This is a genomic window from Streptomyces soli (genome assembly GCF_003999195.1).
Lineage (GTDB): Bacteria > Actinomycetota > Actinomycetes > Streptomycetales > Streptomycetaceae > Actinacidiphila > Actinacidiphila soli.
The window spans coordinates 53735-106426 of record NZ_RJVR01000126.1 but is presented as its reverse complement, the minus strand read 5'-3'; the positions used below and the strand labels follow the sequence as shown (position 1 = coordinate 106426).

General features: G+C 70.7%; 64 protein-coding genes and 2 pseudogenes (2 of these 66 only partly in view). 38 read left to right on the top strand and 28 right to left on the bottom strand.

The features are described from left to right. From EFK10_RS11625 to EFK10_RS11575, 11 genes are all read left to right on the top strand, one after another. Positions 1-900, top strand: partial view of an acyl-CoA dehydrogenase family protein gene (locus EFK10_RS11625; RefSeq protein ID WP_127355638.1) — the 3' portion only. Its footprint begins 249 nt before the window's first position; 900 of the gene's 1149 nt are visible here — the last part of the coding sequence; its start codon lies off the left edge, out of view; the stop codon is at positions 898-900. Positions 901-930: 30 nt separating this feature from the next. Next, positions 931-2529 carry a 4-coumarate--CoA ligase family protein gene (locus tag EFK10_RS11620; protein WP_127355637.1) on the top strand — a complete coding sequence of 533 codons (1599 nt, stop codon included), beginning with the start codon at positions 931-933 and terminating at the stop codon, positions 2527-2529. Then, positions 2529-3266, top strand: coding sequence for an enoyl-CoA hydratase family protein (locus tag EFK10_RS11615; RefSeq protein WP_127355636.1), 738 nt, complete (start codon positions 2529-2531; stop codon positions 3264-3266). Before EFK10_RS11620 ends, EFK10_RS11615 begins: the two co-directional genes overlap by 1 nt. Continuing rightward, on the top strand, positions 3254-3889 hold the full coding sequence (locus EFK10_RS11610) for a TetR/AcrR family transcriptional regulator (RefSeq protein ID WP_127355635.1): 636 nt from the start codon (positions 3254-3256) through the stop codon (positions 3887-3889). The genes EFK10_RS11615 and EFK10_RS11610 overlap by 13 nt, the downstream gene beginning before the upstream one ends. A gap of 20 nt (positions 3890-3909) precedes the next feature. Further along, the gene (locus EFK10_RS11605) at positions 3910-4377 is read left to right on the top strand and encodes a hypothetical protein (RefSeq protein WP_127355634.1); all 468 of its coding nucleotides are present in this window, start codon (positions 3910-3912) and stop codon (positions 4375-4377) included. 158 nt (positions 4378-4535) lie between these two features. Then, positions 4536-4823, top strand: coding sequence for a hypothetical protein (locus EFK10_RS11600; protein WP_127355633.1), 288 nt, complete (start codon positions 4536-4538; stop codon positions 4821-4823). Beyond that, complete coding sequence (locus EFK10_RS11595) at positions 4823-5776, top strand: FAD:protein FMN transferase (RefSeq protein WP_127355632.1); 954 nt, start codon at positions 4823-4825, stop codon at positions 5774-5776. The genes EFK10_RS11600 and EFK10_RS11595 overlap by 1 nt, the downstream gene beginning before the upstream one ends. Before the next feature lie 11 nt (positions 5777-5787). Continuing rightward, positions 5788-6399 (top strand): ferric reductase-like transmembrane domain-containing protein, encoded by a 612-nt coding sequence (locus EFK10_RS11590; RefSeq protein ID WP_240677152.1) that lies wholly within the window; start codon positions 5788-5790, stop codon positions 6397-6399. Positions 6400-6402: 3 nt separating this feature from the next. After that, positions 6403-7701: an NADH-ubiquinone oxidoreductase-F iron-sulfur binding region domain-containing protein gene (locus EFK10_RS11585; RefSeq protein WP_240677151.1), complete on the top strand. Its 1299-nt coding sequence runs from the start codon at positions 6403-6405 to the stop codon at positions 7699-7701. Positions 7702-7703: 2 nt separating this feature from the next. After that, positions 7704-7934: a ferredoxin gene (locus EFK10_RS11580; protein ID WP_127355630.1), complete on the top strand. Its 231-nt coding sequence runs from the start codon at positions 7704-7706 to the stop codon at positions 7932-7934. A 58-nt stretch (positions 7935-7992) separates the two neighbouring features. Next, positions 7993-8268, top strand: coding sequence for a hypothetical protein (locus EFK10_RS11575; RefSeq protein ID WP_240677150.1), 276 nt, complete (start codon positions 7993-7995; stop codon positions 8266-8268). Positions 8269-8324: 56 nt separating this feature from the next. Here EFK10_RS11575 and EFK10_RS11570 read toward each other — a convergent pair whose 3' ends face one another. From EFK10_RS11570 to EFK10_RS11550, 5 genes are all read right to left on the bottom strand, one after another. Then, complete coding sequence (locus tag EFK10_RS11570; protein ID WP_127355628.1) at positions 8325-9248, bottom strand: GNAT family N-acetyltransferase; 924 nt, start codon at positions 9246-9248, stop codon at positions 8325-8327. Between the two features lie 214 nt (positions 9249-9462). Then, complete coding sequence (locus EFK10_RS11565) at positions 9463-10206, bottom strand: FadR/GntR family transcriptional regulator (protein ID WP_127355627.1); 744 nt, start codon at positions 10204-10206, stop codon at positions 9463-9465. 22 nt (positions 10207-10228) lie between these two features. Then, positions 10229-11365 (bottom strand): maleate cis-trans isomerase family protein, encoded by a 1137-nt coding sequence (locus EFK10_RS47275; RefSeq protein WP_164835937.1) that lies wholly within the window; start codon positions 11363-11365, stop codon positions 10229-10231. Beyond that, positions 11362-12267, bottom strand: a complete 906-nt coding sequence (locus EFK10_RS11555; RefSeq protein WP_127355626.1) for a polysaccharide deacetylase family protein — start codon at positions 12265-12267, stop codon at positions 11362-11364. The genes EFK10_RS47275 and EFK10_RS11555 overlap by 4 nt, the downstream gene beginning before the upstream one ends. Before the next feature lie 73 nt (positions 12268-12340). After that, the gene (locus tag EFK10_RS11550; protein ID WP_127355625.1) at positions 12341-13081 is read right to left on the bottom strand and encodes an APC family permease; all 741 of its coding nucleotides are present in this window, start codon (positions 13079-13081) and stop codon (positions 12341-12343) included. Between the two features lie 274 nt (positions 13082-13355). Between EFK10_RS11550 and EFK10_RS11545 the strand changes: the two genes are divergently transcribed. After that, positions 13356-14576: an amidase gene (locus EFK10_RS11545; protein ID WP_127355624.1), complete on the top strand. Its 1221-nt coding sequence runs from the start codon at positions 13356-13358 to the stop codon at positions 14574-14576. A 185-nt stretch (positions 14577-14761) separates the two neighbouring features. Next, on the top strand, positions 14762-15280 hold the full coding sequence (locus EFK10_RS11540; protein WP_127355623.1) for a DUF402 domain-containing protein: 519 nt from the start codon (positions 14762-14764) through the stop codon (positions 15278-15280). A gap of 10 nt (positions 15281-15290) precedes the next feature. On the opposite strand, the gene EFK10_RS11535 is transcribed toward EFK10_RS11540, so the two are convergent. The 4 genes and pseudogenes from EFK10_RS11535 to EFK10_RS11510 all read right to left on the bottom strand — a co-directional run bounded on the left by EFK10_RS11535 (position 15291) and on the right by EFK10_RS11510 (position 17881). Continuing rightward, a complete protein-coding gene (locus EFK10_RS11535) occupies positions 15291-16088 on the bottom strand; it encodes a maleylpyruvate isomerase family mycothiol-dependent enzyme (RefSeq protein ID WP_127355622.1) in 798 nt (265 codons plus the stop codon). 66 nt (positions 16089-16154) lie between these two features. Next, positions 16155-16772 carry a DUF4291 domain-containing protein gene (locus EFK10_RS11530; RefSeq protein WP_127355621.1) on the bottom strand — a complete coding sequence of 206 codons (618 nt, stop codon included), beginning with the start codon at positions 16770-16772 and terminating at the stop codon, positions 16155-16157. Positions 16773-16977: 205 nt separating this feature from the next. Next, positions 16978-17094 (bottom strand): annotated as a pseudogene (locus tag EFK10_RS49910) (PIG-L family deacetylase); the annotation flags it as partial. Between the two features lie 235 nt (positions 17095-17329). Next, on the bottom strand, positions 17330-17881 hold the full coding sequence (locus EFK10_RS11510; protein ID WP_127355620.1) for an HAD domain-containing protein: 552 nt from the start codon (positions 17879-17881) through the stop codon (positions 17330-17332). A 66-nt stretch (positions 17882-17947) separates the two neighbouring features. On the opposite strand from EFK10_RS11510, the gene EFK10_RS11505 reads away from it, so the two are divergent. Further along, positions 17948-18778, top strand: coding sequence for a helix-turn-helix domain-containing protein (locus EFK10_RS11505; RefSeq protein ID WP_127355619.1), 831 nt, complete (start codon positions 17948-17950; stop codon positions 18776-18778). 27 nt (positions 18779-18805) lie between these two features. Here the strand turns inward: EFK10_RS11505 and tnpA are convergent, their stop codons facing one another. Then, positions 18806-19234 carry an IS200/IS605 family transposase gene (tnpA, locus tag EFK10_RS11500; RefSeq protein ID WP_127355618.1) on the bottom strand — a complete coding sequence of 143 codons (429 nt, stop codon included), beginning with the start codon at positions 19232-19234 and terminating at the stop codon, positions 18806-18808. A gap of 23 nt (positions 19235-19257) precedes the next feature. Between tnpA and EFK10_RS11495 the strand changes: the two genes are divergently transcribed. Continuing rightward, on the top strand, positions 19258-20418 hold the full coding sequence (locus tag EFK10_RS11495) for an RNA-guided endonuclease InsQ/TnpB family protein (RefSeq protein WP_407647059.1): 1161 nt from the start codon (positions 19258-19260) through the stop codon (positions 20416-20418). A gap of 186 nt (positions 20419-20604) precedes the next feature. Beyond that, positions 20605-21399, top strand: a complete 795-nt coding sequence (locus EFK10_RS11490; RefSeq protein ID WP_127355616.1) for a GNAT family N-acetyltransferase — start codon at positions 20605-20607, stop codon at positions 21397-21399. Here EFK10_RS11490 and EFK10_RS11485 read toward each other — a convergent pair. Further along, positions 21372-21842, bottom strand: a complete 471-nt coding sequence (locus EFK10_RS11485) for an ATP-binding protein (protein WP_322973317.1) — start codon at positions 21840-21842, stop codon at positions 21372-21374. The genes EFK10_RS11490 and EFK10_RS11485 overlap by 28 nt on opposite strands. Positions 21843-21963: 121 nt before the next feature. Between EFK10_RS11485 and EFK10_RS11480 the strand changes: the two genes are divergently transcribed. The 4 genes and pseudogenes from EFK10_RS11480 to EFK10_RS11465 all read left to right on the top strand — a co-directional run. Beyond that, positions 21964-22824, top strand: coding sequence for a helix-turn-helix domain-containing protein (locus tag EFK10_RS11480; RefSeq protein WP_127355615.1), 861 nt, complete (start codon positions 21964-21966; stop codon positions 22822-22824). Further along, on the top strand, positions 22825-23085 hold the full coding sequence (locus EFK10_RS11475) for a DUF397 domain-containing protein (protein ID WP_127355614.1): 261 nt from the start codon (positions 22825-22827) through the stop codon (positions 23083-23085). 39 nt (positions 23086-23124) lie between these two features. Then, positions 23125-23976, top strand: coding sequence for an SAM-dependent methyltransferase (locus EFK10_RS11470; RefSeq protein ID WP_127355613.1), 852 nt, complete (start codon positions 23125-23127; stop codon positions 23974-23976). 137 nt (positions 23977-24113) lie between these two features. Then, positions 24114-24335, top strand: a pseudogene (locus EFK10_RS11465) (carboxymuconolactone decarboxylase family protein); the annotation flags it as partial. A gap of 19 nt (positions 24336-24354) precedes the next feature. Here EFK10_RS11465 and EFK10_RS11460 read toward each other — a convergent pair. Genes EFK10_RS11460 through EFK10_RS52005 form a run of 3 tightly spaced genes read right to left on the bottom strand, consistent with a single transcriptional unit; the run spans position 24355 to position 27175 of the window. Continuing rightward, positions 24355-25893, bottom strand: a complete 1539-nt coding sequence (locus EFK10_RS11460; RefSeq protein WP_127355612.1) for a PstS family phosphate ABC transporter substrate-binding protein — start codon at positions 25891-25893, stop codon at positions 24355-24357. A 55-nt stretch (positions 25894-25948) separates the two neighbouring features. Further along, positions 25949-26743, bottom strand: coding sequence for an alpha/beta fold hydrolase (locus EFK10_RS11455; protein ID WP_127355611.1), 795 nt, complete (start codon positions 26741-26743; stop codon positions 25949-25951). Between the two features lie 33 nt (positions 26744-26776). Then, entirely contained in the window at positions 26777-27175 is a 399-nt protein-coding gene (locus EFK10_RS52005; RefSeq protein ID WP_127355610.1) for a hypothetical protein, read from the bottom strand. Between the two features lie 158 nt (positions 27176-27333). On the opposite strand from EFK10_RS52005, the gene EFK10_RS11445 reads away from it, so the two are divergent. Together EFK10_RS11445 and EFK10_RS11440 are read left to right on the top strand one after the other, a co-directional pair. Beyond that, the gene (locus tag EFK10_RS11445) at positions 27334-27789 is read left to right on the top strand and encodes an SRPBCC family protein (protein WP_127355609.1); all 456 of its coding nucleotides are present in this window, start codon (positions 27334-27336) and stop codon (positions 27787-27789) included. Further along, the gene (locus tag EFK10_RS11440; RefSeq protein WP_127355608.1) at positions 27786-28163 is read left to right on the top strand and encodes an ArsR/SmtB family transcription factor; all 378 of its coding nucleotides are present in this window, start codon (positions 27786-27788) and stop codon (positions 28161-28163) included. The genes EFK10_RS11445 and EFK10_RS11440 overlap by 4 nt, the downstream gene beginning before the upstream one ends. A gap of 294 nt (positions 28164-28457) precedes the next feature. Here the strand turns inward: EFK10_RS11440 and EFK10_RS11435 are convergent, their stop codons facing one another. Together EFK10_RS11435 and EFK10_RS11430 are read right to left on the bottom strand one after the other, a co-directional pair. Then, positions 28458-28874, bottom strand: coding sequence for a TIGR03668 family PPOX class F420-dependent oxidoreductase (locus EFK10_RS11435; protein ID WP_127355607.1), 417 nt, complete (start codon positions 28872-28874; stop codon positions 28458-28460). 20 nt (positions 28875-28894) lie between these two features. Further along, positions 28895-29722, bottom strand: coding sequence for an LLM class F420-dependent oxidoreductase (locus EFK10_RS11430; protein WP_127355606.1), 828 nt, complete (start codon positions 29720-29722; stop codon positions 28895-28897). Positions 29723-29882: 160 nt separating this feature from the next. Here EFK10_RS11430 and EFK10_RS11425 point away from each other — a divergent pair, with 160 nt between their 5' ends. Then, positions 29883-30338: a tellurite resistance TerB family protein gene (locus EFK10_RS11425; protein ID WP_127355654.1), complete on the top strand. Its 456-nt coding sequence runs from the start codon at positions 29883-29885 to the stop codon at positions 30336-30338. 136 nt (positions 30339-30474) lie between these two features. Here the strand turns inward: EFK10_RS11425 and EFK10_RS11420 are convergent, their stop codons facing one another. Further along, complete coding sequence (locus tag EFK10_RS11420) at positions 30475-30738, bottom strand: GlsB/YeaQ/YmgE family stress response membrane protein (protein WP_127355605.1); 264 nt, start codon at positions 30736-30738, stop codon at positions 30475-30477. 150 nt (positions 30739-30888) lie between these two features. On the opposite strand from EFK10_RS11420, the gene EFK10_RS11415 reads away from it, so the two are divergent. Further along, positions 30889-32250 carry a cytochrome P450 gene (locus EFK10_RS11415; RefSeq protein WP_127355604.1) on the top strand — a complete coding sequence of 454 codons (1362 nt, stop codon included), beginning with the start codon at positions 30889-30891 and terminating at the stop codon, positions 32248-32250. 15 nt (positions 32251-32265) lie between these two features. Here EFK10_RS11415 and EFK10_RS11410 read toward each other — a convergent pair whose 3' ends face one another. The 3 genes from EFK10_RS11410 to EFK10_RS11400 form a co-directional block, all read right to left on the bottom strand. Next, the gene (locus EFK10_RS11410) at positions 32266-32568 is read right to left on the bottom strand and encodes a mycoredoxin (RefSeq protein ID WP_127355603.1); all 303 of its coding nucleotides are present in this window, start codon (positions 32566-32568) and stop codon (positions 32266-32268) included. 50 nt (positions 32569-32618) lie between these two features. Continuing rightward, positions 32619-33020: a hypothetical protein gene (locus EFK10_RS11405; RefSeq protein ID WP_127355602.1), complete on the bottom strand. Its 402-nt coding sequence runs from the start codon at positions 33018-33020 to the stop codon at positions 32619-32621. A gap of 104 nt (positions 33021-33124) precedes the next feature. Beyond that, positions 33125-33631, bottom strand: coding sequence for a C40 family peptidase (locus tag EFK10_RS11400; RefSeq protein WP_127355601.1), 507 nt, complete (start codon positions 33629-33631; stop codon positions 33125-33127). Positions 33632-33990: 359 nt separating this feature from the next. Here EFK10_RS11400 and EFK10_RS11395 point away from each other — a divergent pair, with 359 nt between their 5' ends. After that, positions 33991-34473, top strand: a complete 483-nt coding sequence (locus tag EFK10_RS11395) for a hypothetical protein (protein WP_240677149.1) — start codon at positions 33991-33993, stop codon at positions 34471-34473. Here EFK10_RS11395 and EFK10_RS11390 read toward each other — a convergent pair. Further along, a complete protein-coding gene (locus tag EFK10_RS11390) occupies positions 34433-34633 on the bottom strand; it encodes a hypothetical protein (protein WP_127355600.1) in 201 nt (66 codons plus the stop codon). The genes EFK10_RS11395 and EFK10_RS11390 overlap by 41 nt on opposite strands. A 179-nt stretch (positions 34634-34812) precedes the next feature. Here EFK10_RS11390 and EFK10_RS11385 point away from each other — a divergent pair, with 179 nt between their 5' ends. Continuing rightward, complete coding sequence (locus EFK10_RS11385; protein ID WP_127355599.1) at positions 34813-35565, top strand: phytanoyl-CoA dioxygenase family protein; 753 nt, start codon at positions 34813-34815, stop codon at positions 35563-35565. A 19-nt stretch (positions 35566-35584) separates the two neighbouring features. Here the strand turns inward: EFK10_RS11385 and EFK10_RS11380 are convergent, their stop codons facing one another. Beyond that, a complete protein-coding gene (locus EFK10_RS11380; protein ID WP_127355598.1) occupies positions 35585-36004 on the bottom strand; it encodes a PPOX class F420-dependent oxidoreductase in 420 nt (139 codons plus the stop codon). Positions 36005-36153: 149 nt separating this feature from the next. On the opposite strand from EFK10_RS11380, the gene EFK10_RS11375 reads away from it, so the two are divergent. Continuing rightward, entirely contained in the window at positions 36154-36987 is an 834-nt protein-coding gene (locus EFK10_RS11375; protein ID WP_127355597.1) for an aldo/keto reductase, read from the top strand. A gap of 45 nt (positions 36988-37032) precedes the next feature. On the opposite strand, the gene EFK10_RS11370 is transcribed toward EFK10_RS11375, so the two are convergent. Then, positions 37033-37422 (bottom strand): TraR/DksA family transcriptional regulator, encoded by a 390-nt coding sequence (locus tag EFK10_RS11370; RefSeq protein ID WP_240677148.1) that lies wholly within the window; start codon positions 37420-37422, stop codon positions 37033-37035. A 974-nt stretch (positions 37423-38396) separates the two neighbouring features. Here EFK10_RS11370 and EFK10_RS11360 point away from each other — a divergent pair. Next, the gene (locus tag EFK10_RS11360) at positions 38397-39227 is read left to right on the top strand and encodes a pentapeptide repeat-containing protein (protein WP_127355596.1); all 831 of its coding nucleotides are present in this window, start codon (positions 38397-38399) and stop codon (positions 39225-39227) included. A gap of 8 nt (positions 39228-39235) precedes the next feature. Here the strand turns inward: EFK10_RS11360 and EFK10_RS11355 are convergent, their stop codons facing one another. Further along, positions 39236-39637: a DUF427 domain-containing protein gene (locus EFK10_RS11355; protein WP_127355595.1), complete on the bottom strand. Its 402-nt coding sequence runs from the start codon at positions 39635-39637 to the stop codon at positions 39236-39238. A gap of 94 nt (positions 39638-39731) precedes the next feature. Then, on the bottom strand, positions 39732-40661 hold the full coding sequence (locus tag EFK10_RS11350; RefSeq protein WP_127355594.1) for an SDR family NAD(P)-dependent oxidoreductase: 930 nt from the start codon (positions 40659-40661) through the stop codon (positions 39732-39734). 105 nt (positions 40662-40766) lie between these two features. Between EFK10_RS11350 and EFK10_RS11345 the strand changes: the two genes are divergently transcribed. The 5 genes from EFK10_RS11345 to EFK10_RS11320 all read left to right on the top strand — a co-directional run bounded on the left by EFK10_RS11345 (position 40767) and on the right by EFK10_RS11320 (position 45518). After that, on the top strand, positions 40767-41348 hold the full coding sequence (locus EFK10_RS11345) for a TetR/AcrR family transcriptional regulator (protein WP_127355593.1): 582 nt from the start codon (positions 40767-40769) through the stop codon (positions 41346-41348). A 305-nt stretch (positions 41349-41653) separates the two neighbouring features. Continuing rightward, entirely contained in the window at positions 41654-42466 is an 813-nt protein-coding gene (locus EFK10_RS11340; RefSeq protein WP_164835936.1) for an FAD:protein FMN transferase, read from the top strand. 149 nt (positions 42467-42615) lie between these two features. Then, the gene (locus EFK10_RS11335) at positions 42616-43911 is read left to right on the top strand and encodes a ferredoxin reductase family protein (protein ID WP_164835935.1); all 1296 of its coding nucleotides are present in this window, start codon (positions 42616-42618) and stop codon (positions 43909-43911) included. Positions 43912-43961: 50 nt separating this feature from the next. After that, positions 43962-44468 carry an FMN-binding protein gene (locus tag EFK10_RS11330; RefSeq protein ID WP_127355590.1) on the top strand — a complete coding sequence of 169 codons (507 nt, stop codon included), beginning with the start codon at positions 43962-43964 and terminating at the stop codon, positions 44466-44468. A gap of 147 nt (positions 44469-44615) precedes the next feature. After that, positions 44616-45518, top strand: coding sequence for an LppU/SCO3897 family protein (locus EFK10_RS11320; protein WP_164835934.1), 903 nt, complete (start codon positions 44616-44618; stop codon positions 45516-45518). A 10-nt stretch (positions 45519-45528) separates the two neighbouring features. On the opposite strand, the gene EFK10_RS11315 is transcribed toward EFK10_RS11320, so the two are convergent. After that, on the bottom strand, positions 45529-46317 hold the full coding sequence (locus EFK10_RS11315; protein ID WP_127355587.1) for an oxidoreductase: 789 nt from the start codon (positions 46315-46317) through the stop codon (positions 45529-45531). 12 nt (positions 46318-46329) lie between these two features. Next, a complete protein-coding gene (locus EFK10_RS47270; RefSeq protein ID WP_164835933.1) occupies positions 46330-46665 on the bottom strand; it encodes a hemerythrin domain-containing protein in 336 nt (111 codons plus the stop codon). A 9-nt stretch (positions 46666-46674) separates the two neighbouring features. Here EFK10_RS47270 and EFK10_RS11305 point away from each other — a divergent pair, with 9 nt between their 5' ends. After that, positions 46675-47685, top strand: coding sequence for a hypothetical protein (locus tag EFK10_RS11305; protein WP_206305408.1), 1011 nt, complete (start codon positions 46675-46677; stop codon positions 47683-47685). Between the two features lie 15 nt (positions 47686-47700). On the opposite strand, the gene EFK10_RS11300 is transcribed toward EFK10_RS11305, so the two are convergent. Beyond that, positions 47701-49371: an ATP-binding SpoIIE family protein phosphatase gene (locus tag EFK10_RS11300; RefSeq protein WP_127355585.1), complete on the bottom strand. Its 1671-nt coding sequence runs from the start codon at positions 49369-49371 to the stop codon at positions 47701-47703. A 207-nt stretch (positions 49372-49578) separates the two neighbouring features. Between EFK10_RS11300 and EFK10_RS11295 the strand changes: the two genes are divergently transcribed. From EFK10_RS11295 to EFK10_RS11280, 4 genes are all read left to right on the top strand, one after another. Continuing rightward, positions 49579-50250 (top strand): LuxR C-terminal-related transcriptional regulator, encoded by a 672-nt coding sequence (locus EFK10_RS11295; protein ID WP_127355584.1) that lies wholly within the window; start codon positions 49579-49581, stop codon positions 50248-50250. Positions 50251-50255: 5 nt separating this feature from the next. Beyond that, positions 50256-51341 (top strand): sensor histidine kinase, encoded by a 1086-nt coding sequence (locus EFK10_RS11290; protein ID WP_127355583.1) that lies wholly within the window; start codon positions 50256-50258, stop codon positions 51339-51341. 33 nt (positions 51342-51374) lie between these two features. Then, entirely contained in the window at positions 51375-51908 is a 534-nt protein-coding gene (locus EFK10_RS11285) for a GNAT family N-acetyltransferase (protein WP_127355582.1), read from the top strand. 110 nt (positions 51909-52018) lie between these two features. Further along, a protein-coding gene (locus tag EFK10_RS11280) for an FAD-dependent oxidoreductase (RefSeq protein WP_127355581.1) crosses the window boundary here: on the top strand, positions 52019-52692 show its 5' portion. It continues 1009 nt past the right edge of the window; the window shows 674 of its 1683 coding nt (coding positions 1-674); its start codon is at positions 52019-52021; the stop codon falls past the right edge of the window.

Below are 52692 nucleotides of genomic sequence, written 5' to 3'. Positions count from 1 at the left end.
GTGGTCTCCCCCGCGATCTGCGGCACCGTCATCGCCCGCTTCGGCACCGAGGCGCAGAAGCAGCGCTGGCTGCCCGGCCTCGCCGACGCCACGACCCGGATGGCCTTCGGCATCACCGAGCCGGAAGCGGGCTCCAACTCCCACCGGATCACCACCACCGCGCGCCGCGACGGCACGGACTGGCTGCTCAACGGCCGCAAGGTCTTCATATCGGGGGTGGACATCTGCGACGCCACGCTCATCGTGGGGCGTACGGAGGACGCGCGCACCGGCAGGCTCAAGCCCTGCCTGTTCATCGTGGAGCGCGACACGCCCGGCTTCGAGTACCGGCGGATCGAGATGGAACTCACCGCGCCCGAGAAGCAGTTCCAGCTCTTCCTCGACGACGTACGCCTTCCGGCCGAGGCCCTGGTCGGCGACGAGGACGGCGGGCTGCTGCAACTGTTCGCCGGGCTCAATCCGGAGCGCATCATGACCGCCGCGTTCTCCATCGGCATGGGCCGCTTCGCGCTCTCCACGGCGGTCGACTACGCCCGCACCCGCCAGGTCTGGAAGGCGCCCATCGGCTCCCACCAGGCCATCGCCCACCCCCTCGCCCAGGCGCACATCGAGCTGGAGCTCGCCCGGCTGATGCTCCGCAAGGCCGGGTTCCTCTGCGACGCCGGGCAGGACATGGCCGCCGGTGAGGCCGCCAACATGGCCAAGTACGCTGCCGCCGAGGCCGGGGCCAAGGCGGTCGACCAGGCCGTGCACACCCTCGGCGGCAACGGGCTGACGACCGAGTACGGGCTCGCGTCGCTGCTCGCGGCGTCGCGGGTCGGCAGGATCGCGCCGGTCAGCCGCGAGATGATCCTCAACTTCATCTCCCACCACACCCTGGGCCTGCCCAAGTCGTACTGAGTCGCACCGAGCACTGAGGGGACACGCGCCATGCACCAGCAGCACACGGACACCTTCCGCAGCGACTATCCCGACGTTCCCGCCCTCGATCTGCCCATCCACGACGCCGTGCTCGGCCGGGCGGCCGAATTCGGTGACCGCCCCGCCCTGATCGACGGCCTCGACGGCACCACGGTCACGTACGCCCAACTCGACGCCTTCACCCGCCGCATCGCCGCCGCCCTCTCGGAGGGCGGCCTGCGCAAGGGCGACGTCCTTGCTCTCCACAGCCCCAACACCGTCGCCTATCCGGCGGTCTTCTACGGCGCCACGCGGGCCGGGGCGGCCGTCACCACGGTGCATCCGCTCGCCACCGCCGAGGAGTTCGCCAAGCAGTTGCGGGACTCGCGGGCGGCCTGGATCGTCACCGTGTCACCGCTGCTGGCCACGGCCCGGGAGGCGGCCGAACTGGCGGGCGGCGTAAGGGAGATCATCGTCTGCGACACCGCCGAAGGGCACCGCTCGGTGCTGGGCATGCTGGGGTCCACCGCCCCCGAGCCCGACATCGCCATCGACCCGGCGGAGGATCTGGCCGCGCTGCCGTACTCGTCCGGGACCACCGGCATCCCCAAGGGCGTGATGCTCACCCACCGCAACATCTCCACCAACCTGGCGCAGCTCGAGCCCGTGCTGCCCATGCGGCCCGGGCACCGCATCCTCGCGGTGCTGCCCTTCTTCCACATCTACGGGCTCACCGCGCTGATGAACGCCCCGCTGCGCCACGGCGCCACCGTTATCGTCCTGCCGCGCTTCGACCTGGAGCAGTTCCTCTCCGCCATCGAGACCCACCGCGTCCAGGGCCTGTACGTGGCTCCGCCCATCGTCCTGGCGCTCGCCAAGCACCCGGCGGTCGCCGCCCACGACCTGACCTCGCTGGAGTACGTGCTCAGCGCCGCCGCACCGCTCGACGCCGAGCTGGCGCAGGCCTGCTCCAAGCGGCTCGGCCTGCCGCCGATTCTCCAGGCGTACGGGATGACCGAGCTGTCGCCGGGCACCCATGTCGTCCCGCTGGACGCCCGGAATCCGCCGCCGGGGGCCGTCGGGAGGCTCATCCCCAGCACCGAGATGCGGATCGTGCCGCTGGACGGGACCGCGCCCGGCACCGGCGAGATCCTCATCCGTGGCCCGCAGGTCATGAAGGGCTACCTCGGCCGGCCGGAGGACACCGACGCCATGATCGACGAGGACGGCTGGGTGCACACCGGCGACGTGGGGCGCGTCGACGCGGGCGGCTGGCTGTATGTCGTCGACCGCGTCAAGGAGTTGATCAAGTACAAGGGTTACCAGGTCGCCCCCGCCGAGTTGGAGGCCGTGCTGCTCACCGACCCGCGCATCGCGGACGCCGCCGTCATCGGCGTGCCCGACGAGGACGGCAACGAGATCCCCAAGGCGTACGTCGTCCCGCAGCCCCGGCCCGGCAGCCCGCTCGGCCCGCTCACCCCGGACGAGGTCATGGCGTACGTCGCCGGGCAGGTCGCCCCGTACAAGAAAGTGCGCCGCGTCGAGTTCACCGACGCGATCCCGCGTGCCGCCAGTGGCAAGATCCTGCGGCGTGAGCTGCGTGAGAAGGAGAGGGGCAGCACGGCCTGATGACACCGACACTCGCACGGCACGCACACGACCGGGGCATCACCACCCTCACCCTCGACTCCCCGCACAACCGCAACGCGCTGTCCGCCCGGCTGATCGCCGAACTGTCCGAGGAACTGGCGCGCGCCGCGAAGGACCCGGAGGTGCGGGCGGTACTTCTCACGCACACCGGCGGCACCTTCTCCGCAGGGGCGGATCTGAAGGAGGCGGGCTCGCCGTCCGGGCCCCGGCTACTGGCCGAACTGCTGCGGGCGATCGTGGAGTTGCCCAAGCCCGTCGTCGCCCACACGACCGGCCATGTGCGGGCCGGCGGCCTCGGACTGCTCGCCGCGTGCGACCTGGCCGTTGCCGGGCCGGACGCCACCTTCGCCTTCACCGAGGCCCGCCTCGGCCTCGCCCCCGCCGTGATCTCGCTGGCCGTACTCCCCCGCCTCGACCCGCGCGCCGCCGACCGCTACTTCCTCACCGGGGAGACCTTCGGGCCCGCCGAGGCCATCCGGACCGGCCTGGTGACCGCGCCGGACGACGCGCTCCCGGCCATCCTGGACGGCCTGCGCGCCGCGTCGCCGCAGGGGCTGGCCGAGTCCAAGCGGCTCACGACTGCGGCGGTGCTGCGAACCTTCGTACGGGACACCGACGCGGCGGTCGAGCAGTCCGCCCGCCTCTTCGCCTCGGCCGAGGCCGCGACGGGCGTACGGTCCCTCCTGGAGCGCCGGGACCCGCCATGGGCGCTGTGACCTCGCGTCAGCCGCAGCAGGACCGCAGCCGGGCCACCCGCCGCCGCCTCCTTGAGGCCGCCGTGGCCTGCCTCGCCGAGCACGGCTGGGCCGGCAGCACCGTCACGGTCGTCGCCGAGCGGGCGGGGGTGTCGCGGGGCGCGGCCCAGCACCACTTCCCCACCCGCGAGGACCTGTTCACCGCCGCCATCGAGCACGTCGCCGAGGAGTGGGTCCGCGCCCTCCGCGCCGACCGCGCCCACGCCCTCCCCCGCGCCGGCGCTCCCCGCACCCTGGCCGTCGTCGAACTGCTCGCCGACCTCTACACCGGCCCCCTCTTCCGCGCCGCCCTCCACCTCTGGGTCGCGGCCGCCAACGAACCGCCCCTGCGCCCGCGCGTCACCGCCCTGGAAGCCCGCCTCGGCCGCGAGGCCCACCGCCTCGCCGCCGAACTCCTCGACGCCGACGAATCCCTCCCCGGCGTCCGCGAAACCGTCCAGGCCACCCTCGACCTGGTCCGCGGCCTCGGCCTCGCCAACCTCCTCAGCGACGACAGCGCCCGCCGGGCCGGCGTCGTACGCGAGTGGTCCAGAGTGCTGAGCGGAGTGCTGGGCGGGGTGCTCCATACTGACGGCACGCGTTAGGGGCGCAAGGGGGAGAATCGGTGCCGGATCCGCGCACGCCGCCCGTGACCGAGGCCGACCTGATGCCGCCGCTCTTCCGGGCCTCCGACGCCGCCTCCCTGGCGGGCCAGGCCCGCGCCCTGCGGCTCACGCGGCTGCAGTTGGTGCTGCTGACGGTCGCCACCCTCTTCGCCACGCTCCCGCAGACCACTCGGCGTCAGGGGCGCCATCGTCACCCTCACCGGCCGCCTCGCCCCCAACCTCGTCGGCGTCGCGGCTGCCGCCACCGCCTCCCTGACCGCCTGGTCACAACTGCGCCAATACCGCCCCTGGCCACCGCCTACCGGATTACCGCCAAAGAACTCAAGCTGGTCTGCGCCCAGTTGGCCGACTGCAATCCCTCCGCCCCTGACGCCGACGCGATCTGGTCCCGCCTCGCCCGCGACGCCGAGGACGCCATCTCGCGCGAGCACACCACCTGGCAGGCCCGGCGCGAGCTGAGCGGCTGACAGGCCCTTTGCTCACCGGGCTTTGGCGCTCATAGCCACTCTTAAGACCGCGGCCCGGAAAGCTCACTGGGGCATCACTGGCGGCTCATAGGTTTTTCAGTCGGGTCCCTGAAGGTTGCTCATAGAGCGAAATGTGAGCAGGGAAGGGAGCAGCCGCCATGTCATGGGGGTCAGGAGGGGCCGCGGACACGGTCCGCAGAGGCTCGGCACGTACGGGAATGGTGACGGCGGGCGTGGCGCTGGCGGCGCTGTGCGGGACGTTCGCGCTGATCGGTGTGATGCCGGACGAGACGGTGTCGGCGAGCGGTTCCAGCAGCGGCGGGACGACTTCGAGCAGTGCGGGCAATTCCAGCAGTTCGAGTTCGTCCTCGACACTTCAGGCGCCGACGGACAGCCCCACCTCGGCCGCGCAGGGTTCCGACAACTCGACCTCGGGGAGCTCGTGATGCGCGACAAGAATCTCGCGTCGACGGATTTCCGGGCGCTGGGCTGTCAGGTGCGGCTGGTGGTGACCGATGAGGACCACCTGGACGCGTGCCGGTATCTGCTGGAGCTGGATCTGGCTGAGGTGGACGAGGTGTGCAGCCGCTTCCGGGAGGACTCTGAGCTGGTGGCGCTGGACAGGGCGGAAGGGCGGCCGGTGCCGTTGAGTCCGCTGCTGAACGAGGCGCTGGCGGTGGCGCTGCGGGCGGCGAAGCTGACCGGCGGGGATGTGGACCCGACGGTCGGGTCGGCGATGGCCGCGATCGGCTACGACCGGGAGTACGAACTGGTCGAGCGGGACGGCGAGCCGGTGCGGCTGGAGGTGCGGCCGGTGCCGGGGTTTCGGACGGTGCAACTGGACCGGGAGTTCGGGACGGTGACCATGCCGGCCGGGACGCGGCTCGACCTGGGCGCGACGGCGAAGGCGTGGGCGGCGGACCGGGCGGCGGCGATGCTGGCGGCGGCCTCGGGGAGCGGCGTCCTGGTGAGCCTGGGCGGGGACACCGCGGTTGCGGGCCCGGCACCGGCCGGTGGCTGGCTCATACGGGTGCAGGACGTCACCGGTCACCCGGAGGAAGCCCCGGTCGGGTCGCACACGACCGTGGCGATCCTGGGCGGCGGCCTGGCGACCTCGGGTACGTCGGCCCGCCGTTGGCGGCGCGGCGGGCAGGAGCTGCACCACATCGTGGACCCGCGTACCGGCCTGCCGGCGCAGACCCCGTGGCGTACGGTCACCGTCGCGGCGGGGACGTGCACCGACGCCAACACGGCGAGCACAGCGGCAATGCTGCGCGGCACGGCGGCCTTTAAGTGGCTGCGCGAACTGCGGCTGCCAGCCCGGCTGGTGGCGACCGACGGCACGATCAGCACGACGCCCGGCTGGCCCCGGGAAGTGGCGACGGGGGCGGCGGCATGACGCTCTGGTACGTGAATCGCGCGACCGGCATCGTCTGCCTGGTCCTCTTCACCGCTGTGGTGCTGCTCGGGGTGGCGGTGCATCTGCGGACGCGCTTCCCGGGTCTGCCGCGCTTCGGCACGGTGGCTTTGCACCGCGGGGTGTCGCTGGTCGCGATGGTCTTCCTCGGGGCGCACATCGTGTCGGCGTCGGCCGACAGTTATGTCTCCATCAGCCTGACCGATGTGCTGGTGCCCTTCGTGGGGAGCTACGACCCGCTGTGGCTGGGCCTGGGCACGGTGGCCTTCGACCTGCTGCTCGCGGTGGTCGTCACCAGCCTGCTGCGGGCCCGGCTGGGGCGGCGCGCGTGGCGGGCGGTGCACTGGCTGGCGTATGCCTCCTGGCCGCTCGCGGTCGTCCATGGTCTGGGCATCGGCACGGATCTCGCCTCGGGCTGGATGGTCTGGCTCACCGCCGGCTGCGTTGCGGCGATGGCGGTCGCGCTGGTGCTGGGTACGGTGCGGGCGCCCCGGCGGGACCGGCCCGCCGACATCCTCAGGTCTTCCCGTGAGTCTCGCCATGACTCCTTCGGCGAGTCACCCCGTGACTCCTCCCGCGAGCCCTCCCTTCCGATCGGAGTCTGACCGATGACCGCGAGCACGAGCACGAGCACGACCACGACCACGACCACGTCGACGACCACCACGGGGGCGCCGCCGCGGCTGATGCCGCTGTACGGAAGCGACAACCTCGCCTCGCATGTGGCGATGCACGGCGCCCCGCCGTACCCGGCCGCCGGGCACCTCGTCCGGCTGCTGGCCGACGCAGGGCTCCGGGGCCACGGCGGTGCGGGGTTCCCGGTGCACCGCAAGCTGGCCTATGTCGCGGAGGCGGGGCGGCGTACGGGCCGGAAGCCGGTCGTGGTCGCCAACGGCGCGGAGAGCGAGCCGGCCAGTGCGAAGGACAGGACGCTGCTGCTGCGGGCCCCGCATCTGGTGCTGGACGGGCTGCAGTTGGCGGCGGCGGCGGTCGGCGCGGACGAGGCGCACCTCGCGGTCGAGGCCGGTACGGGCCTGGCGGCGGCCCTGCAGAATGCCGCGGCCAAGCGTGCCCGCGCGGGGCTCGACCGGCTGACCGTGGAGTTCACGGAGGTCCCGCGCCGCTTCCTGTCCGGGGAGTCCTCGGCGCTGGCGGAGCATCTGTCGGGCCGTGCAGCGCTCCCCCGGTACCCTCAGCCGCCGGTGCGCGAGCGCGGGGTGGGCCGGGCGCCGACGCTGGTCCAGAATGTCGAGACGCTGGCCCATCTGGCGCTGATCGCCCGGTACGGAGCCGCCTGGTTCCGTTCGGTCGGTACGGCGGACGAGCCGGGCAGCATGCTCTGCACCGTGCACATCGCGGGCCGCCGGCCCGAGGTGGTGGAGGCTCCCCTGAGTGCGCCGCTGCGGAGGCTGCTGATGCTCGGGCAGGGCGACCCGGTGCAGGCGGTGCTGGTCGGCGGCTACCACGGCGCGTGGATCCCGGCGGCCCATGCCCTGGGACTGCGGCTGTCCGACGCCGATCTGGCACCGTACGGCGCGGCCCCGGGCGCCGGGGTGCTCGCGGCGCTGCCGGCCGACCGGTGCGGGCTGGCCGAGACAGCCCGCGTACTGCGCTATCTGGCCCTGCAGTCGGCGGGCCAGTGCGGGCCGTGCCTGAACGGGCTGCCTCGTATCGCCGCCGCCTTCACCGAGCTGGCCCGGCCCGGCTACCCGGCCGGGGTGCGGGAGGACATCGCCCGCTGGGCCGGGCTGGTCGTAGGCCGGGGGGCCTGCCACCATCCCGACGGCACCGTACGGCTCGTACGCAGCGCCCTGACCGCCTTCGCCGGCGAGGCGGACGCGCACGCCGCGGGTTTCTGCCGCGCGACCGACCAGACCCCGCTGTTGCCCCTGCCGGAAGGGAACTGACGATGGACCAGCAGATATCGGTGGGGGTCGACTGGACCGCCTGCCAGGGCCACGGACTGTGCGCGGAGCTGCTGCCCGAGCACATCACGCTGGACGAGTGGGGCTATCCGCTGCTGGACGGCACGCCCGTCCACCGTACGGCGGTCAAGCGGGCCCGCCGGGCGGCGGCCGACTGCCCGGTGCTCGCGCTGAAGCTGAAGCTGAACACTGTCGCCAACACAGCGAGTTCATAGGGAGGTTCAAGCCAATACCATAGAGCGGCATTGACGCGCTCATGTCATTGCAAGAATCGTGAACGCCACCGCCGCCCTGCTCGGGGCGGGCGCCGTCGTGGTCGAGGCCCGCTCGGCGGCGCTGCGGGAGGCGGGCGACGTCATACAGGCGGTGGCGGCAGGCGCCTTCGACGCCTCGCGGCTGGCCACGCTCGCCGAGCTGGTGCGCGGTCAGGTCGCCGTTCCCGAGGGCCAGCCCCGCCTGTTCAAGAGCGTCGGCATGGCCTGGGAGGACCTGGTCACCGCCGCGGCGGTCCACGAGCGCGCCGCGCTCAGCCCTCGGTCGCACCCGTGACGGGCAGCCGTACGGGGTCACGGCCGTGTCCCGGGAGGGCGAAGCCGTCGGCCCGGTCAGCCCAGTTCGCGACTCATGCGTCGCTCCGTCGCGCACGGCCGGTAGCCGAACCACTTGTTGACGGCGAGCATCGGGCCGTTGCCGAGGTCGTTGCCGGTGAAGGCCTCGGTGTAGCCGGCGGCGCGGGCCCGGCGCAGGGAGTCGAGCTTGGCCAGCTTGGCGAAGCCGCGGCCGCGGTAGGAACGGCGGGTGCCGGTGCCGGCGGAGAAGTAGCGGGTGCCGCCGTCGGTGTGAGCGGTGGAGAGGGTGGCGACCACACCGTCGACGAGGACGGCGGTGGTGAGATCGCGGTCCAGCTCGGGGCGCGACCACTCGTTGGCGAGCCACATCTCGTAGGCGGGGGCGGTCATGGGGACGTCGTTGGGCTCGTCCTCGATGGATTGGGCGTCCGCCTCGTAGAGCGGCCGGGGGTCGTCGACGAAGTAGGCGGCGGTGCGCAACTCGATGCCGGGTGGGAGCGGCCGGGGCTCCGGCAGCGGGCCGGCGGCGAGGTCGAGGCGCTGGAAGGCGGAGGAGCTGCCGGCGCGGTAGCCGCGCTTCTCGCCGAAGGCGACCGAGCCGCCGTCCTCCAGGGCCCAGACGTACGCGGTGGTGGCGCCGAGCCCGGCGACGTAGCTCTCGCCGGCCGTCAGCAGTGCGCTGCCGACGCCTCGGCGGCGGGCCTCGGGGTGGACGTTGACGTTGACGTACGCCAGGCCGGGCTCGCTGCTGTCGTGGAAGAGCCCGGTGCGGCCGCAGCCGACGACCTGGCCGTCCAGCTCGGCGACAAAGAGGCGGTTGCGCTGCGCTGCGGGGGCGCGGGCGACGTTCCAGGCGATGACGTCCGGGGTGTTGACACCCATGTAGGGCAGGGCGGCCCGGACAAGCCCGGAGACGGCCTCGGCATCGGTCGGCTGGAATTCGCGCACGATCAAGGTCATGACCGGCGACCCTATGCGGCGGCGCGGTGGATCGTCTCCTGTTTTTCTTCGGACGTCGGTGAGGCCTTGTCGGAAGCCCCGTCGAGACGTCCCGGATCCGGGATACCGTCCCGTTCATGGGAATGCCGGAGCGCGCCGCTTGTCGTGCTGCCGTGAGCGGCGCGGCGCACCGAGCTTGCCCGCGCCGAGGCCGGTCTGCTTCCGCGCCCTGCCCTCAGGCGGACCTGCGCCGCCGGGAGCGGGTGACGCTCGGGCGGGTCCCGAAGATGAGGACGGAGTGCGCGCCCAGATGCGCCGCCATGGACTCCTCGGCCTCTTCGCCCTGGCCACCGGCGATGGCAGCCAAGATCGCCCGGTGCTCCACCACCTCCTGGGCGCGGATCGCTGGGTCCCGGACCACGATGCCGTCCATCAGCAGCCAGAGCGGATGCTTGCCGGTCCCGAGCAGCTGGCCGATCAGCCCGGCCAGGACCGGGTTGCCGCAGATCCGGGCCAGCTCAAGATGGAAGGCGAAGTTGAGCGCCAGGAACCGGTCGATGCTGTTCTGCGAGGTCCCGGCGCCGGCCTGCTCGGAGTCGTCGATCAGGTCGCGCAGCCGTGCCAGGTCAGAACCCAGTACCCGGTCCGCGCAATGCCTCGCAGCGGTGGGCTCCAGCAGTAGCCGTGTCTCCAGCAGATGTCGGGGCGAGGAGTCGATCAGGGGCAGCGCCGGCTCCGCGGGCACTGCCGCGCCGCTCAGGAAGTAGCCGGAGCCCGGCCGGACCTGGATCACCCCGCCGAGCTCGAGGGCGAAGAGGGCCTCGCGCACGGTCGATCGGCTGACCCCGAACTGCTCGGCGAGCGAGCGTTCGTTGGGCAGCCGGTCGCCGACGGTGAGGTTGTCGACCGCGACGGCCTTCAGTATCTCTTCGGCGACTGCGAGGTAGCGCCGCCGCTCCGGCCCGGTATCACGCTCCATGTTGCGGATAATACAGAGCAAATCAGGACCCCTGATAGCTCTTGAGTAGTTCGCTGACCTGTGCAGAAGCCAGGGAGAGGGCTTCCTGATCGGCGGCGGACCAGGTCCGTTCGACGGCGCTGTGCACCGAGACCCAGCCTGCCATCTCGGAACCGCATGAGACGGGGCCGAGCATCTGCGCGTTGACCCCGTACACCTCGATCAGCGCCGCGGGCGGGCGGGGATCCGGGCCGAACCTCGGCTGCACGAGGAGCCGCCGCTGTGCCTCCAGCCAGCGCACGGTGTTGAGCGCCCGCTGGTCCAGGCTGGGGTCCCCGGCGATCCGCCGCATCCCGGGCCCGACCGCCTCGGCCGCCGCGAGGTCGACGTGCAGCCCCTGCTCCGGCACATCCAGCCGTACGGTGATCCGGTCCGCCGCTGTCTCCGAGAGCAGCCACGCGCAGAGCGACTGCAGGTCGGCGCGGAGCGCCCCGCTGCGCAGCAGCGCCCCACCACCGGGCAGACTGACCGGAACCCCGGCGAGCCGCAGCGCGCCCCACAAGGTGGCGACCACGCTGTCGAGTACGAGGGGCCCGCCGGAGGCTTCCACCGAGTCGACGACCGTCGCCGCCCGCAGGTTCGTGCAGACGACCATGACCGGGGCGTCGGCCGAGGCGATCATCGACTGCAACGTGCCGGCGGGCACCAAGCCGAAGGAGTGGTTGTCGCTCAGGCCGAGGTGCTCCCCGCCGGAAACCTCCAGCCCGGATTCCGCGTAGCAGGAGACGATCTCGCTGACCACCTCGGCGACGTACGGAGTGACCAGGACCGTACGAGAGAGGCCGAAGGCCCGGGCGGCTTCCAGCAGGGCGAGCGTCGAGGTAGTGGCCGGCACGCCGGTCGCGGCCTCAATCGCCGAGACGATCGAGAGGTCGTGCCGGACGCCCAGCCACGAACCGGCCGTGCCGCCCCAGACGATCACGTCCACCCCGGCGTCGGCGAGCAGTTCGGCCGCCCCCACCATGGCCGCGGAGTCGAACTGCGCCGCAGCGTCGGCGTCCACCCCGATCCGGGTGACCCGGACCCGGCTGAAGTGCAGGCAGACCCCGTCCGCCAGCCGGGCCAGCTCCGGCTCCAGGACCGTGTTGGACGACGGCACCAGCACGCCTATCCGGATCAAGACAGCTCCGAAGGCCGGGCCTCGGACCCGAACGGAAAGCGCCGGCGGAAGCCCGCAGCCGCCTCCTCGAACGTCACGAACCTGACCCCTGGGTGGCTACTCCAGTAGGCGATCAGCCGCTCCAGCATGAGCAGCACCTGCGGCCGGCCGCTGACGTCCGGATGCAGCGTCACGGGGAACACCCCGTAGTCCAGCTCCCGGTAGACCCAGTCGAACTGATCATTCCAGAGGGTCTCGATGTCCCGGGGGCTCACGAAGCCATGGCTGTTCGCCGCGTGCTTGTTGAACATCATCGGCGGCAGGTCGTCGACATACCAGTTGCCGCAGAACTCGACGAGGTCGATCTCCTTGCCGCGGACCAGCGGCTTCATCCAGGTCTCCGCCGACTGGGTGTAGTCCACGTTGGTCCACGTGTCCGCGACCCGGGCGGAGAACGGCAGGAAGTCGTTGTAGTTCTGGGAGTGGTCGTAGGTGAACCCGTTCTCGATCAGTAGGCTCGCGGTCCGCTCCGACATTTCCCACCACGGCGCCACATAGCCGCGCGGCGCCTCCCCGGACAGCTCCTCGACCAGCTTGATGGTCTTCTCCAGGACGTCGCGCTCCTGCTGGGCGTTGAGCGCGATCGGATTCTCGTGCGAGTAGCCGTGCGCCCCGATCTCGTGCCCCGCGTCGGCGACCATCTTCATCTCACGCGGGAACGTCTCGATCGAGTGCCCCGGGATGAACCAGGTCGACGGGACGCCCAGCTTGTCGAAGAGCCGGACCAGCCGGGGGCTGCCCACCTCGCCCGCGAACATGCCGCGCTGGATGTCATTGGGCGAGTCCTGGCCCCCGTACGACCCGAGCCAGCCGGAGACCGCGTCGACATCGACGCCGAGGCAGATCTGGATGTCTTTGCTCACCCGAACACCCGCAGCGGCACCATGCAGCCGACGACCCAGTTGGGCTGGTCGACGATCTCGTGGATGCGCATGCTCAGGCGCCACCCCGATGACGCCGAGCGACGAGGGCGCTGAAACTGATGGCGAGCGGCACCATCCGTTTGGGGTCCTTGGACTCCTCGCCGAGCGTGGCGGAGCCTTCGAAGCCGAGGAAGCTGGTGAACCCGAAGACCATCGCGTGAGCGATCCCGGTGATGCCATTGCTGTTGAGGAGGAACGGCTTCACCGCGGTTCCGGCGGAGAGGTTGGAATGGCCGAGGATAAGCACGCCAACGCCGATGATCAGCAGCATGCTGGCGCCTTCGAGCAGCAGCATCATGCGCACCGAGATGCGTACGTTGTTCAGCGCGAACCCGAGCACGATTGCGGCGCCGACCAGCGCCGGGATGCTCCACGGCACGTGCGCGCCGGTGGCCTGCTCGATGGCGAGGCTGGTGAACTCGCCGGTGCCGGACAGCAGAGCCGCGGTCATCAGCACATAGGTGAAGGTGAGACCCCAGCCGGCGACGACGCCGAAGGCTGGTCCGAGCACGTCCTTGACCAGTCCGTACGCCGATCCGGCGTGGGCGTACTTTCGCCCCAGCCGGCCGAAGCTCGAACCGATGATGAGCACTCCGATGAGCGCGACGACGAAAGCGAGCGGCACGTTCGAGCCGGCGGACTGAGCGAGGAAGGGCGTGACAAACACCATGGCGGTGGTCGGCGCCATGAGGGCGACGGACATGGCCACGGTCTCCGGCAGATTTAGCTGCCTGGCGAATTGCGCCTTTGACATATACGTGCCAACTCTTCTCCGCGTGGCGGGCTGGATTTCGTGCTCCCAAAGATAGGGAGAGTCCGTTTCCCCGCCGTTTCCCGGCCATCAATCCGGAATGACGCAGGCGGTCTGACCAATTCAGGGTCCACGCGGTTCTCCTGCGCAGGTCGGCTGGGGTTCCGGCAGGGTGAGCCACTCGGTCGGCACCAAACCGGTCTGACCAATTCATGATTCGGCGAGGCTTTTTCGCCCCTGAGTACAAGGGTCATTCAGGCGGAGATACGGTGACCGGATGAACGCGATAGCCGCCGTGGAGCGGACCCTGAGGGCCGTCGAGGAACGAGAACCGCAGGTACGGGCCTGGGCCTGGCTGGATGCCGGCCGGGCCCAGGCAGAGGCAGAGGCGGTCGAGCGCCGGGGCGGCGGCCCGCTGAGAGGCGTCGTGCTCGGCGTCAAGGACATCTTCGACACCTGGGATCAGCCGACAGAGTGCGGCACCCCGATCTTCGCGGGCCGCCGGCCGAGCGCCGACGCGGCAGCGGTGGCGTTGCTTCGCACAGCCGGCGCTGTCTGCCTCGGCAAGACGGTCACCGCGGAACTCGCCTCGTCCTATCCCGGTCCCACCACAAATCCGCACCGGGCCACCCACACCCCGGGGGGCTCGTCGATGGGCTCGGCCGCCGCGGTGGCCTGCGGGATGGCCGACATCGCCCTCGGCACCCAGACGGCCGGCTCGATCACCCGCCCTGCCAGCTTCTGCGGGGTATTCGGCTTCAAGCCGACCTTCGGCACCGTCTCACCCGCCGGCGTGAAGCACTTCGCGCCCTCCCTGGACACCGTCGGCTGGTTCGCCCGTACCCCCGGATTGCTCGACGCGGTCCGGGTCTGCCTGACCGGCCGGGCCTCGGCGGCCCCGCTGACCGGCCCGCCGCGCATCGGCGTGCTCCGCACCGAGCAGTGGCCCGCCTGCGCCCCGGAGAGCGCGCAGGCGGTCGCGGAGATGGCGGACCGGGCCAGGGCGGCGGGCGCCCAGGTCAGCGACGTCACGCATCCGGACTTTTTGGACGGCCTGGCGGGCGAGCTGACGGTCATGGCCTACGAGTCCGCGCGGACGCTCGCCTGGGAGCACCGAACCCACCGCGACCAGCTCTCCCCGGCCCTGCGGGAGTTCCTTGACTTGGGCGCGGCCACCGACCCGGCCGTCTACGACCGGGTCCTGGCCCGCCGCGACGCAGCCCGCGCCCGCGAGGCGGAACTGTTCGGCGTGTGCGACGTGCTGCTCACCCCGGCGGTGGTCGGCGAGGCCCCGCTGGGCCTGGCCGACACCGGCGACCCCCAGTTCGCCCGGCTGTGGACCCTGCTCGGGCTGCCTACCGTCGCCATTCCGGCGATCACCGGCCCGACCGGGCTCCCGGTCGGCGTGCAGCTCCTTGCCCGCACCGGCCAGGACGCGGCACTGCTGGCGGCTGCGCGCTGGCTCGCCGGTGACCCCGCCCACACGGAGCCGGTCTAGGAGGGCGGCGGCGGCAAGGAAAGCACGGTCCGCCGCAGTGACGCGCGGCCTGTGCTTCCGCCACCTCCGGCATCCACCTGCGCGGCTCCGGCACGGCCGCCCCCGCCGCCTACTGGCACGCCGCGCCCCGGCCCCGGCCGGCAATTCGGTGGCCTCGGGCCCGGCCGTGCGTGAGGCTGGGCCGCATGAACGCCACTGATACGGCCGCCACGCTGACCCCCGGCAGCCCCGTCGCCGTCCGCCTCGTCAAGCACCCCCGCCCGGACGTCCGCTACCCCGCCGTCGCCCTCCACGACGACGGCAACCACGCCGTCGTACGCGCGCCCTGGGCCGGCGCGGCGAGCCGTGACTTCGGATTCGTACGCTTCGAGACCGGCGACCTCTTCACCGAGCACTACTGGCGCGACCGCTGGTTCTCGGTCAAGGAGGTCCACGCCGCCGACGGCGCCCTCAAAGGTTGGTACTGCGACGTAGCCCGCCCCGCCGTCGTCGACTCCCCCGGATCCCTCGTCGTCGAGGACCTCGACCTCGACCTCTGGCTCTCCGCCGACCGCTCCACCGTCCTGCGGCTCGACGAGGACGAGTTCCTCGCCAGCGGCCTCGACAGCCGCGACCCCACCGCCGCCGGGCAGGCCCGCCGCGCCCTCGACGAACTCGAGGACCTCGCCCGGGGCGACGCGTTCGGCCCGCTGCTGCAGTACTAGGGCCTGTCCGTCATCCGAAGCCGACCCGCTCCAGCCAGAAGTCGAGCAGCTGCGCATCGCCGAGGACCTCGATGCCCTCGGTGCGGGCGGGGCGCCGCCGGTAGACGAGCAGCAGCAGGTCGGTCAGCGGGCCGCGCACGGCGACGACGGCCTTCTCGTGCGCGTGGCGCCAGACGATGGTGTCGCCGGTGAGGTCGATCAGCCACTCCGCTGCCGCCTCCGGCGCGGTGTCGGTGGCGTGGAAGTGGAGGGTTCGGCCGGGGCCGAGCAGCTTGCGCATCGCGGGGTTGACCTCGAAGTGCTGAAGCAGCGAGCCGAGTTCCATCCACTCGTCGAGGGCGTCGAGGGCGGCCTCCTGGTCGAGGGTGAACTCCGCGTCAAGGGCCAAAGTCGCGTCTGCCCGGTGGATCGCTGTCTCGTACACGAAGCGGCGGGCCCAGAACACCGAGGTCAGCTTCCCCTCCAGGACCGGGGTCCACACCCGGGCATCCGGCCCGGCGGCGCGCAGGCTCTCCGCCAGTCGTGCGGCGCCCTCGGTGAGCCAGGGGCCGAGGACGGCGGGGTCCTCGTCGGTGTACCCGGAGAGTTCGCGGGCCTCGTCGTTGGGCAGGGGCCGCGTCGCGCGGGTCCGTACCGTCGCCTCGGCCCAGCGCTGGCCGTGTCCGAGGTGCCGCAGAAGCTGGCCGACGTTCCAGCCGGGGCAGGAGGGCACCGGGGCCGTCAGGTCCGCTCCTTCGACGCGGGATCGCAGCAGGTCGGTCTGCGCGACGATCTCGGCGCAGTAGCGGTCGTAGCTCAAGCCGGTCATGACACCACGTTAGGCCGCACCACTGACACGGACAGGCGCCACGCAGCGCCGCATTCTGATCCGGTGTCAGGATCGAGCAATGCGGGCGTCCGCGCCGATCGCGGCAGCGACCGCGTTGTCGAGCGGGTATGGCGCCTCCGCCGGGAGCAGCGCGGCGGCCGCCTCCGGGTCGCCTGCGCGCAGTAGGTCGTGCGTTCGGTGGGCGAGGGCGGTGACGTCGCGGACCGCGACCAGCCATTCGTCGGCGTAGAGCCGGGCCGCGCGTCCGGACAGGCCGACCTGGAGCGAGCGGTGGGGCAGGGGGCGCAGGCCGAGGTCACGCTCGGGGTCCCACTGGATGCGTACGGGCGATTCGCGCAGCCGCGCGGCCCATGCGTCGCGGTCTGCGTGGAGGGTGGGGTCGTAGTGGGACAGGCAGGCATGGGCCAGAGCCCAGTCGAAGCCCTCGCGGGTGATGTCCAGGGCGAGGACGCGCTCCTGGCCTTCCTTGCGGGCCCAGCCGCAGCGGTACATCATCCACAGGAACGAGGGCTTGATCCAGGTCATCCGGGACCTGCTCCAGGCCGCGGGAAAGCGGCCGTGCAGCGCCGCGTACTCGCCGATCTCGGGGCGGTAGGCCTGATAGGCCGTCACTGTCCTTGCGGTGTGGGCGGCTCTGATCTGCCGGTAGGGGACATTTTCCATGCGCACATGATCGCGGCATCGGGCCCCCGAGGCGACGGGATTTTCGTAGGGTCGACTCCATGGATTGGCACCAGTGGCACGACGACTACGACCGGCCGGACTCCACGCTCGGGCGGCGGCTCGAGGTCGTACAGGAGCAGATCCGTCTGGCGCTGGACGCGGCCGCGCCCGGGCCGCTGCGGGCCGTCAGCATGTGTGCGGGGCAGGGCTCGAGGCCCTGCTCGGCCAGATCGGGGAAGATCCACCGGTTGCCCGAGTCGCCCGCCGCGTCGAGAACGGCGCGGCCGACGATGCGGTGGTCGGGCATGTTCCAGGGGTTGCCGGTGGAGTACTAGGAGAACCCACCCGGCGGCGTGCGGAGCGCGACATTGATCCGGTTCTACGCGTTGACCGGGCCCAGTCCACCAGCAGGCGGTGCGGCGCGCCCCGGTCCCAGGGCACGGCTGCCTCGCCGTGTGTGGCGGCCGCGTAGAGGCGCTCGAACCAGCCGGTGGGGTCGTCGGCGTCGAGGGACTCGGCCGCAAGGCGCCGGGCCTGCTCGTCGGGGTCCTTGGCGCTCACTCGGCCGCCGCCGCCCAGTCCCGCAGGATCGTGAAGTCCTGCTCGGTCAGCCCGATCCGCGGGTCCACGTGGTGCAGGAGGGCGGCCCCGATGTGGTTCTCGCCCACCCATGCGCGGTCGGAGTCCTGGATGCCGTCGTCGACCCAGGCGAACGGCCTTCCGGCGGCCCAGGCGACGAGGTGGCGGGTCTTCCAGTGGATGCCGTCCTGGGCCGCCTCCATCGCCGCCGGCCATTCGATGACCGGCAGTTCGGGCAGTCCGACCCGCGGCGAGATCATCGCGTTGGCGTCATGCGTCCAGGCGGTGGCCCACACCAGATCGAACGGAAGCCCGAGTAGCGCAGCGCCGTGCTGCGGGTTGAGCCGTACGCGCAGCGGCGTGGCCCGGATACCACGGGCGGCGCGGGACGCCACCCAGCCGTCGGGCAGGACCCGGTGAGTGGCGTATTCGCGCAGCCGTGGACGGCGGAAGCGCTTTGCCGCGAACGGGTTCAGCGGCCCGTCCACGTCCAGCAGAAGCAGCGGCTTGCCCTTCGGCGAGGTCGGCATGAGCAGGACGTTAGCCTGCCGTCGGGGCCTGAGGGGCGTCTTCCGGCGTGAGTTACGGTCTGAGCCATGACGACCGTGGGAACGCTACTGCGCGGCTGGCGGGAGCAGCGCCGCATCAGCCAGCTCGAACTCGCCTTGCGCGCCGACAGCTCCGCCCGGCACATCAGCTTCATCGAGACCGGCCGCTCCCGCCCCAGCCAGCCGATGGTGCTGCGGCTCGCCGAGCAGCTGGAGGTCCCCGTACGCGACCGCAACGCCCTGCTCGTCGCCGCCGGCTACGCCCCCGCCTACCCCGAGACCCCCCTGCACGACCCCGCGATGGACCCGCTGCGCACCGGCCTGGAGCGGCTGCTGACCGCGTACGAGCCGTATCCGGCGCTGGTGATGAACGGGACGTACGACGTCATGGCCGCCAACCGCGGCATCGCGGCTCTGGTCGCCGTCGTCGCGGACCACCTGCTACGGCCGCCGATGAACGCGATGCGGCTCACCCTCCACCCCGAGGGCCTCGCCCCGCACATCCTCAACCTCGGCGAGTGGCGGGCGCATCTGCTGGAGCGCATGGAGCGTCAGATCGCTCTGCGTGCCTCCGGGCACTTGCGGGCCCTGTACGAGGAGGTCGCCGCGTATTCCGTTCCCGCCCCCGAGCCCGACGAGGCGGCCGAAGCCGGTCCCGGGACCGCCCTGCCCTTCGCACTGCCGATGCGCATCGCGCACGGCGGACAGCTGCTGTCCTTCATCTCGACGGCCACGACCTTCAACACACCCATGGACGTCACCGTCTCCGAGCTCGCCGTCGAGACCTTCCTGCCCGCCGACCCGGCGACGGCCAAGGCCCTTCAGCAGGATCTAGCGAGGAACCCCAGGCCTTCAGGCCTGGGAGGAATCGCTTCCTGAGTCACGGCGGTGCGGAGCACCGCCGTATCACTGCGGTCGCTTCTGGTTCTCGATGTACTCCTTGATGATCGACAGCGGTGCGCCACCGCACGATGCCGCGAAGTACGAGGGAGACCAGAAGTGATCCCCCCACAGGTACTTGCGGATGTGCTCTGGGTACTCCTGGCGGAGGCGACGGGCGGAGACTCCCTTGAGTGAGCCGACCAGCCGCGACAGTGCGACCTTCGGTGGGTAGTGCACAAGCAAGTGCACGTGGTCGGTCTCGCCGTTGAACTCGACCAGGTCGGTCTCGAAGTCGGCGCAGACAGCCCGCATGATCTCTTCGCAGCGTCGAAGAATCTCGTCGGTGAACGGTCCGCGCCGGTATTTGGGTGTGAAGACCAAGTGGGCGTGGAGGGTATAGACGACCGTTCGACCCCTGCGGATGTTGGGGTTTGATTCCCATCTGGGTGACATAGATCAATGATATGATTTCGGGCATGAAGCGGGTGACGCAGGTCAAGCTCCTGCCGTCACCCGAACAGACGGCTGCACTGGAGTGCACCCTGCGCACGGTCAACGACGCGGCGAACTGGGTGTCCGGGGTGGCTTTCGAGCGCGGTGTTCCGCGTGAGTACGAGCTGCGCAAGCACGCCTATGCCGCGCTGAAGGCCCGAGGGCTGGGGGCACAGGCCGCCCAGCATGTGATCAAGAAGACCCGCGACGCCTACACCGCGTTGAAGGCGAACCTCCGTGCCGGGAACCTCGGCAAACCGGGCTCCAAGCGCCGGATCAAGGCGGAGTCCAAGCCGATCGTTTTCCGGCCGAACGCCGCGCAGCCGTATGACGACCGGTGTCTGTCCTGGCAGTACGACGCCGGGACGGTGTCGATCTGGTCTACGGCCGGTCGGCTCAAGAACATCCGCTTCGCGTGCTCTGCCGACGCCCTCAAGACCCTGCGTGAGCATCGGCAGGGCGAATCCGACCTGATCGAGCGTGACGGTGCCTTCTACCTGGTCGCCACGTGCGACGTGCCCGATATCCCGCTGAACGAGAACCCCGACGGGTTCATCGGCGTGGACCTGGGGATCGTCAACATCGCCACCACTTCCACCGGCTACCGGGCCGCCGGACGCGGCCTGAACCGGCACCGCAAGCGGCAGCTCGGCCTGCGGAAGAAATTGCAGGCCAAGGGCACCAAGTCCGCCAATCGGCTGCTCAAGAAGCGCTCCCGCAAGGAGCAGCGGCACACCGCCAACGTCAACCACATCATCTCCAAGACCATCGTCACCACCGCTGAACGCACCGGTGCGGGTATCGCCCTGGAGGACCTCACGGGCATCCGCAGCCGGGTACGGCTCCGCAAGGACCAGCGGGCACAACTGCACTCGTGGAGCTTCCACCAGCTCGCCGCTTTCGTGGAGTACAAGGCGAAGCGGGCCGGGGTGCCGCTGGTGTACGTCGATCCGGCGTACACCAGCCAGCAATGCTCCGAGTGCGGACACATCGAGCGGAAGAACCGCGTCGATCAAGCAACGTTCGCGTGCCGCAACTGCGGCCTCACGATGCACGCGGACGACAACGCATCCCACAACATCGCCCGCAAGGGCGAGACGGTGTGGATCGCGGGGCGTGAGTCACGCGTCCCAGTCACCCCATAGGTGGCTCAGACGGAGGAGGCCACACGACAGCCAGCCGCGCCCTACCTCCAAGCCCGGCCCTCCAGGGCCGGGTCAAGTTGACTCCCTGACGTGACCGATGGGTCCGGGACATTCGCGGGCCCGGTCGACTCCTGACGCCGGGGAAATCCGTTGGCGCGCTCCCCCGTCCGGTGCTGCACTGTGCGGATGGATCACGATGCGGTACGCGCCCTGTTCGATCAGCAGATGCGCCGGGACGCGTCGCCGGACGGCCCGGGGGTACGGGTCGAGCGGACCGGTGGGGTGGTGCGGCAGGTCGGCGCCGAGAACGACTGGAACGGCGTGGTCTGGTCGGGGCTGGACCAGGACACGGCCGACGCGGCGATCGAGGAGCAGGTAGGGTACTTCGCCTCCCTCGGGGGTGAGTTCGAGTGGAAGCTGTACGACCATGACCGCCCCGCCGACCTCGGCGCGCGGCTGGCGGCGGCGGGGTTCACGCCCGAGCCCGCGGAAACGCTGATGATCGCCGAGGCCGGTGAGCTGCCCACGGGCCTCGCTCTGCCGGAGGGCGTCCGCCTGGAGCCGGTGACCGACCCGGCCGGCGTGGATCTGGTGATGGACGTCCACGACCAGGCATTCGGCACGAGCAGCTCCCGCCTGCGGCAGCAGGTGCTCGGCCGGCTCACCAAGAGCCCGGACACGGTGAGCGTGGTCCTCGCGATGGCCGGCGACGTGCCGGTGTGCGCGGCGCGGATGGAGCTGCACCCCGGCACCGACTTCGCGAGCCTGTGGGGCGGCGGCACCGTGTCCGCCTGGCGGGGCCGCGGGATCTACCGGGCGCTGGTCAGCCACCGGGCCCGTATCGCGACCGAGCTGGGCTACCGCTTTCTGCAGGTAGATGCCTCCTCGCAGAGCCGGCCGATCCTGGAGCGGCTCGGCTTCGCGGCGCTGAGCACCACGACGCCGTACGCGTATCAGCCCGGCAAGAGCCCTGCTCCGTAAGGCAGTTCGGCCCAGACGACGCGGCCCGGTCCGGGCTCGGTGTCGTGGACGCCCCAGGCGTCGCTGAGGCACTGGACGACGAGCAGCCCGCGGCCGCTGTCGGCCTCGCCGGGGAGGGGGTTGGCCCGAGGGCTGTTCGGGCCAACCCCATGGTCGTGCACCGCGACGTAGAGCCGCAGTCCGTGATCGGCCAGCTCGCACAGGATCGTTTCGCCGCCGGCGTGGACGACGGCGTTGGTGGCGAGTTCGGAGATCACCAGGGCAGCGGTTTCGCGGGTTCCCGCGTCGAGATTCCAGCGGGCCAGCCGCGCCCGCGTCCGACCACGGGCGTATGCGACGGACTCCGCTCGCGCCGGCAGTGCGAAGGCGTACCGGCGGCCGCCATCGGTGCCGGTATCCGGGCCTGGTGGCCACTGTGTCATCGCGTTACCGGGTGCGGTCACGGCGTCACTATGCGCTTCGCCGCGAGCACTTGGCAAGGGTCACTCTGAAATTTCCAGAGTGCCCACGCCGCCCGTCCCGGGCATGTCACACTGCTCACACGAGCGTGCGGGGGAGGCAGACGTGAGTGAACCGCGGCCGGCCCCGACGGTGGGTCAGGTCGTCCTCGGCAAACGCCTTCAAACCCTTCGGGAAAAAGCGGGGTTGAGGCGCGAGGAGGCCGCCACGGTACTTCGGGTGGCGCCCACCACCATCCGCCGGATGGAGACCGCCGAGGTCGCGCTGAAGATCCCGTACGTACAACTGCTGCTGAGGGCCTACGGGATCGCCACGGACGAGGCCGAAGCCTTCGTCATACTCGCCGAGGAGGCCAACAAGCCCGGCTGGTGGCAGCGGTTCCACGACATACTGCCGGACTGGTTCAGCGTGCATGTCAGCCTGGAGGGCGCGGCGAGTCTGATCCGCTCGTACGAACCCCACTTCATCCCGGGCCTGTTGCAGACCGAGGACTACGCCCGGGCCATCCTGCGCACCGGCTCCGTCGGGCAGATCCGGCCCGACGAGATCGAACGCCACGTGGCGCTGCGCATGGAACGCCAGACCCTGCTGACCCGCCCGGACGCCCCGCGCCTGTGGGTGGTGCTGGACGAGACCGTACTGCGCCGGCCCGTCGGCACCCCGGCCGTCATGCGTGCCCAGGCCGACCGGCTCCTCAAGGCCGCCACGATGCCCAACGTCACCGTGCAGATAGCCGAGTTCGCCTCCGGGCACCACCCCGGCACGTACGGGCCGTTCGTCCTCTTCCGCTTCGCCGTCCCGGAGCTGCCGGACATGGTCTACGTCGAGTATCTGACTGGCGCCGTCTACCTCGACGAGCGGGCCGAGGTCGCCTCCCACCTGGAGGTCATGGACCACATGGTGGCGCAGGCGGCCACCGCGCAGCGTACGAAGGAGATCCTCCGGGATTTCCGCAAGGAGCTCTGAATGGATCGCGGACGCATCGCCAGGAACGGGGGCATACGGAACGGGATGCGCGCCGCCGACCTCGGCACCGAGGGCTGGCACAAGCCCTGGAGCGGTGGCAACGGCGGCAACTGCATCGAGGCGATGAGGCTGGGCGACGGCCGGATCGCCCTGCGGCAGTCCACCGATCCGGACGGTCCGGCCCTGATCTGCACGGACAGTGAGTTCACCGCGTTCATCCAGGGGGCGAAGGACGGCGAGGCCGACTTCCTGCTCTCCTGACCGACTGGTTGACCGACCGACACCGCAACGGAGCGCTGCATGACCGGACATGAGCCCGCGACAGCTCGTACCGACCCGACCGACCGTATCGACCGTATCGACACCAGCAAGCCGCACCCGGCGCGCGTGTACGACTGGTTCCTGGGCGGCAAGGACAACTACCCGGTCGACGAGGAGCTGGGCAAGCGCATCCTCAGCCTCGACCCGGTCGTCAAGGTCGGCGCCAGGGCCAACCGCCGCTTCATGCACCGCGCGACGCGCCTGCTCGCCCAGCAGGGCATCCGGCAGTTCCTCGACATCGGCACCGGGATACCCACCGAGCCCAACCTCCACCAGATCGCCCAGGAGGTCGCGCCGGAGTCGCGGATCGTCTACGCGGACAACGACCCCATCGTCCTGCGCCATGCTGAGGCCCTGCTGCGCAGCGCGCCCGAGGGCTCGACCAACTACCTTCAGGCGGACGTCCGGGAGCCGGAGCGCATACTCAAGCCGGCGCAGGAGATACTGGACTTCGCGGAGCCCGTGGCGCTGTCCATGGTCGCCCTCATGCACTTCGTGTCGGAGGACGAGGACGACGCCTACGGCCTGGTCCGCCGTTACCTGGACGCGCTCGCTCCGGGCAGCTACCTCGTCCTGACCCAGCTCACGCCGGACGTGGACCCCGAGGCCATCGCCAAGGTCGCGGCCTCGTACCGCAAGGGCGGCACCGGCCTCTACCCTCGCACCCATGCCGAGGTCGTCCGGTTCTTCGACGGCCTCGAACTCCTCGACCCCGGTGTGGTCTCGGCCCCGCACTGGCGGCCTGAGCCCGAGCCCGACTCCGAGCCCGATCAGTCGGCGGGCAGCGGGCTACCCGTCCCCATGTACGTGGGGGTCGCCCGCAAGCGGTGATGGCGGCGTCGACGCCCTCTTCCCCCCGTGCCCCCGTACTTCCCCCGTCGAGGGCGTCGACGTCCGTTCCACCGAGCTGTACCGACCCCCGGTACGTTCTCGGTGCCAGGAGGATGGTGGCAGCACAGGAGTCGGGCGCACCCTACTTCACCGACGCCGAACGCGCCGCGCTGGCGCTCACCGAGGCCGCGACCCGGCTCGCCGACCGGGCCGAGCCGGTGCCGGACGACGTGTGGAACGATGCCACCGGCCACTACGACGAGCAGCAGTTCGCGGCCCTGGTCCTCATGATCGGCCTGACCAACCTCTTCAACCGCCTCAACGCCACCACCAGGCAGGTCGCGGGCGCCGCCTGGTAGTTGTCGCAGGGGTGGCGGGTCAGCTGCGGCAGCGTTCCAGCCCCTGCGGGGAGTAGCAGGGGAGCTGGCCGTGGGCCCGCATCACGTCCTGGCCGCCGCCCCTGATCAGGAAGTCCAGGAAGCTCGCGGCCAGGGATCCGGTGGGCGGGCGGCCGTAGGTGTAGGCGTACTCGATGTCCGTGAAGGGGTACGTGCTGTCGCCGATGGCCTCGATCGACGGGGCCCGGCCGTCGAGGCGCAGGGTGTGCAGGCCCTTGGCGGACGTGGCGGCACGCAGTTCGCTGTAGCCGATGGCGCCGGGGAGCTTGGCCACGGTGTTGAGGACTTCGTCCGTGCTGTCGAGTTCGCAGCGGATGACGGTGTCCCCTGGGGAGTTCTTGTGCTGGCAGTCGCGGGAGGTGAAGGCCGGTTCGCCGAGACCGCCGAGGACGCGGCGGCGGAACAGGTCGCGGGTGCCGGAGTCGGCGTTGCGGCTGACGAGGAGGACAGGGAGGTCGGGGCCGCCGAGCTGCTTCCAGTTGAGGATGCCGCCCTGGTAGATCGTGCGTATCTGCTTGACCGTCAGATTCCGGACGGGCACCCGGTCGTTGACCACCAGGGCGAAGGCGGAGACGGCGACGCGGTCCTCCTTCAGCTGAGGACTGCCGGCCGGCTTGGGTCCGTCGGAGAGGGCGATCAGGGCGGCGGAACCGTGCCCGGAGTTGTCGCCCGTCTCCGCCAGTTGCCGCACACCCTCGTTGCTGCCGTGCGCGCTCACCGTGATCGACGAGCCCGGGCAGTCCGACTCGTACCGCTGGGAGAGTGCTTCCGCGACGGGGGCGAAGGCGGTGGAGCCGATGACGGTGAGGCCGCCCTTGGCGCAGCCGATGGGGGGCGGTACGTCCTGGCGTACGACGATGATGCCGGCCAGGGCGGTGACGCAGATCGTGAGCATGATGGTGATCGAGCGGGCGGGCTTGCTGAACAGCGGCGGCTTGTCGTCGACCGTCGTGCTGCGGTTGGGCACCACCGCGCCGTCCCGGAGCCCGCCGGTGACGCGGACGTCGCAGCCGACGCCGCCGCCGGTGAGCAGGACGAGCAGCTTGTAGTGCTGGCCCCGGTTGAGCGGGACACGCGGGAGGTGGATCGTGTTGCCGGTGTGGCTCATGCCGCCCGCCGGGGCGAAGTGGTCCATCAGGTGCTCGGCGTCGGCCTCGGGCTGGGTGACGGCGACGCCCCGGACGGTGCGGTCGGTGAAGACGGCGGTCAGGCCGTGGAGGGCGTTGCGGCTGGTGTAGTCGGTGTCGGCGATGCTCTCTGCGCCGTCGTTCTCGATGCGCAGGAGGACGAGGGTGGCGTCGGACATGTCGGGGAGGTCGTTGAACAGGCCGAGGCGTACGTTGGCCTGACCGTGGCCGTGGCGGCTGTCGCTGCCGATGGGGGTGTCCATCTGTACGCGGTAGCCGATTCGTTTACGGCGCGGCACCCGGCGCTCGTACCAGACCGCGGCGAAGGACGCCGCGAGGCCGAGCAGCGCGGTGGATATGGCCACAAGGTTCTCGGCGCTCAGCCACTTCATTCGATCACCGTACGAGCGCCGGGGTGGGGCGGGGAACGACAAAGCTGTCCGGTCGTCAGATGTTCGCCGGAGGTTCGCCGAAGAAGTCCCGCAGCACCGGCGCCAGGGCCTCGGGGGCCGCGCCATGCTCCTGGCCCTCCATGGTCAGCCGCCGGGCACCGGGGATGGCGTCGGCGACCGCCCGGACCGAGTTACGCGCCCAGGCGGGGCTGTTGCCGCCGTCCAGGACGAGAGTCGGCGCCTCGATGGCGGCTGCCCGGTCGGCCGGCACGGAGAAGTCACCCATGATCGCGGTGTTGTACGCGAGGGTGTGGGCGGCGGCAGCGAGCCCCGGCCACATGGGCATCCCGCGCATCTGCGCCACCGCCGACGGCGGGAGGTCGACGCCCTTGGTCAGGAAGAGCTCGACCGCCTCGTCCCGTTGCCCCGACTCCGCCAGTTCCGCGAGCCGCTGCGTGAAGTCCTCCGGCGGGTGCGGGCGGCTGTCGTCGACGACGAACGGCGGCTCGTAGAGTGCCAGTCGGGCGATCTCGAGGCCCTTGGCGGCTGCCACCAGGGCCAGGACCGCGCCGGAGGAGTGGCCGAAGACGTACGCCGGTGCGCCGGCCTCGGCGATCACGGCGGCCAGGTCCTCGATCTCGCGCTCGACGGCGTAGGGCGGGGTGTCGCCGCTGGCGCCGAGGCCACGGCGGGCGTAGGCGAGAACAGTGAAGTCCGGGGCCAGCAAGGTGGCGAGCGGCGCGACGGCCGCGCGGCCGGCCAGGGCGCCGCACACGACGACGAGCGATGGCCCCTGGCCCCTACGGTCGTAGGCGATGAGGGTGCCGTCGGCCGAGATTGCGGTCGCCATCACAGCTCCTTCGGCGTAGGGGAGATGGCTCCCTCACCCGAGGGAGACCCTTTCCAGCCAGTAGTCCAACAGCGCGCCCTGACCCAGCACCTCCACCCGGGCGCTCCCTGCGGGCAGCCGCCGGTAGAAGACCCGTAGGACGTCGGCCAGCGGACCGCGCAGCGCGACGGCCGCCTTGTCGTGGCCACGGTGCCAGGTGAAGCCGCTGTCGCCGAGTTCGATCAGCCACTCGGCGTTCAGCTCGGGGCGGGCGTCCGTGGCGTGCAGGTGAATGCTCGTGCCGACGTCCCCTCGTTCCTCGGCGGGCGGCAGCTTGAAGATCAGCCAGCCGCCGCCTCCGTCGACGTGCGGATATCGCAGTACGTCCCGGAAGAACGCCCGGTCCGCCTCGGCGTCGCGACTGTAGAGGATGACATGAGCGCCATTGATCATGTGTCGGCCTTGTCTCGGGGCTGTCCCCCACGGTAGGCGGCGGCCGGGTCAGCCGCCACACCGTGAACATGTGCAACCCCAGGCTTGCGCGTCCACGACAGACGTGCAAGCCTGGGGTTGCACGTAACCGACCCGACCCAACACACCTGGAGGCCGTCATGTCGGCGGACCGGATCGAACGAGAGATCACCATCGCCGCACCCATCGAGCGCGTCTGGGCGGTACTCACCGAACCTGAGCACGTGGGAGCGTGGTTCGGGCAGGGCAAGCCGACCGAGATCGACCTCCGGCCGGGCGGGATCATGGTGCTCGACCACGGCCAGTACGGGGTCTTCCTCACCCGCATCGAGAAGCTCGACCCGCCGCACTACTTCTCGTACCGGTGGGCCAGCGCCTTCCCGGGCGAGGAGGCCACGGACGACAACTCGACGCTGGTCGAGTTCACGCTCGCCGAGGACGGCGACGGGACCCGGCTCAGCCTGATCGAGAGCGGATTCGCCAAGCTGGAGATCCCGGCCGAGCGCCAGGCCACCGCCTCGTACGAGAGCCACTCGGGCGGCTGGCCGGACGCCCTGGACTCGCTGCGCCGGCACGCCGAACAGCGGGGCGCATGACCGGTCTCGACCAGGTCGACGAGGTCCTGGCCGCGCTCGCGGACCCCATGCGGCGGCGCGTCCTCGACGGGCTCGCCGCACGGGGGGAGGCCACCGCGACCGGGCTGGCCGGGGAACTGCCGGTGAGCCGGCAGGCCGTGGTCCAGCATTTGTCGGTGCTGGAGAAGGCGGGGCTCGTCAGCAGCCGGCGCAGCGGGCGGGAACGGCGCTACCGCGTCGAGCCGCAGCGCCTCGACGCCACGGCCCGCTGGATGGCGCGGGTCGCGGCCACCTGGGACGCCCGGCTCGACGTCATCAGGAGGCTGGCCGAGTCACCCGACCCGAAGCCGTCGCCCTCCACAACCGCGTCGCCGACAGCCCGGCCGCCGCGATGAGCAGCAGATCGCGGGCGTACAGGACACCGATGGCCAGCGGATCCGCGTCGTCCCGCAACTCGCGGTAGAGCAACGGGAATTCGAGCGTCGTCAGCAGGCAGGCCGGCCCGAGGGGACGAAGACTCCCGCTCCGCCGGGGGTCGACCGCACGCCCGGGCGGCGGGGTCATCCGGCTGGTGACCGCGCTCAGCCTGCCGCCGCTGTGGTGGCTGACCCGACCGGAGTGCCTGCGTACGGAGTGAACCGGAACCCCACCGCTCACAGGGTTGCGCGAGGTCAGGCCTGGGGCCTGTCCTAGACGGCACGCCACCCCCGCCACCGCCGGACGACGACCAGCATCACCGGCCCGTCCGGCGGCCAGCGGCGGTACGGCTCGTAGCGCTCCCGCAGCAGTGCCACCGCGTCCCGGGCCTCCTGCGGGGTTGCGAGGCGGGCGAAGCCGTCGGCGCGGGCCCACCACAGGCGGTCCCAGTCGTCGTCGTACGCGTCCGCCAGCAGGCAGACCGCCGGGTTGGTGGCGATGTTGTGCAGCCGCTTCAGCCGGGGCGACCGTTTCGGCTTGTGGTCGACGGCGGAGACGACGAGGTCGTCGCGCACGGCGAAGACCAGCGGCACAAGATGCGGGCGGCCGCCGGCATCGACGGTGGCCAGCCGTGCCACCCGGGCGTCGGCGAACCGCTGCCGTGCCTCGTCCTCCGCCATGTCGGGCATGCCGTCGCACCGGTCGCCGGTTACCGGTAGGCCGCCGCGATCTCGGCCAGTTCGTCGAGGATGCGCAGTGTTTCGCTCTCCGGCTCGGTCGGCAGGTAGAACAGCACGCGCTCCACGCCCAGCTGCACGTACGCCTCGACGGCTTCGCGTTCGGGCGGGGCCGCGTACACCACGACGGCCGCGTCGGCGCCGGCCTTCTGCCGCATGCGCTCGATCTGCGGGCCCAGTTCCTTCGGGTGGACGCCGGTGACCAGCCAGGCCGAGCCGTACTCGGCCACGCGGGCGAAGGTCCGGTCGCTGGCACCGCCGACGTAGATCGGCGGATGCGGCTTCTGCACCGGTTTGGGCCAGGAGTAGGTGGGGTCGAAGTCGACGAATTCGCCGTGGAACTCCGCCTTGTCCTTGGTCCACAGCTCGATCATGGCGTGGATCCGCTCGTCCATCAGCCGGCCCCGGGTGCGCGGATCCGTACCGTGGTTGCGCATCTCCTCCCTGTTCCAGCCGGCGCCCACCCCGAAGATCACCCGGCCGCCGGAGATCAGGTCCAGGGAGGCGACCTCCTTTGCCGTGATGATCGGGTCCCGCTGCACCACCAGGGCGATACCGGTCCCCAGCAGCAGATCGCTGGTGACCGGCGCGATGGCGGACAGGGTCACAAACGGGTCCAGCGTGCGGTAGTAGATCCGGGGCAGCTCTTCGCCGCCCGGGTACGGGGTCTCCCGGCTGGCCGGGACGTGGGTGTGCTCGGCTAGGAACAGCGAGTCGAAGCCGCGCTGCTCCAGCGCGGGGCCGAGCGCGGTGGGCGTGATGCCTTCGTCAGTCACGAAGGTCGAGATCCCGAACTTCATCCATGATCACCTCAATCGCCTCATACGACGCGATGCGTACCGTTTGTTCCTTCCGCTACCCCGGACCGAGCCGGGACATGTGCGATCGGTCCAGGCACTTCAGGGGGCGCTCCTTCGTTGGCCCCATTGCCAACGCTTGACCAAGACACGAGGAGAGACCGTGGCCCTGTGGGACCGGCTCAAGGAATCCGCATCGACGATGCAAACCCAGCTCAACGCCAAGAAGAACGACCTCAAGAGCGGGGCCTTCCGCGACGCCAGCATGGCCATCTGCGCCCTCGTCGCCGCCGCCGACGGCTCCGTCGACCCGACCGAGCGGCGGCGCGTCGCCCAGCTCATCGCGACCAACGAGGTGCTGCAGAACTTCCCCGCCGACGACCTCCAGCGGCGCTTCGACGACTATCTCAACAAGCTGACCGCAGACTTCGACTTCGGCAAGGTCAGCGTCCTGCAGGAAGTCGCCAAGGCCAAGAAGAAGCCCGCCGAGGCCCGCGCCGTCATCCAGATCGGCATCGTCATCGGCGGCGCCGACGGCAACTTCGACAAGGATGAGCAGGCCGTCGTCCGCGAGGCCTGCTACACCCTCGACCTGCTGCCCGCCGAATTCGACCTCTGACCGAGCAATCCTGACCAACTACTGAGCTTCGTCGCGTGATGTCGCGGGCGGCGGCCCCCGTGAGCTGTGACGATCGTCAGCCGCAGTGCGACATCACACGAAGATCCTCAGTAACCGCCCAGGGTGCGCGTACGACTCAGCGGCGCACCCTGCCACGGTCCAGTGCGGCGATACCGACCGCCGCCAGGCCGATCTGGATCAGCCACTCGATCCAGTCCACGCCCTTGGTGTCCGCCACACCCACCGCCTTGGCGATGGCCGATCCGACCAGAGCCGCCACAATGCCGATGAGGATCGTCCAGATCACACCGATGTGCTGGCGGCCCGGCACCACCAGCCGCGCCAGCACGCCGATGATCAAGCCGATCACGATGGCGCTGATGATGCCCGATACTTCCACGACTGCCTCCCAGTGACACGGATTCTGAATCCTGCTGGACGTGTGCCCACTCAAGGCGGTCACTCACCCTCTGGCGCAAGACGTGCCGGGGCGCTTTGCTTGTGCGGTCACGCGCCTCCGACGCCCGCCCACCGCCCGAGGGACTGACCCATGACCACAGACACCCCTGTGACCACAACTGTCCCCGCCCCGGCCCCTGTTCGCGGCCCGCGCGGCTTACCCCTGATCGGCAGCATTCCGGCCTTCGCACGCGACCCGCTCGGCTTCTTCGAGCGGCTGCGCGACCACGGTGATCTGGTGCGATGGCGCCTCGGGCCGCAACGGTCCGTGTTCGTCTCCCGGCCCGAGCACATCGGGGAGTTGCTCACCGGGGTCGAGACCGTCTTCCGGCATCCGGAGCTGGGCTGGGCCTTCAAGCTGGTGCTGGGCGACGGTGTGGTCACCTCGGAAGGGCCCGCGTGGCGGCGCAAGCGGGCGCTGGTGCAGCCGGCCGTACGCCCCCGCCAGGTCCGGTCGTACGCCGAGACGATGACCGAGTCGGCCGCCGCACTGGCGGAGTCCCTGCGGCCGGGGCAGCGGGTCGACGTACGGCGGGAAATGCTGGCGCTCACCCAACGCATCGCCGTACGCACCCTGTTCGGGGCGGACACAGCGGGGCGTGAGGAGGTGATCGGGGCCGCGATGGACACCGCGCAGCGGGCCATCGGCGACGAGTTCCGAGGGCTGACGCTGTTTCTGCCGCCGTGGGTGCCGACGCCGGGCCGACGGAAGCTGAAGGCGGCCGTCGAAGTCATCGACGCAGAGGTCGGGCGGGTGACCGAGCAGCGGCGGCGCAGCGGCGAGGACCGCGACGACCTGCTCAGCCGTCTGCTGGCCGCCCGGGACGCGGAGGATCTTCCGCTGACCGACAAGGAGATACGCGACGAGGCGGTCACCCTCTACATCGGCGGCCACGAGACCACCGGCACCACGCTCACCTGGGCCTGGTATCTGCTCTCCCGCAGTCCCGAGGCCCGGGCGCGGCTCACCGAGGAGCTGACCCGGGTGCTCGGCGGCCGCGACCCGGGGTACGACGACCTCAAGGCGCTGACCTGGACCGACCAGGTGGTGAAGGAGACCCTGCGGCTCTTCCCTCCCGTATGGCTGATGACCGCCATCGCCAAGGAGGGCTCGACGCTGGGCGGGCGGCCGGTCCCTGAGGGCACGGTGGTGTGGGCCAGCCAGTGGAGCGCCCAGCGCGACCCGCGCTGGTTCCCCGACCCGGACTCCTTCCGGCCCGAGCGCTGGGACGCCGACGCCGCGCACCCGGTGCTCGACCACGCCTGGTTCCCCTTCGGCGGCGGGGCCAGGGCCTGCCTCGGCGCCCGCTTCGCCACGGTCGAGGCGGTCCTCGTCCTGGCCACGCTGGCCCAGCGCTTCCACTTCGCCGTCGACCCCGGCGACATCCCGCCCCGCACCGGCCTCACCCTCCAGCCCGGCCGCCCGGTGCGTGCGACCCTGCGGCCCGCCTGAGCGGGCCTCACCGTCTCAGCGCCGCCGGAACCGGCCCTTCGGGGCCGCTTCCACGAGGAGTTGGGGCGCCCGCTCCTCAACTGCCGCCACCACCTCGCGGGTTGACGGGTTCACCATCGCCTTACCGGCCACCACCACGGTCGGCACGGTCTCGTTCCCGTCCGCGACCGACCGTACGAACGCCGCCGCCTCGGGGTCCTCCCATATGTTGACCTCGGTGTACGGCAGGTGCGTCCGGCGCATCCCCATCCGCAGCACCATGCAGTACGGGCAGCCGGGCCGCCAGTACACAACCACGCCGTCATGCTGTGCGGTCATGAATCCCCCTTGTGTGATTGGCCCCGGGCCGTCGATTGTGGCACAGGGCCTCAGGCGCGCCGGGCCCGCCTGACGAGGTGGATCCCGGTGGCGATGGGGACGATCACCAACAGGGCCATAATCACAATGCCCAGGACGGGGTTGACTCCTCCGTCGCTGGTGCACTGCACGACGGCGCCCTTGCCCGCCTGGGCGAAGTCGTCGGAGCAGGACCCGCTGGCCGCGTAGAGCAGGCCGCCGACGGCAAGCACCGGGAGGACGAGACCGCCCGGGAACAGCAGTGTGCCCAGCAGCTTGTCGACCGGCGTCCATCGCCGCGAGGACCACACCAGGATGAGCCCGACGATCCAGCCGATGCCGAACAGGAATCCGCCGACCAGCAGCAGGACGACAGTGGCGATCTCCAGCCCGCCGACCCCTGCCCCGCTCGCCCCGGCAGCCGGCGGACCCACGTACGTGGCTCCCACCGGCAGGTCGGCGAGAGCCGCAGCGATGATCTCCTCGGGGTCGCCGAGTTGACTGATGACGGCGGGGGTCCGGGCCCGTCCCGTGGGCCCTAGGTCGCGCGACCGTATCGGACGTTGCTGGTCCAGATCCGCTCCAGCCGCACCCGGGCGCCGGGCCGCGGGGCGTGCCAGATGCGGCCGTGGCCGGCGTAGATGCCGACGTGGCCCATGGCACCGCCGGTGGGGAAGAAGACGAGATCCCCGGGGCTGCGGTGGCGGCGACGGATGTGCAGGGTGAGCTCGTACTGCTCCTCGGCGGTGCGCGGCAGTCGCTTTCCGGCTTTGCGGAAGGCGTAGAGCATCAGGCCTGAGCAGTCGAAGCGGTTGGGGCCGGTGGCCCCGTAGGCGTAGGGCGCGCCCTGCTTGGAGGCGGCGACGACCAGGGCCTTGACACCGTACGGGGCGAGTCCGTCGGCGAAGGTGGCGGGGCTGGTGACGGTGCCGGCGGCCACGAGGAGCAGGAGGAGGAGGAAGAGGGCGGCGCCGGTTCGGGTGGCGCGATCGAGCGGGTGGCAAAGCCACGGTTTCTTGCGGGAGTTCGTCCGGGAGTAGGGCATGGTGAGACCTCCGCATCCGGATGGGGAAAAGGCCGGGTGGGTCGTGGGGAAATCCCTGCTTTCGGCGATCCGTGTCGTTCGCTGTCGATGGCCGATCAGTTTTCTCCGCAACCATGACCTTTTCAGCATCGGTTACGGCGTGCCATGTCCGGATTCTGCAACAAATCCGCGAAGGTATGACGAGATGACTGTTAGTCAGGACTCCGACCGCAGTCGCCAACTCCCTTACGGCGACACCAAACGCCACGGCACGCCACCCCTTCCGCAGCATAGAAATATCTACCAAGGTGGAATGCGGGGGGCGATGCCGATCCGGCATTCGGGAATCCGCATGAATCCATCCACAGCGGAGGAGAATCATGAGACACACCGCCCTGAAGCAGGCGATGGAATGGCTCGCCGCAGCCGCGACAGACCCGCAGGCGTGCAAACGGGAATGGGAACACGGAGAAAGTGGGACCGTATTACTCCCGGCGGGCCGGTTCTGGGACGTGCTGAGCGTGCCGGAGGATCTCGGCTTGCTCGCCCTTGACGCCCTGATGCGCGTCCCCCGGCAGGAGCCCGGCCCCACGCTCGCCGATCTCGGCGCGGGCAGGGTGGGCTTCTTCCTCCCTCCGGATCCCGTGACCCGCTGGATCGGCTCCGGCATCCGTTACGTCGGCAGAGGCTCCTGGATCGCCGTGCCGGCTCCGTACCGGATCGCGGGTTCGCTGCGCTGGCTCGTGCCTCCGGACGGCAGCGGTACGGTGCACCGGCCCGCCGCCGTGGAACTGGCACTCCAGCAGGCAACCGAGGTGCTGGTCACGTCTCCGGGGAGGCGGACTCCGGGAGGCTACCCGTGACATCCTGACCGGGCACCGCCCTGCCGCCGGCGCGCCAGTCGGCGACCAGACCGGAGTAGATCGGCGGGTCCATCCAGTACGCACCGGTGAGTTCGGCGAACGACCGGTGGTGGTCGAGGTGGCCCAGAAGGCATCCCGTGGTGGCGGATGTACTGTCCATGCCCATGCAACGCGGCTCGTGCGCCGGTGGTACGCCGACGCCCGGCGAGGCCACCGGTTCGAGTGAGCGCACCCCTCTCGTTAGGGGCCATGGTCTGATCCGATCGCCATACTGACCCCGGCCCGGCCCCGCCGAATATCCAGTTGCCGGGCCACGCGCCGCCTGCTGCACTCAAAGGCATGGTGACGCTCACCGACCCCATGCGGACCGCCTTCCGCCGGCAGGGCTTTGTCGTGGTCCCCGGCGCCCTGAGCGCCGAGCGGATCGCCGCGGGCCGCCGGCTGGTCGCGGCCATGCTGGCGGAACAGCCGTACGCCGACGACCACGTGGGACCGTACTTCCTCTGGCCGCGCTTCGGCCCGGCGGGCGACCCGCTGCTCGACTTCTACCGCGACGCAGGCGTCGGAGAGCTCGCCGCGCAGCTCCTGCGTCCCGAACTCGGCGTTCAGGAACCGGACTTCGCCCAGGTGGCGACCACCGTCCCGCACTGGCCGCACCGGCCCGGCGGCCCGCACGTCGACGGCGTCACGCCGGGCGAGCCGGACGGACGCCCCGGCACCTTCTCACTGCTCGCAGGCGTGTGGCTCACCGACCAACGCCGCCCACACCGCGGGAACCTGTGGATCTGGCCCGGCACCCACCTCCGGTTCGGCCAGTACCTCGCCGAACGCGGCGCCGACGCCCTCACCCGCCTCGACGACATGAATCCCGGCCCCTACCCCAAGGTCGAGCTCGGTCAACCCACCCAGGCCTCCGGCCCCGCCGGCAGCGTGCTGTTCGCCCATTACCTCCTCGCCCACAACATCGGCGACCACGACGGCACCCCCGCCGAAGGCCGCCGCGAGACGATCTACTACCGGCTCCACGCCACCGGCCACCGCGAGCGGTGGCGCGAGGCCGTCACCGATCCGCTCGCCGAATTCCGCGCCTAGAGGGCACTTCTCCCCGACCTCACCCGATCTGGCTGGAGTCCTTCAGGGTGCCCCATCCGTGCCAGCGGTCGACCGCGATCCATGCACTGAACCGGCGGCGGTCCCGCTGCTGGTAGGGCTTGCCGAGATACTGCCGGGACAACCGGTCGATGTCGACCAGCTCCTTGTCCTCGCGGATTTCGGTGACGCGGCCGATGATGCTGATGTGCGTGTACCAGTTGCTCTCGTCGAGCACGGTGAGTGTCACCCGCGGGTCGTTGCGCATGTGCTCCAGCCGCTTACGTCCCTCATCCATGTTGACCAGCACCCGGCCGTCGTCCCAGAGGTACCAGGTGGCCGTGGACACCGGCTGGCCATCCGAGCGCAGGGTCGTGATGACGGACGAATTGGGCTTCGTCATCATCGCGACTGCCTCGTCGGGAAGCGGTGGTTTCGACATGGGAGACCCTCCGTGACGCGTTGAGCGGCTTCGAGTTTTCTATACTGCGTGACGATCCGCGACGGCGCATCGCACGGTGAGCCGTGGGCTGCGATCATGGTGACCATTCGATCGCGACCGGTTCGTCGGGGGCTGAGAGGGAGCACACGATGACACAGGCCCGGACAGTGACCTTCCCCTCCGGTGCACAGGTGCCCGCTCTCGGGCAGGGCACCTGGCATATGGGTGACGATCCCTCGCGGCGTGCCGATGAGATCGCCGCTCTCAGGCGGGGCCTGGACCTTGGGCTGACCATGATCGACACGGCGGAAATGTACGGAAGCGGCGCCGCCGAGGAACTGGTCGGCGAAGCGATTCGCGGCCGCAGGGACGAGGCGTTCCTTGTGAGCAAGGTGCTGCCGTCCCACGCCGACAGCAAGGGCACGGTCGCCGCCTGCCACGCGAGCCTGCGCCGGCTGGGGACCGACCGGATCGATCTCTATCTGCTGCACTGGCGGGGCAGTGTGCCGCTCCACGAGACGGTCGAGGCCCTGGATTCACTGGTGTCGGAAGGCAGTATCGGCTCGTGGGGCGTCAGCAATTTCGACGTCGACGACCTCGCGGACCTCCCCGAGGGCGCCCACCCCGAGACCGATCAAGTGCTCTACAACCTCACCCGGCGAGGCCCGGAGTACGACCTGTTCCCCCGCTGCCGGGAACTCTCCATCCCGATCATGGCCTACTCACCCGTGGAGCAGGGCCGTCTGCTGGGCCACCGGGCGCTGGCCGCCGTGGCTTCCGCCCACGGAGCGTTCCCCGTCCAGGTGGCACTCGCCTGGGTGCTGCGCCGGGACGACGTCATCGCCATTCCCAAAGCGTCCACCACGGCGCACGTCGAGGAGAACCACGCAGCCCTCGACCTGCACCTCACGGACGACGACCTCCGCGCCCTCGACCAGGCCTTCCCGCCCCCGACCCGCAAACAGCCCCTCGAGATCCTCTGACTCTGACCTCCCCGGCGGCGTCCTCTGACCCGGCCCCTCGTCGCGTCATCTGGTGGCCTTGCTCGCGCAGGCGATGCAGACTGTCGCCGTTGGCCGGGCGGTGAGCCGCGCAGCGGCGATCGGTCCCCCGCAGCGCTCGCAGAACCAGTACTCACCGGTGCGTACCCGCTGGGCGGCTCGATCCAGGTCCTCCAGGTCGGCGCGCGCCTGCTTCAGTGCGTCCCGCAACTGGGCCCGTTCGAACGCGACCGTGGCTCCCTCCGGATCATGCTCGTCGTCGACGTTACTCCCGGCGGCCGCTTCCACGATGCCGTCCCACAGGCGCTCCAACGATTTGATCAGCCGCACATTGCCGGCCCGGGCCTCGTTGATCAGCGCTGTCGCGACCCTGCGTTGCGCCGGTGAGTCTCCCGCGCTTCCGGTGTGATCTTCCACGACAAAACACAGCGAAACGTGCGATCTGCTTATTCCGGAGGTCACAGCCGGCAGCAGGCTTTACCAAACGGTCGACCACCTGTTTTTCCTGGTCAGGGCTGCCGAGAGACCGAAGCTCGGAGCTTGTGCGTCAGTCCGCGGGCCATCAGCCTGAGGAGGTCGGCGCGCTCCACCACGTCTTCTCGTGAGGTCAACACCACCGTGGACACCAATGTCCAGAGCTTTGCCGTCGCCAACCTCCGCCGCCGCCCCGTGGTCCTCGAGACTCGGAGCTTCGTCGCGGGATTCGACCCCAGCACCACCAGCCCGTACATCAACTACGCGACTCCTGTGCCCGGTGCCGAGCCGACCGGCCAGGATGTCGCCGCGCTGATCGAGGCATTCCGCGAGCGCGGTCTCAAGCCCCGGCTCGAGTTCGCGCCTGATACCGCGCCTGCCGTGGAGCCCGCGCTGCGTGCGGCTGGACTTACCACTGAAGAAGTCCATGAGTATCTGGTCTGTACTCCTGCCACGCTGACGATGCCTCGGATCACCGGCGCGCTGGGGCCGATTGCTGACGTAGTTGTGCCTGTCGTCGAAACCCCGTCCGAGGACGAGGACTACGCGTCGATCGACGCCGCCCTGTCCGAGGCGTTCGCGGGCGAGTTCGCGTCCTCTCCGCAAGGCGCGGCCCGGCTGCGCCGCACGCAGGAGAACGGCGGAGCGGTCCGGTTTGTCCGGGCCTCCGACGGCAGTTGCGCCGGCGGGGCATCAATCGGCACGGAGCGCGCCCCGACGGCGGCCTGGGCCCAGAAGAGCGCCGACACCACGGCCATGCCGGTCTGCGTCGTCAGCAGGATCCGGCGGTGCGGGGGCCGACGCCCCGCCGGTCGCCTCCTGGCTGGTCTGACGGCACCGGCAGCGCTGTCCGGCCCCGATGTCGCGTCGGGGACAATGGTGTCTCATCACCACCCCGCGGCGGGAGATCACGTACGTTGTCCGAGAAGCGCGAAGCCCCTTCCCCCGACGGAAGCCTCGATCTGCAGGCCGACTGCGCCAGCTGCTTCGGGCTGTGCTGCGTCGCGCTGCCCTTCGCCGCCTCGGCCGACTTCGCCGTCGACAAGCCGGCCGGAAAGCCCTGTACGAATCTGGGGACGGACTTCCGCTGCGGCATCCACACCCGCCTGCGCGAAGAGGGCTTTCCCGGCTGCACCGTCTTCGACTGCTTCGGCGCGGGCCAGAAGGTCTCCCAGATCACCTTCGGGGGGCAGGACTGGCGCGCGGCCCCCCACACCGCCCGGCAGATGTTCGAAGTGTTTCCCGTCATGCGGCAGCTCCACGAGCTGCTGCGTTACGTGACCGAGGCCCTGGCCCTGCCGCCGGCCCGCCCCGTACACGCCGAGCTGAGGCGCGCGCTGAAGGACATCGACCGCCTCACCCACGGCACTGCGGAGTCGCTCGCCGAGCTGGACGTGCCGGCGCTCCGCCACGAGGTCAACGCCCTGCTGCTGCGTACCAGCGAACTCGTACGGGCCGCCGTCCCCGGGCGCAGGAGGAACCACCGGGGAGCCGACCTCATCGGCGCCCGGCTCAAGGGCGCGGACCTCCGTGGCGCCAACCTGCGCGGGGCCTACCTCGTCGCTGCCGACCTCTCCCAGGCCGACCTGCGTACGGCCGACGTCATCGGCGCGGACTTCCGGGACGCCGACCTGAGCGGCGCCGACCTCACCGGCAGCATCTTCCTGACCCAGCCCCAGCTCAACGCCGCCAAGGGCGATGCCGCGACAAAGCTTCCGCCGGCCCTCAGCCGCCCCGCGCACTGGTAGCCCGGGGCTCAGCCGGCCGGGCGCTCCTCCTGCCCCGCCTGCTCCTCGATCGCGTCGACGCGGTCGGGATAGAAGGCCAGGTGGTCCTTGATCTCGGCCACGGCGTCGTACGGCGACTCGTACGTCCAGACGGCGTTCGCCCCTCGCTCCCCCGCGTCACGGATGCTGTAGTAGGCCGCGTCGCCCTTGAAGGGGCAGTACGTTGCGTGATCCGTACGTTCGAGCCGGGTCAGCTCGACGTCCTCGCGGGGGATGTACTGCACGGGCGGATAGTTACCCTCGCGCAGCGTCAGGGCGTTGCCCGTGTCGGCGATGACGCGACCCGCGACCGTCACCACGACGCGGGCGGGATTCCTGTCGACCGTGATGGGATGGTCCGCGCTCGGAATCAGCACCGGCCTGTTGGTCATGCGTCTCATCTCCAATGGTCTGTATCGGCTCTCTGCAGTCTCCCCTCCGGCGCGCCTCCCGGCCAGGGGACTCCCTTCACAGGGCCGCAGCGGGTCACGCGCCGATGAGGTCGAGCGAGACCTGCCACAGGCGCGCCGCGTTGCCGGGGTCGATCGCGTAGGCGGCGACACCGCGGCGGATGCCGGGCTCGTGTGGCCCGGCTTCGTTGCAGTCCTCGAAGTAGCGGCCTCCTACGCCGTCCACGAGCGGCGATGCGCCCAGCAGCACCGACGTCGCGGCACCCTGCTCCTCGTTCTTCCAGGAGACGCCGTTGCTGTCGGTCGAGGCCTCGACCTGCGGTACGTGCCGCATCAGGCCGGTCGAGGGGATACGGCCCGGGTTCAGCGCGTTGGCGAGGATGCCGTCGCCCGCCCAGCGCCGGGTGGCTTCGACGGCGAAGAGGATGTTGGCGGTCTTCGACTGGCCGTAGGCGACCCACTCGTCGTACTCGCGGTGCTGGAACATGAGGTCGTCGAAGTCGACGTTCCCGCCGATGTGGCCGACAGAGCTGACGGCGACGATACGGGCGCCCTGCGCCGCGACCAGAGCGTCGTGGAGTCCGACGGCGAGCGCGAAGTGCCCGAGGTGGTTCGTGGCGAACTGCGTCTCCCAGCCCTCGGCGGTGCGCGTGAGCGGGGTGGCCATGACGCCGGCATTGTTGACCAGGATGTGCAGCGGCCCCCGCCACGCGGCCACGAAGTCCTTCACGGAGCCCTGGTCGGCGAGGTCCAGCGGTGCGACGTGGACGCGGTCGCTACCGGTGGTGGTGGCGATGTCGGCCTTGGCCTTCTCCCCGGCGGCGGTGTTGCGCACCGCGAGAGTCACCTCCGCGCCCGCAGAGGCCAGCGCCCGCGCCGTCTCCACGCCCAGGCCCGAAGATCCGCCGGTGACGATCGCCCGCTTGCCGGTCAGATCGACTCCGGTGACCACCTCCATGGCGGTCGACTCGGCATTGAAGGGGGTGGTGATCAATGTGTGTGCCATGTCGGCCTTCCCTCTGAGCCCCTAGACTCCTAAACGGAGCCGCGTCCGATAAGTCAGCGTAAGCGGACTCGGCTCCGGATAGCAAACATCCACCCAGGAGGGAACGTGTCATCCGACCGAGCCACGCGGCCGTTGCGTGCCGACGCGCGGCAGAACGAGGACCGTCTGCTCGAGGCCGCAGCGCGAGCCTTCGCCCGCGACGGGGCGGCAGCCCAGCTCAAGGCGATCGCCAAGGACGCCGGCGTCGGCATCGGCACGCTCTACCGTCGTTTCCCGACCCGCGAGCGGCTGATCGAGGCGACGTACCGCAACGAGACCGCCAGGCTGTGCGCGGCGGCGCCCGAGCTCCTCGGCACCGCCCCTCCCGCGGAGGCACTGCGCGCCTGGATGGACATGTTCGTCGACTTCATGGCGACCAAGCACGCCATGGCAGACGCACTCCAGGCGGTCCTCGTCGCGGACGGCGACCTGCGCATGCAGACACGCGATCTGCTCACCGAGTCCCTGGCGACCCTCATGACGGCCGGCATCGCGGACGGCACGATCAGGCCGGACGTCGACCCCGACGACGTACTCATGGGCCTGGGCGGCGTCACCCTCATCGCGGGTGAACCCGGCCGGCGCGATCTCGCTCGCCGGCTCCTCGACCTCCTGATGGACGGCCTCACCCACCGCAAGGACCGTTGAGGGTTACTTCCGCGGGGAGCGTTCCTGAGATTCGCCTTAAACCTCTGAGGGCGGCACGCCGGACCGACCGCGCCACCTTCTGCCCTCCTGAGCCCGTGGCGACACAACTGCCCTGGTGACAGCGCCGCGTTCGGCCGTGACGGGCCGTTCCCCCATGTCTTCGGCCGGTCGCGGGCACAGAGCGGACTGAGAGGTCCGCCAGGCAAGGTGACGACCGCGCGCCCAAAAAGTGAAGGTCATGTAGCCGCCGACCCACCGACCGGACGGACGGCAGGTGAGACGAGATGAGCAGCACAGGAAGCGGGATGAGTACCCAAGCAGAGCAAGGGACCGAAGGCTGCCCTCCGTCGGCCGGTCCGTACGTCCGCGTGGAGCAGGTCATGGGCACGATGGTCTCCATCGACCTGCGCGGCTGTGCCGGGAACGCCGCGGCAGCAGGTGCCGACGGCGTCCTGGAGTGGCTGCACGAGGTCGACGCCGTCTTCAGCACCTACCGGCCCGACAGCGTCATATCCCGGATCAACTCAGGTGAGTTGACGCGCAGCCAGGTCCGTGGCGATGTCGCCTGGGTGCTCGGCCGGTGCGAGGAGCTGCGCCGGGAGACCGGTGGGTTCTTCGACATGCGGGCGGGCGGATCGTTGGACCCATCGGCTCTGGTCAAGGGCTGGGCCGTGCAGCGGGCCGCGGACGACCTGACGCGGCGGGGGTTCACGGACTTCTGCCTGTCAGCCGGCGGCGATGTCGTCTGCCGCGGCGGCCGAGGCCCGGGGCTGGGCTGGCGAATCGGCATCCAGCACCCGTACGACCGTGATGCCGTGGCAGCCGTGCTGCACGCCACGGACCTGGCGGTGGCCACCTCGGGAACGTACGAACGTGGCTCCCACATCATCGACCCGCACACCCGCCGTGCCCCCGCCGGGGTGGTGTCGGTGACGGTCTGCGGCCCGGACCTGGGCACTGCCGACGCCTATGCGACGGCCGCGTTCGCCATGAGCCGCGAAGCCGCCGCATGGACTCTGGGCCTCGACGGATACGAGGCCATGACCGTACTGGAGGACGACACTGTGCTGACCACCCCGGGCTTTCCCGTGGCCGATCCGGGACAGGACACCCGGTGACCGCGCAGCGCACGCCTCAATCCCCGCGACCAGCCCAGGCCCGGCGGGTATCGCGGCCACCGGAGGTCCGTCGGTCACCCGGGTCGCCGGATCGCCACCACAACTCCCCGTCCCCGCGCCGCCGTCCGGCGCGCCGCCGCCCGCTCGCCGTGGACCTGCTGGCGGCAGCGGCCGGTCTGGGCCTGGGTGCCTCGCTCGCGCTCGGCCTGTCCGCGCAGAGCGTGAGCGCGCTGAGTGCGCCCGGCGGGGTGGCGACCGCTCTGGGGCGGATCACCGGCATGCTCTCCGGGTACGCCATGGTCATCACCGTCCTGCTTTCGGCGCGCATCCCTCCGCTGGAGCGCACGCTCGGCCAGGACCGCCTGATCGTCTGGCACCGCCGGCTCGGCCCGTGGGGTCTGTACCTGGTCCTGGCCCACACGGTGCTCATCACCGTCGGGTACGCGGGGGCGGCGAAGACCGGCCTGCTCGCCGAGGTGGGCCAGTTGCTGTGGACGTACCCCGGGGTGCTGTCCGCCACCGCCGGCAGCGGGCTGCTGCTGATGGCCGGTGTCACCTCCTACCGGCGGGCGCGGCGCCGGATGAAGTACGAGACGTGGTGGGCCGTCCACCTCTATACGTACCTGGGCCTGGGACTCTCCTTCGTCCACCAGGTCGACACCGGCGCACCGTTCATCGGGCACCCGCTGGCCCGCGCCTGGTGGACCAGCCTGTGGGTGGGCACCCTCGCTGTCGTACTGGCCTTCCGGGTGGGGCTCCCGCTGTGGCGCTCCGTCCGCCACGATCTGCGCATCGCCCAGGTCTCCCAGGTCGGGCCGCGTACCTGGTCGGTGGTGCTCTCCGGACGCCGCCTGGACCGGCTGCCGGTGGCCGGCGGCCAGTTCATGATGTGGCGGTTCCTGCGGCGCGGCCTGTGGTGGCAGGCCCACCCCTACTCCCTGTCGGCCGCGCCCAGGCCAGGACGTCTGCGTATCACCGTCAAGGAACTGGGCGACCACAGCACGGCGCTGGCCGGGCTCACCCCAGGCACCCGGGTGGCGTTCGAGGGGCCCTACGGCGTGTTCACCCCCGACGTCCGACGGTCCCGGTACGTGCTGCTGGTCGGCGCCGGGGTAGGAACGACGCCGATCCGGGCACTGCTGGAGGAACTCCCGCCGGACACCAACACTGTCGTTATCCTGCGTGGTTCCCGCCCCGAGGACATCGCGCACCTCGACGAGTTCACCCGTCTCCTCGCCCACCATCCGGCCCGGCTGCGGACGTTGACCGGGCCCCGCGACGAAGTCCGGCTGGACGCAGCCGCGCTTCGGGCCCTCGTGCCCGACGTGACACGCCGCGATGTCTTCGTCTGCGGGCCCGACGCCTTCACCCGAGCCTTCGTCAGCGCGGCCTGCGACGCCGGGGTGTCCGTGGACTGTATCCACCACGAGGACTTCGCCTTCTGACCCGCCGACTACCGTCACCCGCCGCGTTCCACTGACTTCTGGAGATCTCGATGCGACGTGCACCCATCGTGCTGGCCGCCACCATCCTGGGCACCACGGGTGTCCTCATGTTCAAGCCACGCGAGGCGACCCCCGCCCTGGCTTCCGACACATCCACGAGCCAGCAGGCCACCGTCAAGAAGAGCGGCACTTCGACGGTCGCCACCGGCTCGCCGGTCGACACGCAGTTCGGCACCACACAAGTACAGGTCACCATCAAGAACGGGAAGATCACCGACGTCAAGGCGCTGCAGACCCCGAGCGGCGACCCGCGGTCGGCGCAAATCAGCAGCTACGCCGAACCGACACTCCGGCAAAGTGCGCTCACCAAGCAGAGCGCCGCCATCGACACCGTCAGCGGCGCGACCTTCACCAGCAAGAGCTACGCCGCATCCCTGCAGTCGGCCCTCGACAAGGCCAAGTTCAAGGCCGCCGACGGCTCCACCGCCCCCACCACAGCGCCCACCGAGGACGCGAACGGCGGACGCGGACACGGCGGGCACAGTTACTTCGGCTGAGTCCTTGCGAGGGCCGCGGGCGAGAGCACCCCTGCGCTGCGTCAGTCCGCCCGCGGGCCATCCAAAAGCCACCGCCGGACGGGCCCGGATAGCATGCGTGCGCGCACCACATAAGTACGCTCGTACGCCGCATCTTCGGGGGACAGCATGAGCAATTCCTTTGGCCCGCCGGGCCAGTTCGGCCCATCCGGTCAGCCGCCGGGCCCACCCGGTCCGCAGGGTCCGCAGGGTCCGCCGCAGGGTCCGCAATGGCCGTACGGGCCGCCGCCCGGCGGTCCGCAGCCACCGCGCAAGAGCAATGCGGCGGCCATCCTCATCGTCGGGATCGGCGGCACCCTCGTACTGGCGCTGGTCGCGGTCGTGGGCCTGGGCTTCGTGGCGGGATGGTTCGACTCCAAGGCGGGTGACATAACCTCCGGGTCGCCGTCCGTGCCCAGCTTCAGCAGCACGTACGACAGCACGGGCAGCGGCTCGTACGACGGCCCGACCGTCGACCCGACCATCGCCACCCCGGACCCCACCGCGTCCGTCTTCGCGGCGGTGTCGGCCGGCGACTGCCTCACCGTCTACGACACCGGCTCGGGTGGTTTCGACACGTACGAGTGGAGCACCGACGTCCCGCCGGCCCCGGTGTCCAGCTGCTCCAGCACGAAGGCCCTGGTGAAGGTCACCGAGGTCACCGAGTACACCAGCAGCTGCCCCTCCGGGACGGGACGGGGCACCTGGAGCCATACGTCCGACGGCGACGGCAAGACCACGGTGCTGTGCCTGAGCCGCATCTATCGCAAGAACTACTGCCTGCTCGCCGAGCAGAAGGGCAGCGGCAGCAACGCCAGGATCAGCCTGGGGGACATGACGGGCGTGGACTGCACGGACACGAAGGTCCCGAAGCCGTACAACAAGATCATGCACATCACCGGCATCTACCAGCACTCCGGGAGCATCGTCGCCGGTGATTGCAGTCGCGTCGCCGGCGACACGACCAGGTATTACGCCTGGAAGGTGGACGACGGCAAGAATCTGCTGTGCACCGTGGTCTACGCCGGCTGATCACGCGGCGTCACAAGGTGGTGATCAGCCCGCCGTCGATGACGAAGTCCGCACCGGTGACATTGCCCGTACGCTCCCCCGCGAGCATCAGGACGAGGTCGGCGACCTCCTCCGGGCGGGTGAAGCGGCCCGTCACCGAACCGCCGGCGGCCTGGTCGACCACGTCGCCGGGCTCACCCCCGGCGGCGCTGGCGACGGTCGCGGCGACGCCGTCTGCGCCCAGCCAGAGGTCGGTGGCGACGGGCCCGGGGCTGACGGTGTTGACGCGGATACCGCGCGGGCCGACCTCTTTGGACAGGGACTTGCTGAAGTTGGCGAGGGCGGCCTTGGCGGCGGAGTAGTCGATGACCAGCGGGTCGGGGAGGAAGGAGTTGACCGAGGCGACCGTGACGATGCTGCCGGCGCCGCGCTCCAGCAGGTGCGGCAGCACCGCACGGGTGGCCCGGACGGCGGAGAGGAAGTTGAGGTTCAGCGCCGCCATCCAGTCCTCGTCGGTCACCGACAGGAATCCGCCCAGCCGTGGGCGCACGGCCCCGACGTTGTTGACCAGGATGTCGAGCCCGCCGAACTCGGCCGCCGCCTCGGCGACCAGCTCTGCCGGGCCGTCCACCGTGCCGAGGTCCACCGCCACCGGGTGGACCGGGAACTTCTCGGCGAGCCTGGCCAGCTCCTCGGTGACGTGGCGAGCGCCCGCCGCCACCCGCACCCCCTCCTCGGCCAGCGCCCGCGTGATGGCCAGCCCGATGCCCATGCTCGCGCCGGTGACCACAGCTGCCTTGCCGGAAAGACGGAGCTCCATGGCGGGTTCCTCTCATCGCGGTTCGCGAGCGGAACTCGATCGTAGTTGGGGAAAGAGATGTTCCTCTTCGTACGCGAAGTGTGTCTCCAGCTCGGATGCCGGCCCTTCCAGGTCGGCTCGCAGCTTCTCGGCGTCGGCCGGACCGGCGGCCGTACCGGCGGCCAGATTCGTCAGCAGCTCCTCGATCCCGGTCAGCGCCCGCGCCACCGCCCGGTGCTCCTCGCGGAGCCGGCCGACGACCGGATCCGTCGAACGCCTGGTGCCCACCGGCGTACCGCTGACCTGCACCGCCAAGGCGCCGCCCGCGCACTCGTAATCCCGGTGCGGCCGGGGCCCGGGGCGCGCCACGATGGGGCGATGAGCGAACTCCCCCGGATCGCCCCGGCCGACCGAGTGGATGACGCCCGGCTGGCGCGGGTGCTCCGCGAGGCGGGCGCGCCCGGCGTGCTGGAGGCGCTCGCCGAGCGGCTGTCGCCCACGGATCTGCAGACGCTGCTGCTGGCGGCCTACCGGCGCCGGGCGGCCGCCGTCACCCCGGGCCGGCTGCTGGAGCAGTACGAACGCAACCGCTTCACCGCGCCCTCGGCGCATGCCCCGGCCGACCTGGCACGCCTGGAGGTCCTGGTCCACGAACGGCTGGCCGACCAGGGCTTCGCCGGGGTCGCCCTCTCACCGGTCTGCCCGCTGGGCACCAACTCCGCGGTGGCGACCGTCGGCCAGAACAAGGTGCTGACGACCGTCCGCAACACCGAGGTCGTCGCGGACGCCACCAATGTTCTGGCCCTGGAATGCGCCGTGCGCCGACGGGAGTTGCTGCGAGCCTCCGCCCGCTCGCGGCAGCAGGTCCGGCTGGGCGCGACGCATCGAGTCGTACGCGCCCAGCTCTTCGACGGACCCGGCATGGCGGCGCACTTCCAGCTACTGGCGCTGTGCACGGCCGGGCGCGACGAGGGCTCGTTCCGCTTCGAGACGGCGGCGCTCGCCGGGCAGATCGGTCTCCATCTGGATCTCCTCGACCGTGTCCGCGCGCTCGGTCCGCTGGCCTCGAAGCTGCGGGTCACCGTCACCGATCTGACCGCCGGGCAGCACCGCGCGGCGCTGCGGGAGCGCGTGGTGGACAGCCTCGCCGAAGCTCACCCCGGTACTGCGTTCGGCTTCGACGACGAACGCGCGCGGGGCCGCGGCTACTACACCGGCGCCTGCTTCGAGATCCGCGCCACCACCCCAAGGGGCACCGAACTGAGCCTCGGCGACGGCGGGTTCACCCCGTGGACCGCCGATCTGCTGAGCAACGCCAAGGAGCGCCTGCTGATCAGCGGCCTCGGCCTCGAGCTCCTCTGGGGCCAGTTCCGCGCCACCGCCGGGTGAGCGGCGCCGGCGTCCTCAGCTCGCAATGCACTGCTCGGTCCAGATGGTCTTACCGGAGATGGTGTAGCGAGTCCCTTGGCGCTGGGTGAGCTGGGCGACGATGGACAGACCGCGGCCGCCTTCGTCGCTCACCTGCGGCTCGAGCCGGTGGGCACCTGCGCCGTTGGTGTCGGTGACTTCGCAGATGAGGGTGCGGTCGTCACGGATCAGGCGGAGCTCGATGGGACCGTCGGAGTAGCGAATGGCGTTGGTCACGAGTTCGCTGACGACCAGGGTGGTGGTGTCCGCGAGTTCATCAAGCGTCCATGTCGTCAACTGCCGGCTGGCCCAGGCGCGCGCGACCGCGACCGCGGCAGGATCCTGTGGCAGGGTCCGGGTGGCGACGTCCTGCACCTCCAACCTCCGGGTGCGGGCCAGGAGGAGGACCGACTCGCGGCCTGGGAGCACGTCACGCGTGACGTGCTCGAGAACTCGCGCCAGGTCCGGTCCGGTCCGAGTAAGAGCCCCGCGGAGCCTCTCCGCCGCCGGGCCGGGAGCACCTTGCGACGCGTCGGAACTACCGCTGTACAGAAGCAGAGTGCTGCCCGCGGGTATATCGAACCCGGTGGACTCGAAGGGCCGGCCGTTAGCGTCCCCATCAGTACCCACAGGGCTACGGGTGGCGAGGCGGGGCGCGCTGGTGGTGCCGTCCGGGTGGGCGATCACCAGAGAGGGGCTGCCCGCCCGGGCCGCGGTGCCGTGCCCGGTGACCGGGTCATAGACCACGTACAGGCAGTTGGTGCCTGTCTGCTCCTGGTTGCGGGAACGGCTGCGTAGGGCCGGGTGTTGACGGGCCAGGCGAATCAGCACGTCGTCCAGGTGGGCGAGCAGTCGGTCGGGCGACACGTCGAGAGCCGCGAGTGCGGTGATCGCCGCTCTCAGCTGGGTCATTCGGACCGCGGCGTGCACGCCTCTCCCTTCTGCTGCGCCCACCACCAGGGCCACCCGGGCGCTGGACAGCGGGAGGACGTCGAACCACTGTCCGGCGCAGTCCTCTGCCGGGAGATGGCCTTCGGCTGCCTCGAGTGCGCTGAGCGTCGGGAGCTCCTCAGGCAGTAGGGAACGTTGCGCGGGGCGGGCGGGATCACCCTCCTTGGGGTGGCGGCTGACGGTGTCCAGGCACAGCGCAGCGTGGTCCGCGAGCCGGCCGGCTTCTCGGAGGTCGTCTTCCTCGAAGGGAGCCGAGTCGGCCCGCCGGTAGAGACCGACCACGCCGAGGACCACGCCCCCGACAGCCAGCGGGAGCACGACGAGGGAATGCGCCCCTGCCTCGCGGAGCAGCCAGGCGCGCGTCGTGTCGCGGGCCGGCCATCGGCTGTCCTGGTCCAGGCGGCGAATGAGGCGAGGGCGCAAGTCGGCAAGGCCCTGCCAGGAAGGGGGCGCGGGCAGGACCGAGCTCACTTCGTCTGCGGCATACGTATGCCTGACCTCTCCTCCCCGCGCGCGCAGGTAGGCGGCAGAGCGAAGCCGGATGCCCCTGACCACTTGTCCAGACGTTCGCGCCGAGTCGTCAAACAAAGACTCGACAACGTCAACGGAGGACGCGTCGGCCAGCGTGAGCACCGCAGTCAGAGCAAGGCTCTGAGCGACGCGGAAGAGCCTCTTGGAGGCGATGGTGGCTTCGAGCGCGGCGCGGGGGGAAGTCATGGTTTCGTCCTATATGAGACACGATGAACCGTTTCTTCCGAGCGTGCAGGGTGAGCGACTCCCGAGGCGTCCGCACTGATCCGCAGGTGGGCCGCGTCTTACTCCGCACTGGTTGCGGGGCTTTCCCGCCCGGGCGGCAGCTTTGCCGCGAGGGTGGTGCGGGTTCCCCGCAGCTTATCGAGGTGTCTCGGGCTTTACGGTGGTCTTATGGATGCGGACCGCGTCACCAGTGGTGAGTCAACGCCACAGCTGACCGTGGTACTCGCGGACGACCACCTGGTTGTCCGCGCGGGCATGCGGCTGCTGCTGTCCCAGGACCCGGCGTTCGACATCGTCGCCGAAAGCTCTACGCTTCCCGAGACTTTCCTGGCCGTAAGGCGGCACCATCCGTCCGTGCTGGTCCTGGATCTGGCCATCGCGGGCCAGTCCAGCCTGCGATCGATTCCCGAACTGCTGGAGGCGTCACCTCACACCCGGATTCTGGTCCTCACGATGCAGGGAGATCCTGCGTTCGCGCGCGAGGCGCTGCGGGGCGGCGCCGCAGGCTACCTGTTGAAGGAAGCGGCCGCGGAGGAGCTCCTGGGGGCTGCTCGTCAGGTTGCCGCAGGAGCCACCTATGTCCAGCCCTCCCTGGGCGCCCACCTGGCCGTCGCCGACCTCGCCACCTCCCGCGCAGGAGCCGATGACCTTTTGACGGCGCGCGAGGTGGAGGTGCTGTCCCTGCTCGCTCTGGGCCACACCAACCAAGAAATCGCGGGGCGTTTGCACATATCCGTCAGGACGGTGGAAACGCACCGGGCCAGGATCCGGGACAAGCTCGATGCCGAGACCAAAGCCGACCTGGTCATGGCGGCACGAGAGCGCGGGCTGCTGCCGTGACCATCGTGCCGCGAGCGCGCGCCGGCGCCGTCGTGGAGACTGCGGGCACACTGCTGCTCCTGGCCGCCCTCGCCTTCGAGGTCGCCTACCACTCGCTGCGCACCGAATGCGCGCTCTCCCTCGCCGCCGGCGTCGTCTTCCTGGCGGCTGCAGCCCTGAATACCGAAGCCCGACGGTTCTGGCTGGCGATCATCAGTGGGATCTCGCTCTTGATCGCCGTGACCCTACTGGTCCACATCGTGGACAATCCGCTGGTCAACAGTCTGCACCTCGTGCCTCTCACGCTGATTTCCTGCGCCGCCGCGCTCGGACACCGTTCGGCTCTGCGCCGCCACGGTCTCGAGCGGGAGTGGAGCCAGGCCCGCCGCGACGGCGAAGAACGGGAGCGACGACGCTGGGCCCGTGAGCTGCACGACGACACGCTCCAGGAGCTGGGTGCCGTGCAGATCGTGCTGGCCTCGGCAACTGCCGGCAACCGCCCCGGCGCCATGGAGGCGGCCATCGGCCAGGCCCGGGGCCTTATAAGTAACCAGATCACGTCTCTGCGACACCTGATCACGGAGCTTCGCCCGGCCGCCCTCGACCAACTCGGACTGCGGCCGGCTCTTGAGGCGCTGTGCCGCAGTACATCGGCCACCTTCGGTATCGATGCCGAACTGCGCGTGGGGGCACACTGGGGCCGGTTCGACGCGGAACTGGGGCCCGAGGCACAGGCCCACGTCTACCGCATCGTGCAGGAAGCGGTGACCAACGCGGTCAAGCACGCCAACCCGACACGGATACGCGTCGAACTCGGCAGCGACGACCACACGCTCTTCACGAAGGTCACGGACGACGGCAGCGGGATGACGCACCCTCCCGCCGCGGCCGCCATCTGCTCTCCGCCTCGCGAGACCGCTTCCGGAGGCATGGGCCTGGCGGCGATGCATGAACGCGCTGACCTGCTCAACGCACACCTCACAGTGCACTCCGCACCCCAGGAAGGCACTTCCGTCACGCTGCGGATACCGCGCCACGGCAAGGACACCAGGGACGGCCGCGCCCGCGACGTCATCCGGGGGCTGCTGCGGCGGCGTACGGAGGCCGATTAACGCCCCGGGCCCCGCTTTGGACAGGATGGGGCCATGACCGAGATCCATACCCCCCGCCTCCTGCTGCGCCGCTGGACCGACGACGACCTCGCCCCCCTGGCGGAGATCAACGCGGACCCGGAGGTCATGCGCTGGATCGGCGACGGCTCCGTACGCGACCTGGAGCAGACGGCGGAAGCCATCGAGCGGTGGGAGGACGAGTGGGACGAGGAGGGCTTCGGCCTCTTCGCCGTCGAACTGCTGGCCTCCGGCGAGCTGGCCGGGTTCACCGGCCTGTCCGTGCCCACCTTCTTGCCGGAGGTGCTGCCCGCCGTGGAGATCGGCTGGCGCCTGGGCACCCAGTTCTGGGGCCAGGGGTACGCCTCCGAGGCCGCCCACGCCGCGCTGGAGTTCGCCCTTGAGGACCGCGGCCTCGACCGCGTCGTCAGCATCGCCCGGGTCGGAAATGACGCCTCCGAGAACGTGATGCGCAAGCTCGGCATGACGCCGGAGCGCGTCACCACGCACCCCGTCTACGGCCACCCGCTGCGCGTCCACGCGATCGACCTCACCGAGTACCAGGCGTAGGGCGTCCGACCGCCGCGGACCGCCGAACACCGTCGGCCTGCGAGGCGGGCCCCGGGTGCCTACGATGGGTGGTGCTGTGATCCAGGTGACACCGACGATTCGGGGCGGGGATGCCAGTGACAGAGCCCGGCGGCGCGACACGGACGGTCATCGTGACCGTGGACGACGACCCCGGGGTGTCCCGCGCGGTCGCCCGTGACCTGCGGCGCAGGTACGGCGAGCAGTACCGTGTGGTGCGCGCGGAGGCCGGGGAATCGGCACTCGACGCCCTGCGGCAGATGAAGCTGCGGGGCGACCTGGTCGCGGTGATCCTCGCCGACTACCGCATGCCACGGATGAACGGCCTCGAGTTCCTGGAACAGGCCATGGACATCTACCCCGGCGCGCGGCGGGTCCTGCTCACCGCGTACGCCGACACCGGCGCGGCCATCGAGGCGATCAATGTGATCGACCTCGACCACTACCTGCTCAAGCCGTGGGACCCGCCGGAGGAGAAGCTCTACCCGGTCGTGGACGACCTGCTGCAGACGTGGCTGGCCTCGGACTACCGGCCTACGCCGGCGATCAAGGTCGTCGGGCACCGCTGGTCGGCGCGCTCGTCCGGGGTCCGCGAGTTCCTCGCCCGCAACCAGGTGCCCTACCGCTGGTACGCCTCCGAGGAGCCGGAGGGGCAGCGCCTGCTCGCCGCCGCCGGCGCGGACGGGCTCCGGCTGCCGCTGGTGCTCACGCCGGAGGGAGAGCCGCTGGTGAAGCCGTCCGACCAGGAGCTGGCCACCCGCGTGGG

Bases quoted from the DNA above. Each gene is read 5' to 3' on its own strand.
- EFK10_RS11620 (WP_127355637.1), top strand. From the start codon at position 931: ATGCACCAGCAGCACACGGACACCTTCCGCAGCGACTATCCCGACGTT.
- EFK10_RS11615 (WP_127355636.1), top strand. From the start codon at position 2,529: ATGACACCGACACTCGCACGGCACGCACACGACCGGGGCATCACCACC.
- EFK10_RS11610 (WP_127355635.1), top strand. From the start codon at position 3,254: ATGGGCGCTGTGACCTCGCGTCAGCCGCAGCAGGACCGCAGCCGGGCC.
- EFK10_RS11600 (WP_127355633.1), top strand. From the start codon at position 4,536: ATGTCATGGGGGTCAGGAGGGGCCGCGGACACGGTCCGCAGAGGCTCG.
- EFK10_RS11595 (WP_127355632.1), top strand. From the start codon at position 4,823: ATGCGCGACAAGAATCTCGCGTCGACGGATTTCCGGGCGCTGGGCTGT.
- EFK10_RS11585 (WP_240677151.1), top strand. From the start codon at position 6,403: ATGACCGCGAGCACGAGCACGAGCACGACCACGACCACGACCACGTCG.
- EFK10_RS11580 (WP_127355630.1), top strand. From the start codon at position 7,704: ATGGACCAGCAGATATCGGTGGGGGTCGACTGGACCGCCTGCCAGGGC.
- EFK10_RS11570 (WP_127355628.1), bottom strand. From the start codon at position 9,248: ATGACCTTGATCGTGCGCGAATTCCAGCCGACCGATGCCGAGGCCGTC.
- EFK10_RS11565 (WP_127355627.1), bottom strand. From the start codon at position 10,206: ATGGAGCGTGATACCGGGCCGGAGCGGCGGCGCTACCTCGCAGTCGCC.
- EFK10_RS11550 (WP_127355625.1), bottom strand. From the start codon at position 13,081: ATGTCAAAGGCGCAATTCGCCAGGCAGCTAAATCTGCCGGAGACCGTG.
- EFK10_RS11545 (WP_127355624.1), top strand. From the start codon at position 13,356: ATGAACGCGATAGCCGCCGTGGAGCGGACCCTGAGGGCCGTCGAGGAA.
- EFK10_RS11540 (WP_127355623.1), top strand. From the start codon at position 14,762: ATGAACGCCACTGATACGGCCGCCACGCTGACCCCCGGCAGCCCCGTC.
- EFK10_RS11535 (WP_127355622.1), bottom strand. From the start codon at position 16,088: ATGACCGGCTTGAGCTACGACCGCTACTGCGCCGAGATCGTCGCGCAG.
- EFK10_RS11530 (WP_127355621.1), bottom strand. From the start codon at position 16,772: ATGGAAAATGTCCCCTACCGGCAGATCAGAGCCGCCCACACCGCAAGG.
- EFK10_RS11510 (WP_127355620.1), bottom strand. From the start codon at position 17,881: ATGCCGACCTCGCCGAAGGGCAAGCCGCTGCTTCTGCTGGACGTGGAC.
- EFK10_RS11505 (WP_127355619.1), top strand. From the start codon at position 17,948: ATGACGACCGTGGGAACGCTACTGCGCGGCTGGCGGGAGCAGCGCCGC.
- tnpA (WP_127355618.1), bottom strand. From the start codon at position 19,234: ATGTCACCCAGATGGGAATCAAACCCCAACATCCGCAGGGGTCGAACG.
- EFK10_RS11495 (WP_407647059.1), top strand. From the start codon at position 19,258: ATGAAGCGGGTGACGCAGGTCAAGCTCCTGCCGTCACCCGAACAGACG.
- EFK10_RS11490 (WP_127355616.1), top strand. From the start codon at position 20,605: ATGGATCACGATGCGGTACGCGCCCTGTTCGATCAGCAGATGCGCCGG.
- EFK10_RS11475 (WP_127355614.1), top strand. From the start codon at position 22,825: ATGGATCGCGGACGCATCGCCAGGAACGGGGGCATACGGAACGGGATG.
- EFK10_RS11470 (WP_127355613.1), top strand. From the start codon at position 23,125: ATGACCGGACATGAGCCCGCGACAGCTCGTACCGACCCGACCGACCGT.
- EFK10_RS11460 (WP_127355612.1), bottom strand. From the start codon at position 25,893: ATGAAGTGGCTGAGCGCCGAGAACCTTGTGGCCATATCCACCGCGCTG.
- EFK10_RS11455 (WP_127355611.1), bottom strand. From the start codon at position 26,743: ATGGCGACCGCAATCTCGGCCGACGGCACCCTCATCGCCTACGACCGT.
- EFK10_RS52005 (WP_127355610.1), bottom strand. From the start codon at position 27,175: ATGATCAATGGCGCTCATGTCATCCTCTACAGTCGCGACGCCGAGGCG.
- EFK10_RS11445 (WP_127355609.1), top strand. From the start codon at position 27,334: ATGTCGGCGGACCGGATCGAACGAGAGATCACCATCGCCGCACCCATC.
- EFK10_RS11440 (WP_127355608.1), top strand. From the start codon at position 27,786: ATGACCGGTCTCGACCAGGTCGACGAGGTCCTGGCCGCGCTCGCGGAC.
- EFK10_RS11435 (WP_127355607.1), bottom strand. From the start codon at position 28,874: ATGCCCGACATGGCGGAGGACGAGGCACGGCAGCGGTTCGCCGACGCC.
- EFK10_RS11430 (WP_127355606.1), bottom strand. From the start codon at position 29,722: ATGAAGTTCGGGATCTCGACCTTCGTGACTGACGAAGGCATCACGCCC.
- EFK10_RS11415 (WP_127355604.1), top strand. From the start codon at position 30,889: ATGACCACAGACACCCCTGTGACCACAACTGTCCCCGCCCCGGCCCCT.
- EFK10_RS11410 (WP_127355603.1), bottom strand. From the start codon at position 32,568: ATGACCGCACAGCATGACGGCGTGGTTGTGTACTGGCGGCCCGGCTGC.
- EFK10_RS11400 (WP_127355601.1), bottom strand. From the start codon at position 33,631: ATGCCCTACTCCCGGACGAACTCCCGCAAGAAACCGTGGCTTTGCCAC.
- EFK10_RS11395 (WP_240677149.1), top strand. From the start codon at position 33,991: ATGAGACACACCGCCCTGAAGCAGGCGATGGAATGGCTCGCCGCAGCC.
- EFK10_RS11390 (WP_127355600.1), bottom strand. From the start codon at position 34,633: ATGGACAGTACATCCGCCACCACGGGATGCCTTCTGGGCCACCTCGAC.
- EFK10_RS11385 (WP_127355599.1), top strand. From the start codon at position 34,813: ATGGTGACGCTCACCGACCCCATGCGGACCGCCTTCCGCCGGCAGGGC.
- EFK10_RS11380 (WP_127355598.1), bottom strand. From the start codon at position 36,004: ATGTCGAAACCACCGCTTCCCGACGAGGCAGTCGCGATGATGACGAAG.
- EFK10_RS11375 (WP_127355597.1), top strand. From the start codon at position 36,154: ATGACACAGGCCCGGACAGTGACCTTCCCCTCCGGTGCACAGGTGCCC.
- EFK10_RS11355 (WP_127355595.1), bottom strand. From the start codon at position 39,637: ATGACCAACAGGCCGGTGCTGATTCCGAGCGCGGACCATCCCATCACG.
- EFK10_RS11350 (WP_127355594.1), bottom strand. From the start codon at position 40,661: ATGGCACACACATTGATCACCACCCCCTTCAATGCCGAGTCGACCGCC.
- EFK10_RS11340 (WP_164835936.1), top strand. From the start codon at position 41,654: ATGAGTACCCAAGCAGAGCAAGGGACCGAAGGCTGCCCTCCGTCGGCC.
- EFK10_RS11330 (WP_127355590.1), top strand. From the start codon at position 43,962: ATGCGACGTGCACCCATCGTGCTGGCCGCCACCATCCTGGGCACCACG.
- EFK10_RS11320 (WP_164835934.1), top strand. From the start codon at position 44,616: ATGAGCAATTCCTTTGGCCCGCCGGGCCAGTTCGGCCCATCCGGTCAG.
- EFK10_RS11315 (WP_127355587.1), bottom strand. From the start codon at position 46,317: ATGGAGCTCCGTCTTTCCGGCAAGGCAGCTGTGGTCACCGGCGCGAGC.
- EFK10_RS11305 (WP_206305408.1), top strand. From the start codon at position 46,675: ATGAGCGAACTCCCCCGGATCGCCCCGGCCGACCGAGTGGATGACGCC.
- EFK10_RS11300 (WP_127355585.1), bottom strand. From the start codon at position 49,371: ATGACTTCCCCCCGCGCCGCGCTCGAAGCCACCATCGCCTCCAAGAGG.
- EFK10_RS11295 (WP_127355584.1), top strand. From the start codon at position 49,579: ATGGATGCGGACCGCGTCACCAGTGGTGAGTCAACGCCACAGCTGACC.
- EFK10_RS11285 (WP_127355582.1), top strand. From the start codon at position 51,375: ATGACCGAGATCCATACCCCCCGCCTCCTGCTGCGCCGCTGGACCGAC.